A 57,671-nucleotide genomic window follows, 5' to 3' on the forward strand; every position below is an offset into this window, starting at 1 on the left:
TTTGGCGCAGTCTTTTTTGAACCGTGAAAAATAGCTCTAGCGTATCCATCCTCGGCTAATATGACGGAAGGTCTCTGTGCCAGACTTTTCGAGCCACTCAAAAGCGACCATTTCTTTACTGACCAGCTGTGCTCCCGCTTGCTGTAAGCGCTTTAAAGCCAGTGCCTTGTCACGTGGCTGGCGAGAGCCAAGCGCCTCTTCAACCAGATAAACCGAATAGCCTTGATCGAGAAGATCGGCCGCTGTTTGAAAGCAGCACACATGGGCTTCGGTGCCGATTAGCACGACTTGTGACTTTCCCAAATCTGCAAGATGATTCTTGATGGTTTCTTCACGCAGGGCGCTAAAGTGCATCTTCTGTAGGATTTCTTCTGGTTTGAGTCGGGCAGCAATGGGCGCGACAGTAGCACCAATACCTTGCGGATATTGCTCTGTTGCTCTGATACTGACACCCAACTCACGAGCGACTTCAAGCAGCCAGCAGCTCTGGTTAATGACTTGTGATGCCTGGTGTATATGTGGAGCTAACTTCTTTTGAATATCGATGACCAAAAGAAGACTTTTTGATGCTTGTAAGAGCATGTCTTTCTCCCATTTGTCGACAATTATTGTTAGACTTGAGTCTAATGGGGTGAGTTTTGATAACAAAAACCAGCTTACTTGATGCTTGAGCAAACTGCGAGCTAGAGATAAGTCTGATAGACGAAGGGGGTTCCTGTGACAAGATTTTTAGCACTAGTGATGAGCTGTTTATTTGTGGCTTCTTTAGGCATCAGTGAAGCCGATGCACGGCGTTTTGGTGGGGGTGGCTCTTCTGGTAATTTCTCGCGTCAAGCAGCGCCTGCACCTCAGGCTCCCTCTCGTCAAGCTAGCCAGCCTGCGCAGCAGCGTCAGCAACCTGCTGCTGCACCACAACGGAGCGGTTTTGGTGGTATGTTGATGGGCCTGGCTGCAGGTGGCCTTTTAGCGGCGCTCTTTATGGGTGGCGCTTTTGAGGGCATTCAGGCTTTTGATATCCTATTACTGCTCTTGATTGTGGGTGGAGTGTTTCTTTTTCTGCGCAGCCGTCGCCAACAACAGCCTCAGACAGCCACAGCTGGGGGGTATCATGCGCCTCAATCTTCTCCCTATGCCGAGCCTGAGCAGCCAGTGATGCCAGCAACTTCAGCCTATGCATCCAGCCAGCCGCTCAATAGCGAAGCTGAGGCGGAACCCATTCTTTATGGTGCACCGGATTGGTTTAATGAGAGTGCTTTCTTAGAAGGAGCGCGCCAGCATTTTATCGATTTGCAAGCTGCCTGGGATGCCAATGACCTGGCCAAAATAGAAGAATATGTCACACCTGAGCTCTACCAGTTCCTGTGCGAGGAGCGTCAGCGTGAAACCGGTGTGGTGAAGACAGAAGTACGCAAGCTGGCTGCTGAATTGACCTTGATTCAGCAGGTAGAACAGCGTGTTGAGCTGGCCGTGATGTTCCATGGTGTCATGAGTGAGTCAGGCAGTCCTGATCACCTTTTCTGCGAAATCTGGCATCTGGTGCGTGATATGCAGCAGGACAATGCACCTTGGTTGATTCAGGGTATCGAGCAGGTTGAACAAGCCTAGTCACGATGATGATTCTTGGCAGTGTAAAAAGCGGTCTCCTTGGAGGCCGCTTTTTCTTTTTGTTTTGAGTCTGGCGGCGGCTGGCTCCGAGAAGGCTGCTGAGCTATGCAATCCACCTAGTCTAGTCGTGACTCAGTTGCTCTTGTGTCTAGTCCGCTATGCGGCGTGTAAAGACCCAGCTATCCCCTTCACTATGATGCGGCTGATATTGATAGCCTTCTAAGTCAAAGTCTTTCAGCCCTTCTGGTTGATCAATACGATTCAGCAGCTGGTAGCGGCACATGAGTCCGCGCGCTTTTTTGGCATAAGAACTAATGATCTTGTATTCACCATTTTTCCAGTCTTTGAAGACAGGGGTGATGATACGTGCTTTCAGCTTTTTCACATCGATACTTTTAAAGTATTCCTGCGAGGCCAGATTAATCAGCACTGGGGCAGACTGTTGATCGAGCTGGGCTTGCAGTACCGAAGCTAAACGTGGTTTCCAGAGCTGATACAAATCGCTGCCGTCATCATGTGCAAAGCGGGTACCCATTTCAAGACGATAAGGCTGAATAAGGTCTAAGGGCCGCAATAAGCCATAGAGTCCAGAAAGGATAGCCAAGTGCTCTTGTGCATATTCCAAGGTTTCTGGATCCAAATGGGCGGCGTCTAGCCCTTGGTAGACATCACCAGTAAAGGCGAGAACAGCCTGCTTCGCATTGTCGGGTTGAAAGGGCGGTGACCAGTTCTGAAAACGAGCGGCATTTAAACTGCCAAGCTGATCACTGATTTTCATCAACTGGCTGACTTCTTGGGGGCTGAGGCGTTTAAGCTGGGTAATTAGTTGAGCGGCTTCGTCTAAAAAGCGTGGTTGGCTGTAGCTCGGGGTGTGTGCTGGGGTCTCAAAATCCAGTGATTTGGCAGGTGAAATAACGCTGAGCATAATCGGCTCCATGGCAGATGGCTGAACCAAGATTATAACAGAGGCAAGCTGTATCCAGCGTGCACCAATAGAGTGCTTTATGCTCGTCTGAGTGAGAATAGGCAACAAAAAAAGCTAAAATGACACGAAAATGAAAAAATGGCTTATCAAAAGTCGCTGAGCTGATTACAATCCGCGCCACATATCGCGGTTGCGAATTCACAGCACTGTATTCATTCGATAGGGTTGCTTAACATGGCTTTGTCTCAACAGTTGATTGCCAATTTAGAGTTTTCTTTGGCAGATCGCTGCTACAAGCTGGCTTGTAAATCGGGTCTTTCCTTTTTTTCTCAGTTAACTCGGCGCTTGGTGCAAAAGGCTGCCCAGAAGGGGCATCCCCCCACCTTACTGGTGTTCGGCCAGCGCCTGATGAATGAAGGTGTCACCACTCGTGATCGTTTGCTGGGTGCGGAATATCTAATGAAGGCAGCCCAACAGGGCGATGCCGAAGCTCAGTGGAGCCTAGCTTGTTTCTATGAGCGGGGCTGTGCGCCCTTCTTGCAGAATGATGCCCACGCGGTGACCTGGTATGCTCGTGCGGCTGAACAAGGGCAGGCCGAAGCGCGAGCACGTTTGGCGCAGGCTTATCGTGCTGGTGAGCTGGGTTTAGCAAAAAGTGAAGAAAAAGCCAGCCTCTGGGAAATCCAAGGCTGATCCCTTTTCCTTGTGCTGATACAATGACTTGGCGTCAAAATTGCTAGGCTTCTATGCTCGGAAGTCTCTTGCCACCTCAGCACAAGGCTCATTTATGGATTTACCCTACATCATTGATGTCGAAGCTTCAGGCTTTGGCCGTGGCAGTTATCCGATCGAGATCGGCTTTGTGCGTCCAAATGGTGAGGCTGAAGCACGTTTGATTACACCGCTAGAGCATTGGCATCATTGGAGCGCAGAGGCTGAGAGCATTCATGGCCTCAGTCGTGAGCAGCTTTTTGCTGAAGGGTCGAGCGTGGTTGAAGTGGCTGAGTGGCTCAATCATGAGCTGGCTGGTTTGACCGTCTATAGCGACAGCTGGGGTTTTGATAACACTTGGATCGCGTTACTTTTTGACCAAGCTCAGCGTTTACAGGCGTTTCGCGTTGAAACACTGAGCCGCTTATTGAGTGAAGCGCAGCTTGAGAGCTGGAGTCAGATCAAATATCAGGTCCAGCAACAACTGGGCTTGATACGTCATCGTGCCGCTGAGGATGCGCGTGTACTCCAGCAAACCTTGCGTTTAGCACGTCAAACCGCTGCCTAAGGCGGCCCTCTCCCCTGCCCAGAACAAGAAAGCTAAAACATCTGTTTGATTTTTAGCGCACCCCTTCTAGAATGTTCTTTTCGCATTGTGTTGATCAAGGAGTCATGATAATGCAGGACAAGAACCTCGCTGAATCTCCAGTCAAGTTGCAGATCGATCAAGGTATCGCCTCTGTGCGCTTCAATCGCCCTGATGTCCATAACAGTTTGAATATGGATCTGATTGAATCCTTGCTGGATGTGTTAAGCAGCTTGCAAAATCACCGGGATGTGCGTGTAGTGATCCTGGGCGGTGAAGGCAAGAGCTTCTGTAGTGGCCTCGATGTGATGAGTGTGATGGCCGATCCCAAAAACATCCAGTGGCTACTCAGCGGCTGTGATGGTTATCCACATAATAAAGTGCAGCACTTGGCCCTTGGCTGGCGTGCCTTGCCAGTGCCGGTCATTGCCGTCATTCAAGGCTATTGCTATGGCGGTGGCTTGCAGATGGCTTTTGGTGCGGATCTGCGCATTGCTCACCCAGAAGCGCGCCTTTCAGTGATGGAAGGGCGCTGGGGCATTATCCCAGATATGGGGATGAGCGTGACGGCGCGAGGCTGTGTACGTGAAGATGTGCTGATGCGCATGACGCTGACCACTGAGGTGCTCGAAGGCCCACAAGCTTTGCAAGAAGGGCTGGTGACAGAGCTGGCTGATGATCCCTGGGCACGAGCAGAAGCCCTGGCGCGTGAAATCATCAAGCGTCCGCCTGAGATGGCTAAGGCCACCAAGCGCCTTCTGCGTGATTCCTATACGCAAACGGATGAAGAACGCATCGCGATGGAAGAAAAGCTGCAAAAGCGTCTGCTGGGTTCACCCAATCAAATGGAAGCCGTACAGGCTTATTTGGCGAAGCGTGATCCTGTTTATAAAGTCGATTAAGTGATGTCCTCTGCGCCCCCAAGCTTATTACCGCGTGTGCAGCTGCGCGATTATCAGCAGGAGGCGGTCACGCGGGTACTGGCCTGGTTTCGTCAAACCGATGATCCGGGTCTGTTGGTGCTGCCCACGGGCGCAGGGAAAAGCCTGGTGATTGCTGAACTGGCCCGCTTGGCGCGTGGGCGGGTGCTGGTGCTGGCACATATACGTGAACTGGTCGAGCAGAATCACAGTAAATACCAAGCCTATGGCCTACAGGCGGATATTTTTAGTGCAGGACTTGGATTGAAGCAAGCTGAGCGTCAAGTGGTCTTTGGCTCAGTGCAATCTGTTAGTCGGCATCTGGCCCGTTTTGAGGATGCTGGCTTTACGCTTTTAGTGATCGATGAATGTCATCGTGTGAGCCTAAACGAGGATTCAGCCTACCAGCAGGTGATCCAATTTCTGCGGGCTCAGAATCCCCGTTTAAAAATTCTGGGTCTGACGGCCACCCCTTATCGCCTCGGTCAGGGTTTTATCTATCATCGCCATCTACAGCAGCAGGCTGTACGCGGTGAAGAAAGCAGCTTTTTTCGTGCATGCCTCTATGAGCTTCCCTTGCGCTGGATGGTGAAAAAAGGATACCTAGTCCCACCCAAGCCACTGGATATGGCGCTCTTGTCCTATGATTTTTCCTCGCTGACACCGATGGCCTCTGGTTACTTTAATGAAAAGCAGATGGATAGGCTGGTGAGTGAGCAGCGTGTGACACCACAGATCGTCGCCGATATTGAGCAGCGCGCCGCGCCGCGCCAAGGGGTGATGATCTTTTGTGCCAGTGTTCGCCATGCTGAAGAAGTGGCAGGCTTGCTGCCTGCTGATCTGACTGGCTTGGTCACTGGTGCCACATCCAGTGAGCAGCGCGAGGCTTTGATCCTCGCCTTTAAAGCTCGTCAGCTGAAGTATTTGGTCAATGTCTCGGTGTTGACGACAGGTTTTGATGCACCCCATGTGGATGTGATCGCCCTGCTGCGCCCCACCGAATCTGTGAGCCTCTATCAGCAGATGCTGGGCCGTGGTTTGCGCTTGTCTCCAGAGACGGATAAGCAAGACTGTCTGATTTTAGATTATGCCGGCAATGCTTGGGATCTCTGGTCGCCAGAAATCAATCAGCCACAACCCGCACGCGATACCCAGTTGGTGCAAGTACTTTGCCCCGGCTGTGGTTTTGCCAATAGCTTTTGGGGACGGATGAATGCGGCTGGCGAGGTGCTAGAGCATTTTGGGCGGCGCTGTCAGGGTTGGCTGGAGGAGGACGAGCAGAGTGCACAATGTGATTTTCGTTTCCGCTATCGGGTCTGTGAGGCTTGTGGGGGTGAAGCCGATATTGCCGCACGGGTGTGCCCCCATTGTGATGCCACCTTGGTGGATGCGGACAAACGCCTGAAAGAAGCCTTGCAGTTGCGTGATGCGCTGGTGTTAAGGGTGAGCGGTATGACACTGGAGGCCAGCGTGAATGGCCGGGGATTACCGCGCCTGAAAGTCACCTACCATGATGAAGATGGCACCGAACTCAGTGATTGGTATGCACTGGAAACACCAGCGCAGCGTTATGTCTTTGAGCAGGTGTTTCTGCGTGATCACTTAAAAGCCCCTGGCTGTGGCTGGAGCCCCGCTAGCGCTGAAGAAGCCGCAGCAGGCAGCGAGCGCCTGCGCCATCCTGATTTTGTCATTGCCCGCAAGATGCAGCGCAAACACTGGCGCATCCAGCAGAAGCTCTTTGATTATCAGGGGCGTTATCGCCGAGCTGATGCTGCGGGATCTTAGTTTCTCTCAAAGCTGGCCGAGACGCTTGTTTTCGAGACGCCGCAGGAATTCACTCATCACCTGATGGTAGAGATCTTCTTTTAAATATAAGTCTTCTACGTCGGAATCGATATTGGGGTTGTCGTTCACCTCAATCACCACCACTCGATCCCCGCTTTGCTTCAGATCTACACCGTACAAACCCTTGCCAATCAGCTTGGTGGCCTTGAGTGCTGTTTTGATCACCTGTGCAGGTACTTGGTGGACAGGAAGGGTCGTAAATCCACCTGACTCCGCCTCGCCTGAGCTGTGGTTATAAATTTGCCAGTGGCCCTTGGTCATAAAATACTGGCAGGCAAACAGGGGTTTGTTATTCAGCACACCAATACGCCAGTCGTAATCTGTGTACATAAATTCCTGTACCAGTAAGATCGCGGACTGTTTGAAATACACTTCAGCCTGTGTCATCAATTCCGCTTGATCTTGTACCTTGACGACGCCCTTGGAGAAGGCTCCATCAGGCACCTTCAGAACTGCTGGATAGTGCAGGGTGGCAGCGATAGCCAGGAGCTCTTTTTTGCGATCCTTATAGAGAAAAGTGGTGTGCGGCATGGGAATGCCCTTGCTGGCCAGCAGGTCGGCCAGATACACCTTATTGCAGCAGCGCAGAATCGATGTGGGATCATCCATGACGACCATCCCTTCCACCTCGGCTTTTTTGGCAAAGCGGTAGGTATGGTTGCTGATGGAGGTGGTTTCACGAATAAACAGCGCATCGTATTCGGCCAGATGGCTGAAATCTTTCTTTTCGATCAGTTCAACATCCATCCCCAGTTGGCGACCTGCTTTGATAAAGTTTTTCAGCGCGACTGGATCAGAAGGCGGCAACTTATCGTGCGGATCGACCAGAATCGCCAAATCATAGCGATATTGGCGCTTGGCATTGGGTTTGCGCCAGACCTTGCGGCTGTAGGCATCTAAGGCGCTGGCAAACAGATCTTGCTCCTGTTCATTCAGATGTTTTAAGCCTTCAGGACGTAAGGATTCAATCTGCCAGGTTTCTGCCTTGCGAAAGGTCATGCTCAAAATCGGGCAGGGGAAGTGCTCAAAAATCTGCCGTGCTAAATCAGCCAAGGGCGCGAAGTGTGTTTGGCCAAAGCACAAGGTCACCTGCAAGCGCTGTTCTTCTTCAAGCTGGGTTCTGAGCGCTGCATTTTTATTGACTAGCTTATTGAGCGTGGCATGGAGACCCTCCATATTCAGCCCATAAATCGATTTTTTACCCAAATCGTTGATGGTGCGAATAGATGGAATCACCTTATGGCTGCGTGCTTCTGCCAGCAAAGAGGTGTAATAGCCATAGCTGAGATAGCGATAGCTGTTGCAGAGGTTGATGACCTGCGTTGGCTTGCTGCCGCTGTGGCTCCCTTGGGCGAGATACTCATGGGCCGTGAGCAGATCCTCGGTTGGATAGTAGGCGGTCCAGTCAGATTTTTTATCGACAATCAGGCGTAAACGGGTCATGGAATGCTGGGCTCAATCAAGAAAAAAGATCGGTGGGGGTGGGCTGTATTTTGATCGCAATAAGCGCACTATTCACCTTATCAGGCTAAAAAACAAGCCCCTGTCAACAGCCTATTTTGGTGAGTTGGGCGTGCAGCATGAGGTGGAGGAAAAGATGGAGCAACAAGCGTGGCGTTCAGCGGAATTAGCAGATCTTCCGGCTCTATTGGCTTTAGAGCAGCAGGCTTTTCAAGGTGATCGCTTAACACGGCGGCAGCTGCGCTGGTTGATCCAAAAAGGCCATGCCCAGCTGGATCTTTTGCAGATCAAAAAGGACGCCTGCTGGCAGTTGGCGGGCTATGTCCTTCTATTATTCCATCGTGGTACCAGTTTAGCGCGTCTCTACTCACTGGCCGTGGCACCAGACTGGCAAGGGCAGGGATTGGGTCAGCTGCTCTTAGCGCGTGCAGAGACACTGGCTTTGGCAGAAGGCTGTGCGATGGTGCGACTGGAGGTGCGTCAGGATAATCTTGTGGCACTGAAGCTTTATCAGCAGCAGGGGTATCGACGCTTTGCGCAATATGCCGATTATTATGAGGATCATAGCCCCGCATGGCGTTTGCAAAAACGCTTGCGTAAAGCACCCGAGGGTGTGCAGCGCCATGTCCCCTACTATCAACAGACCCTGCCTTTTACCTGTGGTCCGGCTGCTTTATTGATGGCGATGGGAGCGCAGCAAGCCGAGACGCGGCTGGATCAACGCCATGAGTTGCAGCTGTGGCGTGAGGCGACCAGTATATTCATGACCTCAGGGCATGGTGGCTGCGGTCCGCGGGGGTTGGCGCTGGCCGCTTGGCGACGTGGTTTCGCGGTCTCGCTTTGGGTCAATCAAGAGGGGCCTTTATTTACTAAAGGTGTGCGCTCGCCAATGAAAAAAGAAGTGCTCGAAAAGGTCCATCAAGACTTTAGTGAACAGCTGGCCGAGCAAGGCATTGAGGAGCAGCGGATTGCGATCAGTTTGCAGGATATGCAGCAGGCCTTAGAGGCAGGCTGGATTCCATTGATCTTAATGAGTAGTTGGCGCATGAGCCGCAGTAAAAGTCCGCACTGGGTGGTCGTTACGGCCTTGGATGCGCAGTTTGTTTATATTCATGATCCTGAAATTGATGAAGAAGATCAGAAGAGCTGTCTGGATACCCAACAAGTCCCGATTACCCATTTAGAATTTGAACGTATGGCTTGCTTTGGCCAAGAGAAGCTGCGCGCCTGTGTTTTGGTGGGGCCAGTGAGAGCAGCCTAAGCGGTTGAGCATCGATCAAGGAGATCAACATGCGTGAGCAGTATAAGCTGGTATTTTATGTGCCGGTCGAGGCGGCTGAAGGCGTTAAAGCCGCTGTTTTTGCAACAGGTGCAGGGCGTTTAGGTCAGTATGAGCAGTGTTGCTTTGAGACGCTTGGGCAAGGGCAGTTTCGGCCTTTAGCTGGCGCGCAGCCCCACTTGGGGAGCGTGGGGCAGTTAGAGCAGGTGGCTGAACTTAAGGTTGAGCTCTTATGTGCAGCTGAACATCTTGGTGCTGCGATCCATGCACTCCAGCAGGCCCATCCCTATGAAGAGCCTGCGTTTGAGGTGTTGGCTTTGGTCGATTGGCGGTTATACCTGCCCAATGCCTCAGACTGAGGGCGGCCGCTTAACCAGAAGCGGAGACCAAGCAGGAGCGTCAAGCTGAGTGTATAAAGGTGCAGCGGCGTGTAATCGAGGCGAATGACGATGGCGTAATGCCATAGGCTGAGCGCAATCAATGGATAGATCAGCCAGTGAATTACCTGCCAGCTGCGCGGCGTCAACCTCTGGCGTAGCCAAGACCAAGAAGTGGCGCTTAGCAGTGCTAGGCCCAGCCAGATCAGCCATCCGAGTTGAATATAAAGCAGATCAATAGAAAGCTGCGCGATCACGCCAAGGCTCCAGCCGGTTTCCCACTCCAACCAAAGCAGCAGATGGAGACTCGTCCAGGCAAAGGCGGCCAGACCCAAGTGCTTGCGCGAAGTCAGGAAAACAGGCCAGCGGGTGAGGCCATACAGGCTGCCCCATCCGAGGGTGATCAGTAACAGGATCAAGGCGGCATGGCCAGAAAAAAACAACAGGGTTTCGAGTGGAAAGACACCTAGCTCGTCTTGCCAAGCGGCGCAGCCAAGATAAACCAGTGGCGTGATCAGCAGCAGATCCACCCAAGACCAGCGTCCGCCTGTGTGCAGCCAATGGAGTCGAGTCGGCATCAGTAGTGCACCCGAAGATCAAGGCCGCGATACAGGTGCGCGACCTCTTCTGCATAGCCATTGAACATCAGTGTGGCCCGCCGACCTGATTCACCCAAGCGTCGCTCGGTCGCTTGAGACCAGCGTGGATGATTCACTTCAGGATTGACGTTGGCATAAAAGCCATATTCATTTGGTGCCAGAGCTTGCCAGCTGGAGACAGGCTGTTCTTCTTGAAAACGCAGCGTGACAATCGACTTGATGCTTTTAAAGCCATACTTCCACGGCACAACTAAACGCAGTGGAGCACCATTTTGATTCGGCAGTGTTTTGCCATACAGGCCAACAGCCATCAAGGTTAAAGGATGCATGGCCTCATCCATTCGCAAGCCTTCACGATAGGGCCAATCAATCGTCTGTTGGCGCTGGCCACGAAACTGGCTTGGATCATAGAGGGTTTCAAACACCACATAGCGTGCACTTGAAAGGGGTTTCAGCTGGTTGATCAAGTGGCTGAGCTGAAAGCCAACCCAAGGAATGACCATCGACCAGGCTTCAACGCAGCGTAAGCGATAAATGCGCTCCTCTAACCATGCGCTTTTGATCAGCTGATCCAGATCATAGACGCCTGGTTGTTCTACCAGACCTTCCACGCGCACTGACCAAGGATCGGTACTCAGTTGATGCGCCCAATCAGAAGGATCGCGTTTACGGGTGCCAAACTCAAAAAAGTTGTTGTAGCTGGTGATGGTGCGTTCATCGGTTAGTGTTTCTCTGCTGGAAAAGTCGCTGGCTGGCGCATCGGCTAAGGCAGTCCGCCAGCTCGAATCGGCCGGCCAAGCTGGCGCGGTGTCCGCAAGCAGACTGGGAGGCAGTAGTGTCGCGCCTAGAGCGAGGCCTGCGGCCTGTTTCATAAAGCGTCGGCGATCTCGATAAAGAGGCTCAGGAGTGACCTCATTGAGCGAAATACTGGGGTAACGATAGCCTTTCATGATGATTCTCGGCGCCAAAAAGGGGTGAAAAGACAGGATCGGCGCAATGCTTGACAGGGGTCAAGCTTTTGCGGCCTCTGCTCCTTGAGCTGAGTAACATTAGTCTCTAATCTGACATCAGTTGTTTAAGTTTGTCGCTAAGTCATTGATAAATTTAAACTAATAGGCTGATAGCTTGTGGTTATAATCAAGATCAGCTGTCATAATAACTGATGAGGAGACACTCATGAAGATCACCAAAAGCCTCAGTAAGGCCTTACCTGTTGCAGGTTTAGCCGGTGCGATGCTCTTAGGTTCATCTTTCACCATGGCGGATGATGGCTACCATAGCCGTTACGCTAATCGCTTTGAACCCCTGCCAGCGATTGCCCCCATTCCTGCTGATAATAGCCTGACGGCGGCCAAGATCGAGCTGGGTCAGATGCTGTTCTTTGAACCACGCATTTCTGCCAGTGGTGTGATCAGCTGCGCGACTTGCCATAACCCCGCATTGGGTTGGGCTGATCGTATCCCTAGAGCGACAGGCCATGATGGTCAGGTGGGCGAGCGTAATACGCCGACAGTACTGAATTCAGGCTTCTTTACCGCTCAGTTTTGGGACGGCCGCGCTGCCACTCTGGAAGAGCAGGCTTTAGGCCCGATTGAAGCTGATATCGAAATGAACATGCCGCTGGATCAGGCTTTAGAGCGCTTGCGCGAGTTCACCGAGTATCGCGAGATGTTTGCCCGCGCCTATGGTGGTAATGGTGCCGATCAGATCACGCCGGATAATGTTGCCCATGCCTTGGCTAGCTTCCAGCGTACGCTGAATACACCTAACTCACCCTTTGACCGCTACCTGCGTGGTGACTTGGCTGCGCTGACCGATGCCCAGAAACGCGGCATGGCGGCCTTTGCTGACAATGGTTGTACTGCTTGTCACAGCGGCCCCGCTTTAACTGATAGCCAATTCCATGCGATTCAAGTGCCAGGCTCAACAGATGAAGGTCGCTTTGTCGTGACTGGTGATCCAGGTGATCGTTTCCGCTTCAAAACACCCACTTTGCGTAACGTGGCGCTGACTTACCCCTACTTCAATAATGGTGGTGTCGAGACACTAGAAGAAGCCGTACAGGTGATGGGTCGTGAAATGCTGGGTCGTGAGTTCGATCAAAATACAGTGAATGATATGGTGGCCTTCCTCCACTCGCTCACTGGTGAGATGCCCGATATCCGTATCCCGTCTTTACCTTAAACTTTTCTTCACCCCAAGTTCTTATTGAACTGATAAAGGCCCAAGGATGGGCCTTTTTGCTGGGTGCTGATTTCCTTTCAAAACGATAGCCAGCAAGGCTTGCTTCCTGTCTGGCTTCGCGGATAATGTTGGGCTGCCTTTTGCCTGTGTTCGTCTGCGAGGAAGTATGTCCCTGTCATTCCGTGAATTCCAAGATCGCTTTGAACAGCTCAGAGCCAATAAGGCTTTTGAGTCAATCGTGATTTTGATTATTGTTGTCTCTGCTCTGTTGATCGGAGCCAAAACCTATGAAGAATCCAACCGCTTTGAGCAGGTGATCCTGTGGCTCGATTGGGCGGTCACGATTTTCTTTCTGGTTGAAATCCTGATTCGTCTCGCTGCAGAAAAGCACATCATCGACTTCTTTAAGAAGGGTTGGAATGTGTTCGACTTTATCGTCGTCACGGCCAGCTTGATTCCGATGGACTATACCGAGATGGTGCTGCTCGCGCGCCTACTGCGCGTGTTTCGTGTGCTGCGCTTGATCTCGATGATTCCTGAGCTGCGCATCCTGCTTTCTGCCTTGTTAAAAGCCTTGCCGCGTATGGGCTATGTCGCGCTACTGATGTTTATTATTTTCTATATCTATGGTGCCGTGGGCAGCTTTATCTTCCATGATGTGGATGAAAAACTCTGGGGCAATATCGCATTGGCCATGCTGACGCTCTTTCAGGTTGCAACCTTTGAGAGCTGGGCAACAGCGGTGCTCTACCCCACTATGGAGCACTATCCTTACAGCTGGATTTATTTTATTAGCTTTATTTTTCTGAATGCGTTTATCTTTTTAAATATGATGATCGGGATCGTGCTGGATGTGATGCAAAAAGAAAGCGCCCAGTATGAACTCGAAACCGGAGAAGGTGAGGCCGCAGAGATTCATTGGATGCGTGAAAACCTACAACTGATGCAAGAGCAGATGCAGCGCATTGAGCAGAAGCTGGATCATGCCGCGCTGCCGGTGGTGACCAGCACTCAGCCGCAAGATGCTGCGCCTTCTGTTGCATCACCGCCAAGTCAGGTGAGGGATGTCTAATCAGACGGGATTGATCACACAACTGACCGAGCGTTTGGCGGGCTTTACTGCCAAGCCGCTCAAGATTCAGCTCCCTGAGGCGGCGGTGTTGGTAGCCATCACCCAGGCGGCTGAACCAGAGATTATTCTGACGCAGCGCGCGGCGCATATGAGCACGCATGCGGGGCAGGTCGCCTTTCCTGGCGGTAAGCGTGATCCGCAAGACCTGAGTCTTGAGCAGACTGCCTTGCGCGAGGCGCAGGAAGAAGTCAACCTGCCACCAGAAGACGTCCAGCTTTTGGGGCGGCTCAGTGATGTGATTTCTTTGCATGGCATGAAGGTCACGCCCTATGTCGGCTTGGTGCCTGATCAGCTGGTGTTGACGCCCTGCTGTCAGGAGCTGGCGAGTGTGTTTCGCCTGCCCCTGAGTTGGTTGCTGGATGATCCACGCACCCATACCGATGTGATTCAGCTTGCAGGCCAAAGGATTTATATCCCCAGCTATACCTATCAGCAGTATCGTATCTGGGGGCTCAGTGCGTTGATCCTGACAGAATTGCTGCAGCAAGGTCTCGGCCTCGATATGGATCCGTATCGCCAGCCAGCAGGGCGTCTGGTGCATCATCCAGAGCGCCCTTTGCCTTTTCAACCTGAGTAGGCTGCGGCGTGAGATCGCAGCGCGGCTCGGCCATGAGTCATCTATTAAGCCTCTGATATAAGTGAGAGAAAAATGAGCAAAAAAACGCGCGTCCTGACGGGAATTACGACGACGGGCACACCGCACCTTGGCAACTATGTTGGTGCCATTCGTCCAGCGATTCAGGCCAGCCAGAATACGCAGATGGAGTCTTTTTATTTCCTTGCAGACTTTCATGCGCTGATTAAGTGCCATGAGCCAGAGCGGGTCGAAGCCTCACGGCGTGAAATTGCCGCCACCTGGCTGGCGCTGGGCTTGGATACCCAGCAGGCGGTGTTTTATCGTCAAAGCGATATCGCTGAAATCCCCGAGCTGATGTGGTTGCTGACCAGTGTGGCGGCCAAGGGCTTGATGAATCGTGCCCACGCCTATAAGGCCGCAGTGCAAGACAATCTGGCCGCGCAAGAAGATGCTGATTTAGGTGTCACGATGGGGCTGTATAGCTATCCGATTCTGATGGCGGCCGATATTTTGATGTTTAATGCCCATCAGGTGCCGGTGGGGCGTGATCAGATCCAGCATATTGAGATGGCGCGAGATATCGGCCAGCGCTTTAATCATATCTTCAAAGAAGACTTCTTTACGCTGCCTGAGGCGGTGGTTGATCAGCGTGTGGCGGTGCTCAATGGTCTGGATGGACGCAAGATGAGCAAAAGCTACAACAACACCATTCCGCTGTTTGAGCCAGAGAAAAAACTCCGCAAGTTGATCAATAAGATCAAAACCAATTCGCTTGAACCAGGCGAGCCGAAGGATCCGACAGATTGCACGCTGTTTCAGATCTATACAGCCTTTGCTGAGCAGGCGGATGTGGATGCGATGCGCCATCGCTATGCTGAAGGCATAGGCTGGGGTGAGATGAAGGGCGTGTTGTTTGAATTGATCAACGAGCAGCTTCGTGGGCCGCGTGAGGAATACCAGCGTCTGTTGGCCGATCCTGGCTATGTTGAGGGTGTGCTGCGTGAAGGGGCACAAAAAGCGCGTGCTGAAGCGGCGCCTTTCCTTGATCGCCTCAAACGTGCGGTGGGTCTGGGGCCTTTTGCCTAATCAAGGATCGCTTGGCATCCAGGCTGCGTGGTCCTTGCAGCTTGGATGCCTCAACCTGAGCACTGGGGCTTGGATTGAGCCGGCGTGAGTCAGCGCTAAAAACGGCCGAGGCGCTTTTTCTTGCTGGGTGTGACGGCCCAGCAGCGCACCGCCTTAATCAGGTTTTCTTTGACCTCAAGGGTCTCAATAATATAGGGTCCAAAACGCAAGCAAACATTGCCGTCCGGGATAGACTCCAGATGCTCTAGAATCAAACCATTCAGTGTTTTGGGGCCATGTGTTGGCAGCTCCCATTGCAGCTGTTTATTCACTTCGCGCAGTGTGGCGCTGGCATCAATCAACCAGGAGCCATCCTGCTGAGGCTGGATATCTTCCTGCTGCTGCGGCACATCGGTGGTAAATTCACCAACAATCTCTTCAAGAATATCTTCTAGGGTGACTAGGCCCTGCACATCACCATACTCATCAACAACGATGCCGATGCGGCGCTTCTCTTTTTGGAAATTCAGTAGCTGGGTTTGCAGTGGAGTGGATTCTGGAATGAAATAGGGTTCGCGCGTCTCTTGGACCAACATGCCCTTGCTGGGATTGGGGGCGGCCATCAGGCGCAAGGCACCTCGCAGATGAAGAATGCCGACGACATTATTCATATCCCCTTTATAAACAGGAATACGGGTGTGTTGTGAATAGCGCAGCTGGACCAGGATTTTATCAAGATCCTGCTCAAGATCGATGCCCACCACTTCCTGGCGTGGAATCATAATGTCATCGACGGTGATTTTTTCTAGATCCAGGATGGAGAGCAGCATCGCCTGGTGGCGACTGGGGATCAGGTTGCCAGCCTCATTAACGACTGTTCGCAGCTCCTCAGAAGTCAGGCTATCAGGGCGGCCTTCATCTGGTCGGGCACCCATTAAGCGCAGCAGAAAGTTGCTCACCAAGTTGACCAGCCAGACCAGCGGATAAAGCAATGTCAGCAGAGGCTTGAGTGCATAGGAGGCTGGGCGAGCAAAGCGCTCAGGATGCAAGGCTGCCAGGGTTTTAGGTGTCACCTCGGCAAAAATCAGCACCACAATGGTCAGAATCAGCGTGGCAACAAAAGGCCCAAGGCTCTCGCCAAGAAAGTGTATGGCGATGACGGTAGCCAGTGCTGCAGCCAGATTATTGACAAAATTATTACCGATCAGAATCACGCCTAAAAGGCGGTCTGGGCGCTTGAGCAGATGGCTGATGCGCATCGAGGCCTTATCGCCCTGTTTGGCCTTGTGGCTGAGGCGATAGCGATTGATCGACATCATGCCAGTTTCAGAGCCAGAGAAAAAAGCAGAGCAGGCAATCAGCAAGGCCAGCAGACCGAGCAGCAGGCCCAAAGGAAGTTCAGCGTTCAAGGTGGGTGCGCCTCATGCCAGTAGAAATTGCAGCACAAACTGGCTACCAAAGTAAGCCAGCAGCAAGAGTAGGCTTCCGCCGAGCGTCCACCGCACTGCAGTGAGCCCCCGCCAGCCAAAGCGCCAATGACCAAAGAGCAGAATGCCAAAAATAATCCACGCCATAAAAGATAAGAGGGTTTTATGCAGCAGACCAGGCGCGAAGAAGTGATCAAAATAGAGCCATCCGCTGAGCATGCCCAGCGTCAGCAAGAGTTGGCCGGCCAGAAGCAGATCAAACAATAGCCGTTCCATAATCTGCAAGGGCGGTAATACGCTGATCAGGCCTTGCAGGTGGCGATGCTTGAGTTGATAGTTCTGCATGCCAAGGAGCACCGACTGAACACTGGCCAGTGCAAAGAGCCCATAGGCTGATAAAGAAGCCAAAATATGAAAGTAGAGTTGATGGTCCTTCGTCAGCAGATTGGTTGGACGATCAGTAAACTGAGCAAAGGCCAGGGCTAAAGCGGCCAGCGGGAAGAGCAGGGCACCCAGATTGAGTGTGGGGTGACGCAGGCTGGCAAAAAGAATAAAGCTGCAGGTCAGCCAAGTTAGCAGCAGCGCAACCTCGGCGAGTCCAAGATGAAGTTGCGAGGGCAGCCCCAGTGCATCAAACAACACCAGACTATGGTGGATAAAGGCAAAGCTGCCTAGGACCTGGACCAGTTGCTTTTTTTCCGGCACTTTGCCTAATAAACGCAGCCACAACCAAGAGGCCCCTGCCAGATAAAAGGCAATGGCAAGGAGGCTAAGGGGGAGAGAGGCAACCATGCTTGAGCAAAAACTCCTGCGAATGAATATCCAGCTATCCTAGCTGATTTCTGGTGATTTGACATCCTCAAACGCGCTGATCCAATGCGCCTTTCATAGAGTGCTTGCCAAGCTTAGTCTATAATCGCCGCCAAAGTGAATAGGAGGAGTCGCATGTTTGAAAGTTTAAGTGAACGTCTATCGCACACGCTGCGCAGTATTTCTGGTAATGCACGCCTCAGTGAGGACAATATCAAGGACACGCTGCGAGAAGTTCGCATGGCGCTGCTTGAAGCCGATGTCGCCTTGCCAGTGGTAAAAAGTTTTGTCGAGCAGGTGCGCGAGCGTGCCGTGGGTCAGGAAGTCTCTAAGGCGCTTAAGCCGGGCCAGCAGTTTCTGAAGATCGTGAATGAAACGCTGACCGAAGTGATGGGGCAAGAGCAGGCTCCGCTGGTGCTAAAGGGTGAGCCTGCCAGTGTACTGATGGCTGGCTTACAGGGTGCCGGTAAAACCACCACGCTGGCGAAACTGGCGCGTTTTCTGACCGAGCGGGAGAAGAAAAAAGTGCTGGTGGTCTCGGTGGATGTGTATCGTCCTGCGGCCATGGATCAGCTACAAACGCTGGCAACCGAAGTGGGTGTCGATTGCTTCCCCGCTCTGCCCACGCAAAAACCAGCGGAGATTATTGAAGCCGCTAAAAAAGAAGCGCGGATCAAGTTTTATGATGTGCTGCTGGTCGATACGGCGGGTCGTTTGCATGTCGATGGCGAGATGATGGCCGAGATCCAGGCTATCCATGCGCAGCTTTCGCCCAGCGAAACGCTGTTTGTCGTGGATGCTATGACGGGTCAGGATGCGGCCAATACAGCAAAGGCCTTTAATGAAGCCCTGCCACTGACCGGTGTTGTGCTGACTAAGGCGGATGGTGATGCGCGTGGTGGTGCAGCGCTTTCTGTCCGCCAGATGACTGGTCAGCCGATCAAGTTTATCGGTATGGGCGAAAAAACCGATGCGCTTGAAGCCTTCCATCCAGATCGGATTGCCTCTCGTATTCTGGGCATGGGCGACTTAATGTCGCTGATCGAAGAGGCCGAGCGTACGCTTGATAAGGATAAAGCAGAGAAGCTTGCTAAGAAGGTCAAAAAAGGTAAGGGCTTTGATCTAGAGGATTTTCGTGAGCAGCTGCAGCAGATGAAAAAAATGGGCGGGATGAGCTCAATGCTGGAGAAACTGCCTGGTATGGGTCAGGTTGCCAAGCTGGCTGAGCAGCAAGGGCCGATGAAAGAAATGAGCAAGATGGAGGCGATTATTAATTCAATGACGCCTTGGGAACGCCAAAAGCCAGATCTGCTCAGTGGTTCGCGTAAGCGTCGTATTTGTCAGGGCTCAGGCACGCAGCTGCAAGATTTAAATCGTCTGCTCAAGCAGCACAAGCAGATGCAGAAAATGATGAAGAAGATGACGAATAAAGGCGCGATTGCCAACATGATGCGCGGTATGCAAGGGCAGCTGCCACCTGGTATGGGCGGGATGGGTGGCGGTGGTTTTCCTCCTCGCTTCTAAACTACAGGCAGGAAAGCCTTGCGTTTAGTATTTGTGCCACTAAAATAGCGCGCAAAATCCAATGAATATGCTGCTTGTATTGATTGGTTGGCAGGGCCAAAAGCAGAAAAAAACAGTAAAACAGGCTGGATGCTTCCCAAGACGATGGTAATCCTTTAGAATACTTCGCCTTTCGGGTGTCCTGCCTTCAATCGCTGTTTGAACTTAATACAGTTTGAAAGTGCGCAGGTGGCGGGGCAAAACCGCAAACTCCTGATCGCAATTATGAGGCAGGTCTACCGCTTTCCGCAGTGGGTCTGAATTTTCCGGTTACTTTAAAGGAAAGATAGTCAATGGTTACCATTCGTTTGGCTCGTGGCGGCGCTAAAAAACGCCCTTTTTATCATGTCAACGTGACTGACTCGCGTAACGCGCGTGATGGCCGTTACATCGAACGCCTGGGTTTCTTTAACCCGATTGCTCAAGGTCAAGCTGAGCGTCTGCGTATCGATGCTGATCGTCTGCAGCACTGGGTTGCTCAAGGCGCACAGCTGTCTGATCGCGTTGCAAAGCTGGTTAAAGAAGCTGCTAAGCAGCAGTAATAGCTTGGATTGCTTGGTGCATGCATCCGCGTCGTCTCCCGTTGGATAGAATCAGATTAAACAGCAAAGCTACGCAGCAGAGGCAAGAAGCATGAGTGAAAAGCATGACTTGCTTTTGGGTAAGATTACCAGCGTCTTTGGTATCAAAGGTTGGGTGAAGGTTTTTTCCTATACCGAACCTATGGATAATCTGCTTCAGTATAGCCATTGGGTGCTCACGCAGCAGGGGCAGCAGCAAACCTATAAAAAGCTAGATGGGCGTCGACAAGGCAAAGGCCTAGTCGCCAAGCTTCAGGGTATTGATACACCAGAAGCAGCCCAACTCCTGGCTGGCGCGGAAATCCGCATCTCCAGTGAAAGCCTACCGGCGCTGCCAGAAGGTGAGTATTACTGGTTCCAGCTGCAGGGTTTAGAGGTCTTTAATCAAGAGCAGAAAAAGCTTGGGAAAATTGATCATCTGATGGAAACAGGGGCCAACGATGTGTTAGTCGTTAAACCTTGTGAAGGCAGTATTGATCAGCAGGAGCGCCTTGTGCCCTATCTGGTTCCGAGTGTCGTGCTTGATATTGATCTTGAAGCTGGAATCATGCAGGTAGATTGGGATGCTGATTTCTAATTGGCCTGCTTAGAACAAGAGAGACGCAAAGTGTGGTTTGGTGTCGTTTCGCTGTTTCCACAGATGTTCAGTGCGATCACCGAACAAGGTGTGAGTGCCCGCGCGGTTAAAAACGGTCTTCTGGAGTTTGAATACTGGAACCCGCGTGACTTTGCGACAGATCGGCATCGTACCGTGGACGATCGGCCTTACGGCGGTGGTCCTGGCATGCTGATGAAGGTCGAACCTCTGCAAGCTGCCATCCGTGCAGCTCGCGCAGCAGGCGGCCCCGAGGCAAAGGTTATCTACCTTTCGCCACAGGGACGCAAGCTGGACCAGCAAGGGGTTGTCGAGCTAGCTGGCCGCACACGACATATTCTTGTTGCTGGCCGCTATGAAGGTATTGATGAGCGCCTTGTGGCCTCAGAGATCGATGAGGAATGGTCTGTAGGAGACTATGTCCTTAGTGGTGGAGAGCTGGCTGCGATGATATTGATTGATTCAGTATCTCGCCTTGTTCCAGGTGTTCTGGGGCATGAAGCTTCAGCAGAGGAAGATTCCTTCGCTGCGGGTTTACTGGACTGTCCACATTATACGCGACCTGAAGTCATTAATGGCTTGCAGGTCCCAGATGTATTGCTCAGTGGTCATCATGAAGCGATACGTCGTTGGCGCCTCAAGCAGTCTTTAGGGCGTACTTGGTTGCGCAGACCTGATTTATTAGAGCAACAGCCACTTAATCGGGAACAGCAGCAATTACTGGCAGAATTTATCCGCGAATACGATGCCCCGCTTACCAGGGCGCAAGTCGAGCGGCCTTAGTCTAGGAGCGAGCAGCTATGAGCAACAAAAAACCTATTATTCAGGCTTTAGAAGCCGAACAGATGAACAAAGAAGTCCCTAGCTTTGCACCCGGCGACACGGTCGTTGTGCAGGTTAAGGTTAAAGAAGGTACTCGTGAGCGTCTGCAGGCTTACGAAGGCGTTGTGATCGGCAAGCGTAACCGTGGCCTGAACTCAGCCTTTACTGTACGTAAAATCTCTAACGGCGTTGGCGTTGAGCGTACCTTCCAAGTTTACAGCCCACTGGTTGACTCGATCGCTGTCAAGCGTCGTGGTGCTGTACGCCAAGCGAAGATCTACTACCTCCGCGAGCGTTCAGGCAAGTCTGCGCGTATCAAGGAAAAGCTGGCTTAAGCGATTCTTTTTTATGCGAGGTGAAGGATGTCTTTGGGTCTGGCCGCAATCTGCAGCGCTGTTGTACTAAAAGATCATTCATATCACATCTGAAAACGGGCACCCTAGGGTGCCCGTTTTTTATGGGAGACTGGTGCGCTCATCAGGCCTCAGGCATACTGAAGGCTTTGCATTGAGCCATCCAATAAATAAGAGTTGATTATGTTGATAAACCGTCAGAAGTCCTTGTTGCTGATCTTGCTGGTGTGCTTGGCTTACCTAGCCCAACCCCTGGTTGCTGATGAAGGGATAGAAGCCCGTTTAGCGCAGCGTCTACAAAGTATTGATCCCCGTTTGAATGTGATTTCGGCTGAACCGACACCAGTTGAAGGTATTTACCGCGTGCAGATTAATACAGGCGATCTGCTGTATATGCATCAAGAAGGCGAGTATATTTTTGCCGGTAGTTTATTACAGGTCACTGAGCGGGGACTGGTTGATCTCACCGAGCGTGCACAATCGACGCAGCGTCAGCAGGTCTTTGCTGCCTTACCGCGTGACGAGCAGGTGATCTTCCCCGCTGAAGGTGAGACACTGGCCAGCATCGCCATTTTTACTGATATCACCTGCCCTTATTGTGTGCGTTTGCATGAGCAGGTGCCAGAGCTGAATGCGGCCGGTATCGAAGTGCGCTACCTTGCTTTTCCGCGCCAGGGTTTGAATACACCCGGTGAGCAGCTCCTCACGAATGTCTGGTGTGCAGCTGATCCAGTTGATGCCATGAACCGTGCCAAAGCCGGCGAGCGTCTGGCTGATCAGCAGTGTGCGAACCCGATTGCATCCCAGTTTGAACTGGGTCGGGCGCAGGGTGTACAAGGAACACCGGCGATTATTCTGCCGGATGGTCAGCTGATCCCCGGCTTTGTGCCCGCCGCGCGTTTGATTCAAGAACTGGGTGGACGCACCCTTTAATCCTGATTTTTTTCTCATTGATCAAAAAGGAGACTCTTTTGAAACCTGTCAAGATAGCCATCTGTGGGCTAGGTACCGTCGGTGGAGGCGTATTTAATGTATTACAGCGTAATGCGAGTGAAATTGCCCGACGTGCCGGTCGGCCGCTGGTGGTTGAACAGGTCGCGACGCGCCATGTGAACCCAGACTGTGATACATCCAGCGTCTATGTGTCTGACGATATTTTTGCCGCAGTGGCCAATCCTGAAATTGATGTCATTGTGGAGCTGATCGGCGGTTATGAGGCGGCCTATGATCTGGTGATGCAGGCGATCGCCGCAGGTAAGCATGTTGTCACTGCCAATAAAGCCCTGATTGCTGTACATGGTAATGAGATTTTTCAGGCAGCGCGTGAAGCCGGTGTCGTGGTGGCTTTTGAGGCGGGTGTCGCGGGCGGTATTCCGATCATTAAATCCATCCGTGAAGGTCTCACTGCGAACCGTATCCACTGGGTGGCCGGTATTATCAATGGTACGGGTAACTTTATTCTCAGCTCCATGTCTGAAAAGGGCAGTGATTTTAACGAAGTGCTGGCAGAAGCGCAGGCGCTGGGCTATGCCGAGGCTGATCCCACCTTTGATGTCGAAGGTATCGATGCGGCTCATAAACTGGCCATCCTCTCTGCTATCGCCTTTGGTGTGCCGCTGAGTTTTGACAAGGTCTATACCGAAGGCATCTCGCGGATAGAGATAGAAGATATACGTCAGGCCGATGCACTGGGTTTTGCGATTAAACATCTCGGTATTACCCGCCGTACTGAGCAAGGTCTGGAGCTGCGTGTCCACCCAACGTTGATCCCTAAAGAGCGCTTGCTGGCGAATGTGAACGGCGTTAAGAATGCAGTGATGGTCTATGGTGATGCCGTGGGCTCGACTCTCTTTTATGGCTCAGGTGCCGGTGCGGAGCCGACGGCTTCGGCGGTGATTGCTGATCTGGTTGATGTGGCGCGTGCAATGGAAACCACGCCTGAATCTCGTGTGCCCTACCTTGCCTTTGCTCATCAAGCGGATGATCTGCCTGTCTTGCCGATGGAAGAAATCGAGACGGCCTACTATCTGCGTCTGCTGGCTGTCGATCGTCCCGGTGTGTTGGCGAAGGTAGCGACGGTTCTGAGCGATCATGGTATTAGCATTGAGGCCATCATTCAGAAGGACACCAGTGAAGGTGAGCTGGTCCCGATTATTTTGATGACGCATCGCACCACGGAAGCCGCCATGAATGAAGTCATTCGTCAGCTGGAGTCCCTCTCCGATATTGCTGGCGGTGTGATGCGCATTCGTGTTGAAAGTCTTGACGATCAATAAAACCTAACTATTCAGAGTGAGATCAGACTGTGCGCTACATCAGCACTCGCGGGCAAGCGCCCGCTTTGAATTTTGAAGAAGTTGTTTTAACCGGCCTTGCGACCGATGGCGGCCTCTATGTGCCTGAAACCTATCCGCAGTTTTCAGCTGCAGAAATCGCTGCGATGGCTGGCCTGCCCTATACCGAAGTTGCTTATCGGGTGATGCGTCCTTTTGTTGGAGATTCTTTAACCGATGACGAATTTCGCGGCATGATTGAGGGCGCATATAGCAGCTTCTCGCACGCTGCGGTGGCACCCATCAAACAGCTCGATAGCAATCATTTCCTGCTGGAGCTGTTCCACGGCCCAACGCTGGCTTTTAAAGATGTGGCCTTACAGCTGCTGGGTCGTCTGCTGGATCATTTTCTGGCCAAGCGCGGTGAGCGTGGCGTGATTATGGGCGCCACCTCAGGCGATACTGGCTCTGCCGCCATCGAAGGCTGCAAGCCTTGTGAACAGGTGGATATTTATATTCTGCATCCGCACCAACGGGTGTCCGAAGTCCAGCGCCGCCAGATGACCAGTGTGCTGGCACCAAATGTGCACAATATTGCCGTCGAAGGCGATTTTGATGCCTGTCAGGCGATGGTCAAAGCCAGCTTTGCCGACCAATCCTTCTTGAAGGGGCAGCGTTTGATCGCAGTGAACTCGATCAACTGGGCGCGAATCATGGCGCAGATCGTCTACTATTTCACCAGTGCGGTGGCTGTGGGCGCACCGCATCGTGAAGTGGCGTTCAGCGTGCCTTCTGCTAATTTTGGCGATGTCTTTGCTGGCTATGTGGCGCACAAAATGGGCCTGCCGATCAAACAGTTGATCGTCGCGACCAACGCCAATGACATCCTGCATCGTACCCTGGCGCAGAATGATTTTAGTAAAAAGCAGCTGTTGCCCACTCTGGCTCCCTCGATGGATATCGTGGTGTCCTCTAACTTTGAGCGCCTAATTTTTGATCTTTATGATCAGCAGGGCGAGCAGGTTGCGGCACTGTTGGAGCGCTTCCAGCAGCAGGCCACCACGCTGGATGCAAACGCCTATGCCAAGGCGAAGGCGCTGTTTTCCAGCCTCGCGGTGGATGATGCCACCATCCTGAAGGTGATTGCTGAGGCCTATCAAAAAACAGGTGAGCTTTTAGATCCTCATACGGCGACGGGTTATCTGGCCACCCAGACTTGTGCGCAAGATCCTGCCACGCCAGTGATCACCCTCGCGACAGCCCATCCAGCCAAGTTTGCCGAAGCCATCGTGAAGGCAGGTTTTGCCGAAGGGGCACCCTTGCCGCTGCATATGCAGGATCTGCTGGAGCGTGAAGAACGCTACGCTGTTCTCCCTGCTGATTTGGCCGAGATTCAAGCCTATATTGCGGATAAGCAAGCGCAAAAAACCGCTTAAAGATCGCTGGATGGAACCGAAGATGCAGAGGTGAAAGCCTCTGCATTTTTTATTGGCGTTGATCTGCCTTTGCGGCTCAACAATCGGATGTCAAATCAGGCAGAGAATCTCTAACGCCAGACCAAGGTTGCAGGGTGAAAGCCTTGCCAAGCTCAGGATCTGCCTACATGATGTTGATCTCAATCATGGCTTGCTCATATTAGGTGGGCGCAACCTTTACTGACAGGGAGAGGATGAATGCTGAGCCGTCTCACGATCCGCTTAAGAATCCAACTGGGGTTTGCACTGGTATTACTGCTGGGCGTCGGGCTGTTATTACCCTTATTTTTATATCAATTGGATGGCTTGCTGCGTCAAACCGAGCAGGAGCAGCTGCTCAGTGTGCAGCGCGCGGCATTGAACGAAATCCAAACTCAGCAAAATCAAGCCGTCCATCTGGCGCAGGCCATTGCTACCCAGCCGAGTGTTCAGCGGGCTTTTGCGGCGCGTGATCGCCAGCAGTTGCGTCAGGAGCTGCATCCTGTTTTTGAGCAGCTGCGCGAGACAACAGGGATCGAGCAGATGCAGTTTCATCTTCCTCCAGCGACCTCCTTCCTGCGTCTGCACATGCTTGACCGTTATGATGATGATCTGTCCTCGTTTCGCCATACCGTTGTTGAAGCCAATCGCCAGCAACGCGCGATTGCCGGTATCGAGGTGGGTCGTGCTGGGATTGGCATTCGTGGTGTTGTGCCTGTGGTTGATCAAGGCCAGCATCAGGGCAGTTTTGAATTTGGTCTTTCGCTACGCCAAAGTTTTGCGGATCTTTTCAAAGCCAATCATGATGCTGATCTGGCGATCTATCTGCCGGAAGGGCAGGGTTTTCAGACGCTGGTCACCACACGGGCAGGCCAGGATTTTTTGACGCCAGCGCACCTGCAGCAGGTGATGCAGGGCGAGGTCTGGATTGAACGTGTCAGCCAACAAGGTGAGCACTGGGCACTTTTAGCGGCACCGCTGACTGATTTTAGTGGCCGCACTATTGGCGTGTTGTTGGTTGCCGTGGATCGTGCCGAGAGTGTTGCCGCCTATCAGCAAGCCATGCGCAATAGCTTAGTGCTGGGTCTGGTGATTCTGCTGGTAGGCCTAGGTGTATCTTGGCTGCTGGCGCAGAGTATTGCCGCACCGATCAAGCGTCTGAATCAGGCGCTGTATAATATTGCCGCAGGAGATCAGGATCTGCGTCGCCGCTTGCCTGTCGAGGGCCAGAATGAGCTGGCTGATGTTGCCCAGTCCTTTAACCTTTTTGTGGAGAAGGTCGAGCAGACAGTGCTCAACGTGCTGCAATTGATTGGTCAACTTGGCTCAAAGGCTGAATATACCTTTCGTGTCACGGGCGAGGCGGCCAGTATCATTCGCCGTCAGCAGCAAAGTACCGAGGAAGTCTCCACCGCGATGAATGAAATGTCAGCCACGGCCGCTGAAATTGCTAGCCATGCGGCTGAAACGGCAACAGCCACCGAGCAAGCGGATCACAGCTCAGAGCAGGGCAGTGAGATAGTGCATACCAGCAGCGCTGGGATCACCCGCCTTGCCGAAGAGGTGGATCAAGCAGCCCAGACCATTCGCCAGCTCAGTGAATACAGCGAGACGATTGGCGGTATTTTGGATGTGATCAGCGGAATTTCTGAACAAACCAACCTGCTGGCACTGAATGCCGCAATAGAGGCTGCGCGTGCTGGTGAGCATGGACGAGGTTTTGCGGTGGTGGCGGATGAGGTTCGCCAGCTGGCGCAGCGTTCTCAAGCGTCAACCACGGAAATTCAGCGGATGATCGAGCAGCTCCAGCAGGGCGTCGAGCAAGCGGTGCGTGTGATTCAGCAAAGCCACCAGCAGGCCGAGGAAACCGTGGAGCTGACCGAGCAGGCCAGCCGAGCGCTAGAAGAAATTACCCAAGCGATGGATCGTATCAGCCAGATGAGTGCGCAGATTGCCTCAGCAGCAGAAGAGCAAACGGCCGTGTCTGAGGAGATCAACCGTCATGTGGTTGCGATCAGCGATGGCGCAGTAGAAACAGTGGAACACACCGCGCAGATTGTGGCCGCCACCAGTGATATGGGAGCTGAAATCTCAGCGCTGATGGGCGAAATGCGCACCTTTAAAGTGAATATTGATCCCAAAATCGAGCTGGCGATGGCCAAGAGTGCGCATCGTGCCTGGAAGGTGCGCTTAAGAAGCTTCCTCGATGGCCGCGCTGCGCTGGCGCTCAGTCAGGCTGTCGATCACCATCAGTGTGATCTGGGCAAGTGGTATGATAGCGATGGCCTGCAGCACTATGGTGATTATCAGGAAATGCGCGATCTCAAAGCACCACATCAACGCATGCACCAGCTGATTAAAGAAATCATTCAGGCGAAAAACGCGGGGCAGCTGGATCAAGCCGAAGCCCTCTATGAAGAGGTCGAGCACTACTCAGAGCAGATTGTCACGCTGATTAATCAGCTGATTGCGCGCTTGGATCGCTGATCTCAGCTGTGGCTGCTTGATGGATACACTTGGTTGTGATGATCTGTCGGTCGTGATGATCTGTCGGTCGTGATGATGAATGTACAGGTAAAGAGTGAAGCTAGGTGAAAGTAAAGAAAAAATGGCAGCAGCGCCCTTTAAATGCGCGCTTACAAGAGCAGGCCCGTCTTGAGGGATTGCATCCGCTTGAGGTGCGTATTCTGGCGGGTCGCTTAGAAACCTGGCAGGCGCAGCGTTTAATGGATTTGGTGCAACCGAGCTTGAAAACCCTTGCGCCTCCACAAGTGCTCAAGGATATGGATCTGGCTGTGGCGCGCTTGGTGCAGGCCATAGAGCAGCAAGAAGTGATCGGTATCCTGACTGATTATGATGTTGATGGCATCACCTCTCATGCCTTGATCTATCGTAGCCTGAATGCGTTTTTTGGTGTCCCCGCGACTCGATTGCTGAGTTTGATTGGGCATCGTATCGAGGATGGTTATGGCATCAGTGCGCGGCTAACCGATCGGATTCTGAATGCGCCTGTGCGTCCCTCAGTGATCATCAGTGCCGATTGCGGCTCTTCTGATGAGCCAACGATTGCGCGTTTGAAAGCAGCCGGTATCGATGTACTGGTCACGGATCATCATGCACTGCCGATCGAAGGCCCACCCAGTTCAGCCCATGCCGTGATTAACCCCACGCGAGCCGACTGTCCTTATCCAGATAAAACCCTCGCCGGTTGTGCGGTGGCGTGGCTATTGATGTCAGCCTTGCGCCAAGCCTTGATCGATCAAGGTCGCTTGGCACCGACGACACCCAAGCTGGCTTGCTTTCTCGATCTGGTTGCCTTGGGCACTGTGGCGGATTGTGTCTCGCTTGGTGGCAGTGCAATGAATCGCGCCTTGGTGAAAACAGGTGTGGCGCTGATGAATCGCTCTGATCAACCCTGCTGGCAGGCTTTTCGCCAATTGATGGGGCCACGCTTTACTGACTTTACTCCCGCCACGCTGGGCTTTCAGCTTGGGCCACGCATTAATGCACGCTCACGCATGGCGGACCCTTACGCCGCACTCCATTTTTTATTGGCGAAGGATGCTGCCAGTGCAATGCAACAGCTGGTGTTGCTCGATGAAGATAATCAACAGCGGCGCGAGGTGGAGCGCCAGATGGTTGAGCAGGCGCTTTTGATGGCGCAAGAGCAATATGAAGCTGGCTGCGCTGGGCTGGTGGTCTATCTGGCAGAAGGGCATTCGGGCGTGCAGGGCATCGTGGCCTCGCGTCTGGTGGAGCGCTTTGGTGCGCCTTGTGTGATTCTGACGCCATCGAATCAAGAGGGGCAGCTCAGTGGTTCGGCGCGGGGTGTGCCGGGGGTCCATTTACGCGATAGCCTACAGCAGGTGGATGATGATTATCCGGGGATTTTTGTGCGCTTTGGTGGCCACAAGGGAGCCGCAGGGCTCACGCTGCGCCAAGAGCGTCTGCAGGATTTTCAACAGGCTTGGCATCAAGCTTTACGGCAGCATTTAGGTGAGCAAGCCCTTGGCCCTGTTTTATGGACCGATGGGCCGCTAGAGCCAGGTTTATTGAATCTGGCCACTTATGACTTGTTGGCACGCTTGGAACCCTATGGCCGTGAATTTGAAGCGCCTGTTTTTGAAGGGACGTTTCGGGTGGAATCCTGGCGCTGTGTCGGTGCCGATCAGCGCACGGTGCAGCTGCGTTTAAGCGTGGGTGAGCAGGTGGTACCAGCGATCTGGTTTCATGCTGTTCAGGCGGGAGCAAGCCCAGATTTGCCTCTTGGCGGGACACTACGCTGTGCTTTTCAGCTCCAGCCTAATCACTATCGTGGTCAGACGGAGCTGCAGTTACAGCTGGTTGATGTCCAGGTGGTCGCATCGTGAAAGCTTAGGCTTACTGGCGAATGCAGTCTTTGTAAAAGATGCCGCGATAATCGCGCCAGCCTTCACGTCCATCGGTTTCCATGTAGCGTAATACCATCTGGCAATAGAGTTCGTCGCGATGCCCCTCGCGTAGTTGAATCAGCTGAGGGTTAATCATAAATTTCTGGAAAAACATAAAGGCCACTACCACAAACGCGATAATGAACAGCACTGAGGCCACCAGAGCCATAGATCGATTTTTTTCTTCCTCAGAAGCACTCATACACAAAGCCTTTTGTTGCAGGTTTGATTGAGCATCCAACACCCTGCCTTTTCCTGATCGCCGTGATCGGAAATTTCCCATCCCTTGGGTGGATGCCTTCTTGAGTCCCCGCGCGTGGCGGGGCTGGCCTATTCTAGGCGAGCTTCGGCAAGGGAGCGAGCAAAACTCACCCCTTGTTGTGCATCAATGCCCGCTTTGTGGAGCTTGGCAATCAACGCATCGGATAGCCCCACCAGCGTGACATCAAGCTGCTGATCCTGCAAGGATTGCAGATTTGCTTTCAAGGCATGTATTGCGGTGATATCCAGAGCCATGACGCCCTGCATCTCCATGACCACATGGCGGATCTCTGGATCGACCTGCCTGAGCCGCCCGAGTGCTTTTTCTGCACTGCCAAAAAAGAGCGGGCCTTGCAGGCGAAAGTAGGCGATATGTGCCGGCAGCTGAAGCTGATCGCGCTCGGCCGCACTGAGTGGTTGGCAGGAGGTCAGCTGTGCCATGCGTGCAATAAACAGCAAGGAGGCCAGAATCAACCCCACGCTGACCGCAATGACCATATCAAACACAACAGTGAGGCTGAGGCTGGTGAATAACACCAGCAGATCTGGACGGGGGGCGGTGCGCAGCATGCGCTTGACATGATGCGCCTCGCTCATATTCCACGCCACCATCAGCAGTAAACCGGCCAGCGCTGCCATAGGCAGTTGTGCGAGCCAATCTGCCATCAGCAGAATACAGCCCAAAATCACCAGCGCATGGATAACGGCTGCCAGTGGAGAGTGCCCACCGGCGCGGACATTGGCCGCAGTCCGTGCCAAGGCCGCCGTGGCCGTGATGCCGCCAAAAAACGGGGCGACCAGATTCCCCAGTCCCTGACCAACCAGTTCCGCATTCGGGTTATGGCGGCTGCCTGTCAGCGAGTCAGCGACCAAGACACATAGCAGGGATTCAATCGCGCCGAGCAGCGCAATCGTCAAGGCAGCGGGTAGCAGGGCTTGGATTAAGTCCCAAGAGAAGCCGATGGGCTCACCTTGTGCATTCGGGTAATCCCAAGGCCAGCTCAATTGTGGCGCAAAGGGTGGAATGCCTTGCCCTGAGAGTTCGCCCTGCTGCCAGCTAAACTGATCGCCCAGCAGTTGTGGTGCAAAATCTGCAAAGAGCTGTGGGCCAAGCAGCGCTAAGCCCGTGCCGAGTGCCAGCGCAGGCAGATGTCCAGGCAAGGGGGTTTTCAATCTTGGCCAGAGGATTAAGCAGCCCAGGGTGACGAGTCCGATACTGGCATCGGCCCAATGAATGTGAGGCAGCTGTTGCACAAAGGTCAGCAGCTTGATGAAAAAGTGGTCGCTGTTTTCCATTGCGGCCAAGCCAAAAAAATCCTTGAGCTGTAAGCTGGCAATGACAATGGCAATACCGCTGGTAAAGCCCAGAATCACCGGAGCGGGAATAAACTGGATCAGCCGCCCCATCTTCAGCAAGCCCATCACCAGTAGAATCACACCGGCCATCAAGGTGGCCATCAACAGCCCGCCTAAGCCAAATTGCTGGGTGACTGGCAACAGGAGTACGATAAAAGCCGCCGTCGGGCCGCTGATGGAATAGCGCGAGCCACCAGAAAGAGCAATCACCGCGCCGGCGATCATGGCGGTATAAAGACCATGCTGGGGCGGCACGCCACTGGCAATCGCCAGCGCCATGGCCAGCGGAATGGCAATAATGCCCAGGGTGATGCCTGCGAGCAGATCCGCGCGTAAATGTTGCAAGGTGTAGCCCTGACGAAAGGTCTCGCGCAAGGCCGTGGCAAAAGGAAGGGACATCACGACTCCAGAGGCAGGGAGGTGGGTCAAAGGCAATGGCTGCACTTTGAGGTGCAGAGCCGTCATCTCCATCATCCTAAGCCAAGCCGGCAGAGCTTGTCATTCCGACTTAAGCACTGGACGCGGTCTTGGTGCGTGCTTGTCTGGCATCAAAAAGTCAGCTTGAGCAGGAAAAGGCGTAGAATAGTCAGCCTTATTTCTGAGCGAGAGGATGCTCTTGTGGCTGCACCTGCTTTTTATCTCACTCTTCGGGATGCCTTGCTGGATTTGATTCAGCGAGATCAACTTCCCCGCCCTGGCTGCTTGCCTGCCGAGCGCTGGCTGGCTGAGCACTTTCAGACGACACGGGTGACACTCCGTCAGGCGTTGACCCAGCTGGAAAGCGAAGGGGTGATCTATCGTCAGCATCGCAAAGGCTGGTTTGTTGCCCCAAAAAAACTGGTCTATGAACCTGTGCAGGATGTCAGCTTTACGCGCTATGTCACGGCGCAAGGGCGGGTGCCGCAAACCGAGGTCTTGGGCTTTGTGCAGCTTGCCGCTGAAGAAAGAATCGCACATCAGCTAGAACTCCAGCCAGGTGATCCAGTGTATCGCCTGATACGTCGTCGCTTTATCGATCAGCGTCTTGTTCTGGTTGAGCGGGTGTGGATGAATGCGCGTTATTTGCCCCAACTTGAGCAACAGCGTTTTGATCAATCCCTGTGGCGGGTTTTTGAAGAGGTGTATGGCATCCAGTTGATCGATAAACAAATTACGCTCACGCCAACGGCCTTGCAGCATGAGGAGGCCGCCGCCTTGTGTGTGACGCCTGGTAGCCCAGGCTTGTACATCACACGTCGCAGTGCAACGGCTCAGGGCGAGGTGATTGAATATGATGAAGAATACTGGCTGCAGGATGTGATGACGGTTCGGATTACCACTCAGCATGCCTGAGACCACCTGCGCTGAAGCGGAAGGATGGCTGTAAGCGCGGCGGCATGGAAGCTTCAATAAAGTGTCACGGCGCTGTCATGGGGGCGGGCTAGATTGTTGGTCTAGACCAACATGGGAGGCCAGGATGAAAACTTTACCTTTATTGAAAAAATGCCGACAAGCCCTGCTGGGCGCCACACTGTTATTGGGCGCCAGTGCCGCTGCAGCTGTCACTGAACTGACTGTCTATACCGCTCTCGAATCTGATGATCTGCAAAAATATGCCCAGCGCTTTCAGCAGGCCAACCCAGATATACGTATACGTTGGGTGCGCGATTCCACCGGCGTAATGACCGCTCGCCTACTTGCAGAAAGAGACAATCCACGCGCTGATGTGATCTGGGGCTTAGCGGCAACCAGTTTGCTGATTCTGGACGACGAAAATCTGCTCCACCCCTATGCGCCTCAAGGTGTCGAACTGCTAGAGCCGCGTTTTGTGAGCCAGCAGACACCGCCGACTTGGGTGGGGATGGATGCCTGGGTTGCTGCGATTTGCTACAACACCATCGAAGGTGCGCGTCGTGGTATCCCGCGTCCGACCAGCTGGGAAGATCTCACGCGTCCTGAATACCGTGGTCAGGTGATTATGCCTAACCCGAGTTCTTCCGGCACTGGCTACCTGGATGTGGCGAGCTGGATGCAGCTTTGGGGTGAAGAACAAGGCTGGGATTATATGGATCGCCTGCATCAGAATATCAGCCGCTATACCCACTCAGGTTCAGCCCCTTGTAATTTGGCTGCATCAGGTGAGGCGGTCGTCGGTGTGTCCTTTGCCTTCCGTGCTGCACGTCTGAAAACGCAGGGCGCACCTGTTGAAGTGGTCTTTCCTTCTGAAGGCCTAGGCTGGGATATGGAAGCCGCAGCGATAGTGCGTGGCACACCACGGCTTGAGGCAGCACAAAGACTGATGGATTGGGCGGTAACGCGTGAAGCGAATGAGCTCTATAACGAGGGCTATGCGGTGGTGGCCATGCCGGGAGTGGCGCAGCCCTTGCCTAACTATCCTACCGATATCATTGATCGCATGATTGATAACGACTTTAGCTGGGCCGCATTGAACCGAGATCGTATTCTGCGCGAGTGGCAGCGCCGTTACGATGGTAAAACGGAACGTCGTTAAGGAGAGACTGATGAATGCGCTCAACCCTTCTTTTGCTTCGCTCCTTCAACCTGTCTCCAGCTGCTTGCAGCTGGAACAGATTGCCAAGCACTTTGGTGATTTTACCGCCCTGCACCAGATCGACCTTCAGGTAGAAGAAGGTGAATTTATCTGCTTTCTTGGCCCTTCAGGCTGCGGAAAGACCACGCTTTTGCGTGCGATTGCTGGATTAGAACCACAAAGTGCAGGTCGTATGTTGCAACAAGGGCGGGATATTACCCATCTACCGCCTGAGCAGCGCGACTTTGGCATCGTCTTTCAGTCCTATGCGCTCTTTCCCAATCTCAGCGTGTTTGACAATATTGCCTATGGATTGCGTAATCAGCGCCAGCCTAAAGCTCGGATTCAACAGCGAGTGCAAGAGCTGCTGGAGTTGATTGGCCTGGAAGCCGCAGTGCATCAGTTTCCAGCGCAGTTATCTGGCGGTCAGCAGCAGCGTGTGGCGCTGGCGCGTGCTTTGGCGACCGAGCCGAGCCTGCTCTTGCTTGATGAGCCTCTTTCTGCACTGGATGCCTGTGTGCGCGTACACCTGCGTCAGCAGCTCAAGAAGCTGCAGCGTGATCTAGGTGTCACCACGATTATGGTGACCCATGATCAAGAAGAAGCACTGACACTGGCCGATCGTATTGTGGTGATGAATCAGGGCTGCATTGAGCAGATCGGGACGCCACAAGAGATCTATCAGCGTCCAGCCAATGCTTTTGTGGCCAGCTTTGTTGGGCGCATGAATCTGCTCACAGTGGAAGCCATCAGTGATCGGGCGATCAGGCTGGGTGAGCAGCAGATGGACCTGAATCGAGCGCATGGTGTTCCCGTGGGGGAGCAGGCTTGTTTAGCGATTCGCCCAGAAGCCATCCAGTTGCAACCTCCAACCGATCAGGTCGCCTATAGGCTGCAGGCTAGAGTCAATGAAGTGGAATTTCTCGGTGCTTTTGTCCGTCTGCATCTGGTTTTAACTCAGCATCAGGCGGAATTGCAGTTCGACCTGCCACTGGGGGTCGGTTGCACCTTTCAGCCGCAGACACGGCTCGACCTTTATTGGCCGCAAGATCAGCTGCAAGTCTTTGCTGGAGAAGCCAGATGAGTCGTCAGTCGCTGTCTTCTCCTTCTGCCATGCTGGGCACGATGCGGCTGACTTGGTTCAGTGAAAAAAGTCTGAGCCTGATGCTGCTTCTGCTGGCGCTGCTCTTGTTGCTTGTCGGTCTGGCCTTACCCCTGATGACCATGCTGAGCAAGAGTGTGCAGGATGCCAGTGGGCAATGGATAGGTTTGGCGAACTTCATTGATTACTTCACCACACCTGCCTTATCTCGCTCGATTTTCCAGTCATTTTTTGTTGCGATGACGACAACCCTGATCGTGGTCAGCTGCGCTTTTCTCTGTGCTTACGGCATCACGCGCACGCGCATGCTGGGTAAAAAGCTTTTTCGTGTGCTGGCGCTGCTGCCCATTCTTGCTCCCTCGTTGTTGCCTGCCATTAGTCTTGTGTATCTCTTCGGCAATCAGGGCTATATGAAGGGATTACTGGGTGATCAGAGCATCTATGGTCCGATCGGCATTATTATGGGGATGTGCTTTTGGATTTTTCCTCATGCGCTGATGATTCTGACCACGGCCATGGCCAATAGTGATGCACGCCTTTATGAGGCAGCGCGAGCGTTGAAAACCCCCAGCTGGCGCACTTTTCTGACGCTGACTCTGCCTGGTGTCCGTTACGGCCTGATTTCCTGCGCCTTTGTGGTCTTTACGTTGGCCATCACGGATTTTGGTGTGCCGGCCGTGATTGGCGGTCATTACAATGTACTGGCTACGGATATTTATCGTCAGGTGGTGGGTCAGCAGAATTTCCAGATGGGGGCTGTCGTGAGTGTGGTGTTGCTGATCCCCGCGGTGCTGGCTTTTATCGCCGATCGCTGGGTACAGAAAAAACAGCAGGCCAGCCTGACATCTCGTGCTGTGCCTTACCAGCCTGAATCACGGCCGTGGATAGACGGTTTTTTCACTGTTTTTTGTTTTGCGATGGTTGGCATTATTCTGCTGGTTATAGGGACGGCGATCTACGCCTCGCTGATTCAGTTCTGGCCCTACAATCTGAGCTGGACCTTGCAGCATTATCAATTCAGTGGTTTGGCCGGAGGGGGCTGGGAGGCTTGGAGTAACTCACTCAAAATGGCTTTCAGTGTGGCGCTGATCGGTACCTTGTTTATCTTTACAACGGCTTGGATGATCGAGAAAACCCGCGACTTTGCGCCCTTGCGCCAGTCTTTGCATTTGATGGCCATGTTGCCGATGGCGGTGCCGGGTATGGTGCTCGGTTTGGCCTATATCTTCTTTTTTAATCATCCGCTGAACCCGCTGAATATCCTGTATGGCACGCTGGCGCTACTGGTGCTGAATACCCTGGTGCATTTTTATACCGTCTGCCACATCACTTCCATCACGGCGTTAAAGCAACTGGATCGTGAGTTTGAATCTGTAGGGGCGTCACTGAAGGTGCCCTTTTGGAAAACTTATCGGCGTGTCACCTTGCCAGTTTCCTTACCCGCTGTGTTGGATATTTCGGTTTACTTATTTGTGAATGCGATGACCACGGTTTCAGCCGTCATCTTTCTCTATGGCCCAGAAACACGTATGGCGTCGGTGGCTGTTTTGCATCTCGATGAAGCCGGTTATTTTGCGCAGGCCGCCGCGATGGCGGTGTTGATTCTGCTGACTTCCTTGGTGGTGAAGCTGCTGCATGCGTTAGGCAGTCATCTTCTGCTCAGTCGAGGTCAGGCATGGCGTCAAGCATGATGGTGGGTGGCGTTAGGCTGGAGCTTCCAGTATGACCAGTCTTGCTGTGGCGCTGGTGCTCTGCTCAGCGGCGATGCATGCAGGTTGGAACCTGCTCGGTAAGGGGCAGGCTCCATCGCTGGCTTTTTTCACCCTTGCCCTATTCAGCGGTGGGTTGATCTTTGCGCCTTCACTGTTTTGGCAGCCTGATTATGTTGCCTTGCCTGCTCTTTTCTGGTGGTGGCTGCTGCTTTCTGGTTTTTTTCAGGCTATCTATCTGGCCGGACTGGCCTGGGCTTATGCGCGTGGTGCGGTCAGTGTGCTCTATCCCTTAGCCCGGGCTTTGCCAGTGCTGCTGGTTCCTCTCGTTGGCTGGCTATTGCTGGAGGCCGTGTTTTTAGTTGCACGCCAGTGGGTGGCGCTCGTGATGATCGTGCTGGCCAGTTTGCTGCTGCCTTTTGTGCGCCTTAAGGATATTCGCTTACGCCACTATTGGACTCCCGCTCTGGGTTTTGCGCTCTTGGCTGCACTGGGGACAACAGGCTATACCCTCGTGGACCAGCGAGCGATGCAGCTGATGAACCAGCAGCTAGGCCAGCCAGTGGTTTCTTCTGTGCATTATATGGTGTTGCAGGCCTGGTTCTCTCTGCTGTGGATGCTGCCTGTTGTCTGGTGGATGCCCAGTGAAAAGCGCGCACTCAGTCAGCTCTGGGGAGGCCAGAAAAGAGGCTTTATCACCGCAGGCGTGTTGGTTTTAGGCACCTATGGTTTCGTGTTGTTGGCGATGACGATGACCGATCAAGTCAGCATGATCGTGGCACTACGTCAGGCTTCGATTCCCTTAGGTGCGCTAGGTGGAATGATGCTGTTTAAAGAATCACTGAGCCCTTTAAAGCTAGCGGCTTTGGTGTTGATGACCTCAGGCTTGATTGTGATGACCTTTTAATTGGAGAGGCTATGTCTCTAAAAATGCCCGTTGTTCCTGCTGCTACACCCGCTGTATCTCTCGCGATTTTTGATCTGGATCACACTCTTCTGGCTGCGGATAGCTCACAAAGTTGGGCTGAAGAAATGCAGCGTCTTGGCTGGATTGACGATCAGCAGTTCTGGCCTCAGCATCAGGCCATGATGCGCGAATATGAACAGGGTGATTTGGATATGCTCGCTTATCTGCGCCTGAATCTTTCCCCGCTCAAGGGGCGATCGATAGATGAAGTGCAACATGCGGCCAATCACTTGGTGCACCAGCAGCTGATTCAACAGATTTATCCAGCAGCCTATGCACTCTTGGACTGGCACCGCCAACAAGGCCATATTTTGCTGTTGATTTCAGCCAGTGAAGATTTTTTGGTACAGCCTTTGGCTGATCATCTGGGCTTTGATGCGGTACTGGCGATTCAACTGTTGAGTGAGCATCAGCGCTATACCGGTCAGGTGGCGCTGCCTTTAAGCTATCAACAAGGCAAGATTGAGCGCCTGCAAAGCTGGCTAGCAGAGCAAAAACTGACAGTCCAGCGCAGCTGGTTTTACAGTGATTCGCACAATGACTTGCCCTTGTTAGAGTGGGTGGACGAGCCTCGTCCAGTCAATGCGAACCCACGACTGAGTCAAGCTGCTGCGGCTCGCGGTTGGATAGTCCAGACCTTGGCTCCCCTGCATCCGAGTTGCCCGTCTCACTCACCCGCAACGCACTTTAACTCGGCGGATCGATCACCCCTTGCAAGGAATTGTTGATCCGAAACCAGCCCGCAATGCTGGCACGCTCTGCTTGTGTGGGCAGTACCTCATGCGGCAGGTGCTCAGATAAAAAGCAGACCAGCGTGCCCGCTTGTGGTGGCACATCGAGCAAGGGCTGCTGAGTTTCAGGATCGTACAGGCGCATCTCTCCAGCATCTTTTTCCTGCCAGTTGGCGTTCAAATAGAGCACCGTGGTGACTACGCGGTTAGAGCGCCCACGAAAACTATCCACATGCTTTTTATAAAAGCTGCCCGGTGGGTAGAGTGCATAGTGGCACTCGTATTCAAAGAGCCCTAAAAAAAGCTCACGATTGAGCGTGTCTTTGAGTTCACGCATCAAGGCTAGATAAGTGCGTTGTGCTGGGGTGGCCCCATCCAGCCAATGGGTCAGATCGCCGCGCACTGTTTCTGCATGCAGATGCTGCTGGCCTCGACCTATGCCCGCCGGTGCCAGCGCCTGCTGTTGTCGCAGCTGCTGTAAATCAGCATACAAATCAGCACACAAGGCTGCTGGCAGATAGTTGGGAGCCACAAACCACTGCTGTGCCACCAGCCCATCTATAAGCTGATCAAAACAGATGCTATTCTCTTGCGCAGCCGGTGCGAGAAGATCAGGACGAGGCGGATTCAGCTGCGCCAGATGTTGGGCTGTTGAAAGCAGATGGCGGTTCACTTTTATTCCTTTCAGCACATGCGATGGAGCCCGTGGAATACAGGCGCCAGAGTGGCGAAGTAGAGCATAAAGTCGTTTGCTGCACCAGCAGGCGACATCAAGAATATGGAGGCTTCGATGGTATTTCAGCAAGCAGATCTGCACGCTTTTCCTCGTGAGTTACAGCCGCTGGCGCAAGAGCAGCGAATGCGTCTGACGGATGCACTTGAGCGTGCTGATCATCTGGCGCAGATGCAGCAGCGGCCTTTACCTTCTACAGCCTACCAGAAGCTCAGTGCCACTCAGCAGCAGGCGTGGTGGCGTTGCCTGATCACCAGTGATGCGGCTTTAACCCTTGTGGAGCGAGATGTTCACCATGTGCTGCAACTCTCAGAAGCCGAGCTGAAACGCCCCTATCAACGGCAGGATTATCAGCGCTGGCTGGCTGAGTTGATCGAGCAAGAAGCGACAGGTGAGATCCAGGACGAGCCGAGTCTGCACCGTCTGCTGCGGCGTTTTCGTGCTGTGGCACTGCTGCGCCTACTGTGGCGCGATGCCAATCTGATCAGTCCACCTGATGCAGCGGCTCGCCATGCGGTATGGCAAACAGCGGCCGAAATGAGCCATCTGGCCAGCGTCTGTGTGGAAGCCGCGCTGAGCTGGTTGGAAGACCACTATGCCCCAGCCTGGGGCCGTCCTTATCCGCGTGCAACTCAGCTTGAGCAGGTGCAATCAGGTGCCGTGGCGCCGCTGCGTTTAGTGGTGCTGGGGATGGGCAAGCTGGGGGCGGGCGAGCTGAATCTCTCTTCTGATATTGATTTGATTTTTGCCTTTGCTGAGGGAGGCGAAACCCTTGGCGGGCGGCGTTCTTTTGATCATCAAGAATACTTTACCCGCTTGGGGCAGAAGTTGATCGCCGCACTGGATCAGACCACGGCAGACGGACAGGTGTTTCGTGTTGATATGCGCCTGCGCCCTTATGGTGATGCCGGTGCTCTGGCGCTGAGTTTTAATGCCTTGTTGGAATACTACCAGGATCAAGGGCGAGACTGGGAACGCTATGCGATGATCAAAGCGGCGGTACTGGCCGGAGATCAGCAGGCTGGCGCTGAACTGCTGGCGCGGCTCAATCCTTTTGTTTATCGGCGCTATGTTGATTTCAGCGCGATTGAATCACTGCGTGCGATGAAAGCGATGATCAATCGTGAAGTCAAACGCAAGGGGTTGGAGCAAAACATCAAACTTGGGCGTGGTGGTATCCGCGAAATCGAATTTATTACTCAAGTCTTCCAGCTGATTCGGGGCGGGCGTGATCGAGAGCTGCAAGAAACCTCGATTCGGCGCGTGGTGCCCTTACTGGCCGATTTGGGCCTGCTGCCCCAGCCTGTCACCCAAGAGCTGTTAATGGACTATGCCCAGCTGCGTGATCTTGAGCATGCACTGCAAGGGCTGGCTGATCGCCAGACGCAGGATTTACCCCAGGACCCACTCACCCAAGCCCGCATTGCGCTGCGTTGTGGCGATGCTGATTGGGAGGCATTGATCCAGCGTCTAGATGCCTTGCGTGAGCGGGTGCGTCAGCATTTTGATGCCGTGATTGCTGATCCGGATGAAGCGCCAGAAGAAGAGGAAGAGGGGTTAGCCAGCTTGTGGCCAGCAGAGTGCGAGACCGCCGCTGCCGAAGCGATTCTGGCTGAGCAAGGCTTTGCTGATCCTGCCGCCAGTTGGCAGCGGATACAAGGCTTTTACTTCAGTCGAGCAGTGGCGAACATGCAGGCGATCGGTCGCCAGCGACTGGATGCCTTGATGCCCCAATGGTTACTGGCTGTCAGTGAGACGGATGCGCCGGATCTCGCGCTTGAACGTAGCCTGTGGCTGATTGAGGCCGTATTGCGCCGCACGGCTTATCTGCTCTTGTTAACTGAAAATCCGCAAGCGCTCAAACAGCTGGTCGGCTTGTGCGCCACCAGCGCATGGATGGCAGAACAGCTAGCGAAGATGCCGATTCTACTCGATGAGCTGCTCACACCCGCCACTCTGTATAGCCCAGCAGATAAAGCCCGCCTGCGTGATGAACTGCGTCAGCACCTATGCCGGATTCCAGAAGAAGACACCGAAAGCCTGATGGAAGCGGTACGCTACTTTCGCCATGCCAATGTGTTAAGGGTTGCGGCCTCTGATCTGGTGGCCCAGCGTCCACTGATGAAGGTCAGTGATTACCTCACCTTTATTGCTGAAGTGCTGCTTGAGCAGGTGCTGCACTTTGTCTGGCGTGATCTAACCCAGCGTTATGGTCATCCACTGCTGGATACAGGCGAGGTCGCCCAGACCGGCTTTATTGTGCTCGGCTATGGCAAGTTGGGCGGTATCGAGCTGGGCTATGGCTCGGATTTGGATCTGGTCTTTTTGCATCAGGGCCACCCAGTGCAAGGCACAACAGGCAAGAAATCCTTGGACTCCAGTACGTTTTATAGCCGTCTGGGGCAGAAGATGATTCATTGGCTGACCGCTTTGACACCCTCAGGCCAACTCTATGAGGTGGATATGCGCCTGCGGCCTTCCGGCAATGCAGGTTTGCTGGTTTCCAGCCTCAAAGCCTTTGGCGAATACCAGCGTCAGCAGGCCTGGACCTGGGAGCATCAGGCGCTGGTGCGCGCCCGCGTAGTTGCAGGTGATCCAGCTTTGGCCGCCCGCTTTGAAGCTGAACGCGCCGCCATTTTGAGTCAACGACGCGATCTTGAGCAGCTCAAACAGCAGGTTTTGGAGATGCGCGATAAAATGCGCCGTCATTTAGGTGGCAAAACAGACACTGAGTTTCATCTTAAGCAGGATGCCGGTGGGATAGTCGATATTGAATTTATTGTCCAGTATGCCGTGCTGGCCTATAGCTGCGATCATCCGCGCCTGCTGACCTATACCGACAATATGCGCATTTTGGATGAGCTGGCCGCAACAGGCTTGCTGCCAATAGACACAGTACAGGCCTTGCAGCAGGCTTATCTGGCTTACCGTCAGGCCACGCATCAGGCCGCGCTACGCAAAACCAGCAGCCTTGTTGAGGCCGCACCTTGGCAAGCCCAGCGCGAGCTGGTCATTCAAGTGTGGCATCAGTTATTGGGTGGTTGAGCGCAAAAAATGGATCGATTGTTGAGGCTGAGGTTTTTCTACAGCCTCGTCACTGCTGGTCGTAGTGACCACCGATGGCAAAGATGTAAATTGATTTTTCATCAAAGCGATAGATTAAGCGATCTTTCTGAGATATACGCTTTGACCATAAGCCAGCCAAGTTGTGCTTAAGGGGTTCAGGCTTACCAAGGCCCGAGGCAGGGTCGCCGGAGCGGAGCATCTCTTTCAAAAGCTTGCACAGAGCCTTGTGGAGTTTTTTATCTTTCTCGCGCATCGTTTCATAGGCTTCCCATGTAGAGCCTTCAAATACCAGTGATCTCATTCAGCTCTTCTTGTGTTGGTGTGTAGCCTTGGCCTTGGGAGTGTGTCTTGAGCGATGCTGAAATTTGCTGCATGAGACTTGTGTTTTGGAGAACATAAAGCGTTTCTTGCTCTCTTTCCCAGTCATCTGCACTAATGACAACAAAGGCTTCACCTGCACGGCGTGTTACTTTAAGTGGTTCGTGCTGGTTAATGACCTGTTCGACAAGGCATTTCAGGTTGTCTCTGAACTTGTTGACGCTGATGGTATCCACTGCTTTGCACCTTTATGTACGGTATTACCGTACAACTTTAGCAGGCTTGTCCTAACCATGCCAAGCACAGCGACGCCTTTTTCATTCAGGCTGTAAAAAACCTGCTGAATTTTGCTTGGAGGGACTGTTTGCCAACGGAGTGAAGGATGCTTAAATTCAAGCGCTACGACTACAACCAAAGGAGCTTTATGTCTTCTTCACACCGTCTTTCTGTTGATACGCTGGGCCGCCATCTTGTGCTGTTGCCCGAAAACGTAGATCAACTCCTGCTGGCCTTACCTATTTTGGGGGATTTAAAGGCACGCTATCCGGCTCGTCCACTGGATGTGATGGCGCCAGCTGCGATGATGGGATTGATCGAGCGTCTTGAGGGTATTGAGCGTGTCTGGCAGCTCCCCAGCGTGCAGATGAGCTGGAAGACCTTTTGGCGGGCGGGGATCGATCTGCAGGGGCAGGGCTATCAGCAGGCTTGGGTGCTGCCCAATCAATTTAAACCGGCCTTGATTCCTGCCTTGGCCAATATTCCTGAGCGCACAGGCTATCGAGCTGCTTTTCGTTATGCCTTGCTGATTGATATTCGCTTGGCGCGGGCGGATCTTCACCCGCATTTCAGTGATCGTTATCGTGCGCTGGCCTGGGATATTGGTGAGCCGCTACCCACACCACGTTGGCCCAACTGGATGCAGGATTCATCGGCCCAGCAGACGCTGATCAACAAGTGGGGGCTGGACCCTCAGCGCCCGTTGGTGCTCTTAGCGCCTCAGCAGGCAGGCTGGACAGCCGCCACACCTCAGCCAGAACACCTGGCCTTGTTACAAACAGTGCAAGAAAAAGACGCCCAGCTGGTGTGTATCGCATCACGGCATCATCGCTTGGCTGCTGAGAGCTGGCAGGCAGCACTGGATGGCCGCTGTTTGAATCTGGCTGGTGAGTTGAGCTGGCTAGAGGTTTTGGATCTGATGACCCTCTCTCAGGCGGTGCTGGCGGATGATGGTCCTCTGGCATTACTGGCGCAATCCTTGGCGCGCCCGACCCTGCTGCTCTCGCAAGCCCCGGCTCAACAGAGCGCAGCACCTCTTGGGGCCAGCGGCTGGTCTACGACTGATGAGGCGCAAATCTGGTTACACCAAGCCTTGGCTAAGGTTTGATGCACTGCATCTAATGCCTTGGTCTTAAAGCCAGAGCATATAAAAAAACACAGCTTTACTGTAAAATCGGTTGTTGTAAATTTACTAGCACGAAAATAACTCAGCTCAGTCTACGACCACAAGCCGTAGGCATTGCCAGAGTTGTCGATCATACAACTAAGGAATTGGGGAAAAAAATGACAACACCTAAAATTGTTTATACCCTCACTGACGAAGCGCCTGCCCTAGCGACCTACTCTCTGCTCCCAGTGGTCAGCTCCTTCACCAAGGCAGCCGAAGTCGAGGTGGTCACCAGTGATATCTCACTTGCCGCGCGTGTTTTAGCTTCCTTTCCTGAGCATCTCAGCGAAGAACAGCGTGTTGCCGATACTCTGGCTGAACTGGGCGAGCTGACGAAGCGTCCAGAAGCCAACATCATCAAGCTGCCCAACATCAGTGCCTCAATTCCTCAGCTCAAAGCCTGTATCCAAGAGCTGCAAAGTCAGGGTTATGCTATCCCCAACTATGTTGATGAGCCCAAAACAGACGAAGAAAAAGACATTCAAGCGCGCTATGCCAAGGTATTGGGCAGTGCCGTGAACCCCGTCTTGCGTCAGGGTAACTCAGATCGTCGTGCGCCCCCTGCTGTCAAAGCCTATGCGCGCAAATTCCCTCACTCTATGGGCAAATGGAGCAAGGCATCGCGCTCGCATGCTGACTATATGCGTGAAGGAGATTTCTTCTCTAGTGAGCAGTCGATCACGATGGATGCAGCCGGTGACGTGCGTATCGAGTTCGTTAATCAGGCTGGTGCGGTTGAAGTGAAGAAAACGCTGGCCCTGCAAGAAGGCGAGGTTTTCGACTCGATGTTTATGAGCGCCAAGGCGCTGGATGCCTTCTTTGAGCGCACGCTGCAAGAATGTAAAGAAGATGGTGTGATGTGGTCGCTGCACGTTAAAGCCACCATGATGAAGGTGTCTCACCCCATCGTTTTTGGCCACGCTGTACGCACCTTCTTTAAAGAAGTGTTTGATCAGTATGGCGATCTGTTCAACGAGCTGGGCGTCAACCCCAATAATGGGATGGCCAGCGTTTATGACAAGATCAAAACCCTGCCACAATCCAAGCAGGATGAAATCGAAGAAGCCATTCACGCCTGTTACGAGCACCGCCCTGAAATGGCGATGGTGGATTCCGTCAAAGGCATCACCAATCTGCACATCCCCAGCGATGTCATCGTGGATGCTTCGATGCCAGCGATGATCCGTACCTCTGGTCAGATGTGGGGTCGTGATGGCAAGCAGAAGGATGTGAAGGCAGTCATGCCTGAATCGACCTATGCACGCATCTATCAGGAAATGATCAACTTCTGCAAAACCAATGGTGCTTTCGATCCGACGACTTGTGGTTCGGTGCCCAACGTAGGCCTGATGGCGATGAAGGCCGAAGAATATGGCTCGCATGACAAGACCTTCGAAATGAAAGAAGACGGCATCATGCGTGTGGTCAAGGCCGATGGTACGGTGTTGATGCAGCACAACGTGGAAAAAGGCGACATCTGGCGCGCGTGCCAAACCAAAGATGCGGCCATCAAAGACTGGGTTAAGCTGGCTGTTAATCGTGCCCGTCAATCCAACACTACGGCCATCTTCTGGCTGGATGCTGAGCGCGCCCACGACCGTGAGCTGCGTAAAAAAGTAGAAGTCTATCTGCAAGAGCACGATACCAACGGCTTGGATATTCGTGTGATGGGCTATAACCGCGCGATTCGCACTTCTATGGAGCGTATGATCCGTGGTAAAGATACGATTTCTGTCACCGGTAACGTGCTGCGCGATTATCTGACGGATCTCTTCCCCATCATGGAGCTGGGGACCTCGGCCAAGATGTTGTCGATTGTGCCGATGCTGGCAGGCGGCGGTATGTATGAAACAGGCGCTGGCGGCTCTGCACCCAAGCATGTTCAGCAGGTGCTGCAAGAAAACCACCTGCGTTGGGATTCTTTGGGTGAGTTCTTGGCGATTGCTGTTTCTCTGGATGAGCTGGGTCAGAAGAATAACAATGCGCGTGCGCGGATTCTGGGTCAGGCGCTGGATCAGGCAACAGGCAAGCTGCTGGAGAACAACAAGTCGCCATCACGTAAGGTGGGTGAGCTGGATAACCGTGGCAGCCATTTCTACTTGGCGCTCTACTGGGCAGAAGCTCTCGCCGCCCAAACAGAAGATGCTGCCTTGGCCAGCAAGCTGAAGCCAGTGGCGCAAGCACTGCAAGAGAATGAGGCCAAAATCCTTGAAGAACTGAGCCAGGTTCAAGGCCAGCCAGCTGATTTGGGTGGCTACTACCATCTGGATCAAGCCAAGGCGAATCAGGTGATGCGTCCAAGCGTGACCTTGAATAGTATTTTGGACAGCCTCAAATAAGCCGAGCTGATTCTGCAGTTCAGTGGACAACCCCAGCTTAGGCTGGGGTTTTTTTATTCTGTTGAGTTAGGAAACCTCTGATTAACTACTGCGCTGGGTGATGCTGCGTTGAAATTGGCCTCAAAATGCTCATTTACTCCATGTAAACTCCGCTTTTTCGTCCAATTTCGCCTTGCCTGACCTGCGCTCATGACGTTAATCAGAGGCTCCTTAGATACAGGCATAAAAAAGCCAGCTCCTTGGAGCTGGCAAAAAGGCGGACAAGAAAAGGGTGTTCGTGATTACAGGCCTTTTTCAACCACTTCTTTGATATTGGCCTGACGATCTGCTTCGTGGTGAATATTGGTGATTGGTGAGTGATCGAGTGTTAATACACCCTCTTTAAACTCAGCAAAGCGACTTGAAGACCAGTTGTCGCTGGTGTTTTGAATGATGACCTTTTTAACGCCTTCTTTGATAATGCCTTGTGCAAAGTCATCCGCGCACATTTCTTTAAAGGCATTGATCAGTGGGTTAAAAAAGACCTGTGCCCAGGCTTCGTCATAAAGGTGGGCATAGTTGTCAACTTCGAGGCTCGTCCAGTTCACTTCAACTTCAAGGTCGAACCCAGCGGCTGCATTGAGCTGTTCTTTGAGGCCATCGAAACGATTCTTTTGGAATTCGTGTGAAGCTTTTTTTTCTGCTAAACCCACGGTGTACTCCTTGACTTGATATAGAGCGAGGCTTGGATGACCTCATTTAAAAATAAATAGATTAAAAGTGCAGTTTATTTGGATCTCTTGCGCTGCATCTTTATGGGGAAGGGATATTAATTCCGTCGCTAGATTCAAGCAATGCTTTATTCTTGAAAGAGAGTGATTTTGATCACACTTCAATATTGTTTTCGCTTTTTTATCTGTGTTATGCCTAATATGTTTTTAATATGTGATTTAAATGGGTTGAGCGCCTGCTGCTCTTGTGAGTGCGCCTTCTTTTACTGTCAACTTTAATCTGATGCTGCCCTCTCGGGGCATGAGAAGACTCGCATTTGCAAGTCGATCGCTTTACCCGACTACTTTACTCGGTTTCTAAAAGGGACTAAAATAGTCCCCAATGTAATCACGCTGGTTTTTAGGCTAGGTAGGCATGCTCAAACTGAGTAAATTGACAGACTATGCCGTTGTGCTCGCAGCACAGATGGCGCAGGCCCCAGAGCAGCTTTATACGGCGGCACAACTGGCCGAACTGCTGGGTTTACCTAAGCCGACGGTGAGCAAGCTGCTCAAGATGCTGGTGAAGGCGCACCTGCTTTCATCTCAGCGTGGCACGCAGGGGGGGTATCAGCTGGCGCGGCCTGCCCATCAGATTATGGCCAGTGATTTGATCGCCGCGATCGAAGGGCCGGTGGCCATGACAGATTGCAGTCAGGATGCCCATCAATGCAGTCTCGCCGCCCAGTGTGGTGTGGCCGATAACTGGCAGCGTGTCACCCAAGCCATGCATCAGCTGCTGGCCTCAGTCAGTCTGGCGCAGTTGGCCCATACTCAGCCAATACGCTTGCCTTGGGTACAAATTCAGGCGCTGAGCGTCCAAGACACGGCACCGCTGGCTACAGGGATGACCCAGCGGCATGGATAACCGCGCCGTGATCTTCTTTCTGGATCTATAAAAAATCGACTTGATGAAACTCGGAGACCATTATGGCGAGTGAAAAAATGGAGCAGCTTGTCCGCAAGGAATACAAGCAAGGCTTCGTCACTGATATTGAAAGCGATACCCTGCCACCTGGTTTGGATGAAGAGGTGATCCGCTATATCTCACAACGCAAGAAAGAGCCTCAGTGGCTGCTGGAGTGGCGTTTAGAGGCGTATCGCCATTGGTTAACGATGCAAGATCCGCAAGGCTGGGCACATCTGAACTACCCAGCCATCGACTATCAGGCCGTATCCTATTATTCGGCACCAGGGGCTAAAAACAAAGATGCGCCTAAAAGTCTGGATGAAGTCGATCCCAAGCTCTTAGAAACCTTTGAGAAGCTCGGCATTCCGCTGCATGAGCGTGCAGCGCTGGCTGGCGTGGCCGTTGATGCGGTTTTCGATTCTGTCTCTGTGGGCACCACTTTTAAGGATAAGCTGGCTGAAGCCGGTGTGATCTTCTGCTCGATTTCTGAAGCGGTGCAGGAGCATCCAGAGCTGGTGCGCCAATACCTGGGCAGCGTTGTCCCTCATACAGACAACTACTATGCCGCACTCAATTCGGCCGTCTTTACTGATGGCTCCTTTGTGTTCGTGCCCAAGGATGTGACCTGTCCGATGGAGTTGTCGACCTACTTCCGTATCAATGCCGCCAATACAGGCCAGTTTGAGCGCACGCTGATTATTTGCGAAGAGCGAGCTCAGGTGTCCTACCTTGAAGGCTGCACCGCGCCGATGCGTGATGAAAACCAGCTGCATGCGGCGGTGGTTGAGCTGGTCGCGCTCGAAGATGCCTATATCAAGTACTCGACCGTGCAGAATTGGTATCCAGGCGATGAAGAAGGCAAGGGCGGCATTTACAACTTTGTCACCAAGCGTGGGGATTGTCGTGGTGATCGTGCCAAAATCAGCTGGACGCAGGTAGAAACTGGCTCGGCCATCACCTGGAAGTATCCCAGCTGCGTGCTACGCGGCAAGGATTCGGTGGGCGAGTTCTACTCTGTTGCCGTCACCAACAACTACCAGCAGGCTGATACTGGCACCAAGATGATTCATATTGGTGAAGGCAGCCGCTCGACCATCATTTCCAAGGGGATTTCTGCTGGGCGTTCTAACCAGTCTTATCGGGGCTTGGTGAAGGTGCTGCCAGGTGCAAAAAATGCGCGCAACTTTACCCAGTGCGATTCGCTGCTGTTGGGTGATCAGTGTGGTGCTCATACCTTCCCTTATCAGGAAATCGGCAACGCCTCCACTCAGGTTGAGCATGAAGCCACCACCTCTAAGATCGGTGAAGATCAGCTCTTCTATTGCCGCCAGCGTGGTATCAGTGAAGAAGATGCGGTGAATATGATCGTCAATGGCTTCTGTAAGGATGTCTTTAAAGAGCTGCCGATGGAGTTTGCGGTGGAAGCCGAAGCCCTGCTGAATGTGACCCTCGAAGGGGCGGTGGGTTAATCCCGCCTCTCTCACTGAACTGACCTTTTTAAAGAGACTCAAGATGATTGAAATCAAAGACCTCCATGCCCAAGTCGAAGGCCGCGAAATTCTGAAAGGGCTGAACCTGACCATTCAGCCGGGTGAAGTCCATGCCATTATGGGCCCGAACGGTGCAGGTAAATCCACCTTGTCGGCAGTACTGGCTGGCCGCGAAGGCTATGAAGTGACCTCTGGCAGCGTGACTTTTGAAGGCCAGGATCTGCTTGAAATGGACATCGAAGATCGCGCCTGTGCCGGCCTGATGCTGGCGTTTCAATATCCGGTTGAAATTCCTGGCGTCAAGAATGTTTATCTGCTCAAAGCGGCATTAAACGCGCAGCGCAAAGCACGGGGTGAGCCAGAAATCGAAGCGCCTGCTTTTATGAAACTGGTGCGTGAAAAGCTCGAATTTATGCAGATGGATAACACCTTCTTGCATCGCGCCGTGAATGAAGGCTTCTCCGGTGGCGAGAAAAAGCGTAATGAAATTCTACAGATGCTGCTGTTGGAGCCTAAGCTGGCGCTGCTGGATGAGATTGATTCCGGCTTGGATATTGATGCACTGAAGATCGTCGCCCAGGGGGTGAACTCGCTGCGTGCTGCAGAACGCAGCATTTTGATGATCACCCACTATCAGCGCCTGCTGGACTATATCGTGCCGGACTATATCCATGTATTGGCAGATGGCAAGATCGTGAAATCAGGCGATAAGTCGCTGGCGCTGGAGCTGGAAAAACGTGGCTACGACTGGTTACTGGAGGCGAACGCATGAGCCATCCTGTGACTGCTGATTGGGCGGCGCAATTTGCTGCCCTGAATCAAGCGGCACCCGCTGGCTGGTTGAAGAGTCAGCGCATTGCCGCTTTCGCCCGCTTTGAGCACTTGGGTTTTCCCTCTGCATTGAATGAGCAGTGGAAGTATACCGACACGCGTAAGATCGCCACGACAGCCTATCAGTTGGCGGATCAGATCGATCTGGCTGCTGCGCAAGCGCTTTTAGACGCCCAGCACTGGGATCTGGAGGCTTATCGGATCGTGCTGGTGAATGGTCTTTTCTGCGCCGAACTCTCTGATCTGCAAGATCAACCTGCTGGCTTGGTGGTTGAGCCACTCTCCCATGCCTTTGAGCGCGAACTTGAGCTGACCAGCGGCATGATGGGGCGTCTGGCCGGCATCGATATCGATTCGATGACCGCGCTGAATTTTGCCTTTGCACAAGAAGGCGCGGTGATTCGTGTCAGCCAGCCGGTGAGCAAGCCAATTCATCTGATCTCCCTGTTCACTGAGCAGGCAGCGGCGCAGATGTCGCATACTCGCGTGCTGGTTGCTGTTGGACCATCAAGCCAGGTCGAGCTGATAGAGCACTTTATCAGCGCACCAGCGGCGGTGCATTTTAGTACGCGCGTGGCCGAGGTGGTACTTGAGCGCAATGCACAACTCAAGCATGTACTGGTGGAGCAGCTTGGGCCTCAGGCCAGCTTGATTGGGCGTGTTCAGGCAGAGCAAAAACGGGATAGTCGCTATCTGTGCCAGCACATTAATCTGGGTGGTCAGCTGGTGCGCGATGATCTGGTGTCAGATTTAATCGGTGAAGGTGCAGAGTGCCATCTAGCCGGTCTGCTCTTTGGTCGCCAGCGTCAGCATTTAGATGTGCATAGCCTGATGAACCATAATGCGCCGCAGACGCATTCGAGCGAGAACTATAAGGCGATTCTGAATGATCGTGCGCAAGGGGTCTTTAATGGCAAGGTGGTCGTGAAGCGCGATAGCCAGAAGATCACTGCCGAACAGAGCAATGCCAACCTGTTGCTCAGTGATCGCGCCCAGATCAACACCAAGCCAGAGCTCGAAATCTACGCCGACGATGTCAAATGCTCGCATGGTGCGACCACGGGGCAGCTGGATTTAGACGCGCTCTTCTACCTGCGCGCTCGTGGTGTCGATGAAGAACAGGCGCGTGGTTTGCTCACACTGGCCTTTGCAAATGAAGTGATTGACCAGATCGAACATGCCAGCCTGCGCCATCAGGTTGAGGAGCTGGTTGCAGGCCACCTGCCGCAGCGGGTGGAGATAGAGACACCTCAGCTGGAGTCTGCCCATGCCTCAGCCAGCCTATGATCTTAGCGCCCTGCGTGCTGAGTTCCCGATTCTGAAGCGTGAGGTGAATGGTCGGCCGCTGGTGTATCTGGATAATGCCGCCACCTGCCAAAAGCCGCTGGCGGTGATTGAGGCGATGGATGACTACTATCGCCAGACCAATGCCAATATTCACCGTGGCTTACACACCTTGTCGCAAGAGGCGACCGATGCGCACGAGCTGGCACGCACCAAGGTGCAGCAGTTGATTCATGCCGCCTCCAGCAAAGAAGTCATTTTTACGCGTGGCGCGACTGAAAGTATCAATCTGGTTGCACAAAGCTGGGGACGCGCCAACCTGCGTGCCGGAGATCAGGTGTTGATCTCGATGATGGAACATCACGCCAATATCGTGCCTTGGCAGCAGTTACGCGATCAAATCGGGATTGAGCTGCTGGTGATCCCGATTCTGCCGGATGGTCAGCTGGATCGGGCCGCCTTTGCACGTTTGCTGACACCGCGGGTCAAGCTGGTTGCCATCACGCAGGTCTCCAATGCGCTGGGCAGCATCACCCCCTTGGCGGAGATCATCTCAGCCGCGCATGCGCAACAGACGCCAGTGCTGGTCGATGGCGCGCAGGGGATTCCGCATCAGCCAGTCGATGTTCAGGCTTTGGATGTCGATTTTTATGTCTTCTCAGGCCATAAGATGTACGGCCCGACGGGGATAGGCGTGCTCTATGGAAAGGCTGAGCTGTTAGAAGCCATGCCCCCTTGGCAGGGTGGTGGCGATATGATTGATATCGTGACTTTTGAGAAGACCACCTACGCCGGTTTGCCGCATAAGTTTGAAGCTGGCACGCCAGCGATTGCTGAAGCGATCGGGCTAGGGGCAGCTGTAGATTGGATGCAGCGTGTTGGTGTGCAAGCGATCGCCGACTGGGAGCATCAGTTGCTGACCTATGCCACGCAGCAGATGCAAGCGGCCCTACCCGGTTTGCGTTTACTCGGCACCGCACCCGATAAGGCAGCAGTGATCTCCTTTGTGCTGGAAGATGCCCATGCGCAGGATCTGGGGCTGTTACTTGATCAGCTGGGCATTGCGATTCGAACTGGTCACCACTGTGCGATGCCGGTGCTACATCACTTGGGTGTTAATGCGACGGCGCGGGCTTCTTTTGCTGCTTACAACACCTTCGCTGAAGTCGATGCTTTTGTGACTGGATTGGTGCGCGTGCGGGAGATGCTGCAATGACAGAAGGCGTCAGACAAGGTGTCGCAAAGGGCGATCGGCTGACGCTGTTGCGTGAAACCGAGGTGATCTCTGTCCCCTTTGGCAAGGCGGTGACGCTGGCAGAAGGGGAGAGTGTTGAGGTGATGCAAGCCAAGGGCAGTACGGTCAGTATTGGCTATCAAGGGCGTCTTTATATGGTCGAAGGCCCTAATCTGGATGCCCTGGGTCTGCCGGCCTTATCGCGCCCGCATCTGCCTGCAGGTGCCAGCCAGCAGCAAATCGAAGACTTTGCTTGGGCGCAGCTGCGTACCTGTTTTGATCCAGAGATTCCGGTCAATATCGTTGATCTGGGGTTGGTCTATGGCTTGAAGGTGGTCGAGCTGCTCGATGGCCGTAAAATGCTCAACCTGAAGATGACGCTGACCGCACCCGGCTGTGGTATGGGTGAGGTGATAGCAGCTGATGCCAGACGAAAAATCCTTGGGGCCGAGGATCTGAGTCGAGTGAATACCGAGATCGTCTTTGATCCCCCTTGGTCACGCGAGATGATGACCGAAGAGGCGCAGCTGGAATTAGGGATGTTCTAAGCGCAGTCAGCCATATCACGATGCTGCATATGGCTGACTGAGAGGACGACTTTTTGTATCGCGCCTCTTATTTTTGCAAACGGAAGTGCTTCACCTCGTCTTCGAGCAAGGTCGATAGACGGGCGAGTTCTTCACTGGCACGGGCGACCTGCTCGGCGGCGGTGGCGGTTTCTTCGATCGAATGACTGATGTTATGCACGCTGCGATTGATTTCTTCAGCGACGCTGGATTGCTCTTCAGCTGAGGCTGCAATCTGCGTGCTCATATCGCGAATGGCTTCAACCGCTTGGTTGATCGCTTCGAGGGCATCACCGGCGACCTGCGCCTTCTTCACTGTATCCTGACTCTGTGCATGGCCTTGAGCCAGCTGCTCTGCGGCAATGCGTGAGCTGTCCTGCACCTTGGCAATGCTGGAGTGGATATCTTCAATCGAGCTTTGTGTCCGCGTTGCCAGTGAGCGAACTTCATCGGCCACCACGGCAAAGCCACGGCCATGTTCGCCGGCGCGCGCGGCTTCAATCGCGGCATTCAAGGCCAGCAAGTTGGTTTGCTCGGCAATATTTTGGATCACCTCCAGCACGCTACTGATCTGCTCACTGTGTTCTAAAAGCTGTTCAGTGCTTTGTGCTGACTGGCTGATCTCTTCCGCCAGATGGTTGATTGAACTCACTACATCCTGAACCGCGCTCAGGCCAGACTCAGCCTTAGCATCCGCAGTTTCTGAGGCGGAAGAGGCCGAGGCAGTATAGTGCGCGACCTCTGCCACGGTTGCGCTCATTTGGTTCATCGCGGTGGCCACCTGCGCGGCTTCATCCCGCTGCTGGAGGATCGCGCTATTGGTTTGTGAGCTGGAAGCCGAAAGCTGTTCAGCCGCAGCGGCCACCTGCACCGAGGCCTCAGTCACACGCTGCATCATCTGGCGCAGCTCGGTGACCATCTCTAAAAAACTATACAGCAGGCTGTGCTTGGGCAGGGTTTGCTTGAGCTGCTGGTTCGAGGTGAAATCGCCTGAAGCCACGCGCTCTACCACCGCCTTCACCTCGCTAGGTTCACCACCGAGCTCATTCATCACACGGCGAATGATATAGAGAGCTGAGCCGATACCCACCAATAGACCGATGAGCAGCAACACAGTGGCACTGGTGACAGAAGCCTGGGCAATAAAATCAGCTCCGGCTGCTTCAGTTTCAGCCAGCTCGCGGGCCTCGCGCACCAGCTGGTTCAGCAGCTGGCCCATGCGCTCGGAATCAGGGATCATGGCTTGAATATAATCCAGATAACTGCGTTGCAGCTGGGTGAACTGCTCCGCCGCACTGGCGACTCTTAAGCGCTCAACTAAACGATCCAGCTCAACATAGTGTTCACGCCAGCGGGTGTAGGCCTGATCAAACTGACGCTGGGTCTGGCTGAGCGCTTCAAGGCCTTCAAGCTGCGCCAGACGATCACGTTGCTGTTGAATGGCTTGGTAGGATGCCTGACGCTGCTGCTGCACATTGCTAATAATCTGCCGCGTCTGCTCACCTGGTTCGCTGAGGCTCGCCACCCGCCAAGTTTGGGCACGAATGGCCATGCGCTCAAAGTTGATATGATCAAGCGCAGTCACTGCAGGAAGGTAGGTGATATTAAACTCAGCCACTTCTTTTTGCAGGCGTGTGCTGCTGAACATGCTGGTCATGCCATTGATCAGGATGATCAAAATCAACAGTCCAAAACTGATCGACAGCAGCTGTTTTAACTTCATGGTGGTGCTCCCTCTTTATTATGAGCGGCATGACAAGAACGTCAGCGGCAGATCTGAGTAAGATAAGGTGACATTATATCAATAAATGCTCAACCACTCACTGTCACCAAAGAATAAGCGCGACGAGGTGGGGAGATTGAGCCACAAGGCAGACTCTGGTCTAATGGCGCTCTTTGTGGCCTCCATGCGTGTTTTTTTCAGCGCCCTAAGTAGAGAGAAGCGATGAGTTCAGCAGCGGTATCTGGCCCGCGTCAGCAGGTCATCAAACACCAGACAGAATATACCCTCCTCGGCACGGCTCACGTGTCCAAGCAGAGTGCGGATGAAGTGCGTGCTCTGATTCAAAGCGGCGAATTTGATGCCGTGGCCATCGAGCTGTGTCCTGCGCGCTTTGCCAGTATGACCGACCCTGATGCCTTGGCGAAGCTGGATTTGTTTCAGGTGATCAAGCAAGGCAAGGCGGGCTTGGTGGCCGCGAATCTGGCCTTGGGTTCTTTTCAGCAGCGGGTTGCAGAAGAATCAGGCATTGCGCCTGGGGCAGAAATGCAGGCAGCCATCGAAGAAGCCCAGGCAAAAGGCCTTCCGCTGTGGTTGATTGATCGGGATGTGGGTATCACCTTGAAAAGGGTGTATCGCAATGTACCTTGGTGGCAAAGAGCCGGCTTGTTAAGTGGTTTAATCGGCAGCCTCTTTTCACGCGAGAAGGTCAGTGCAGACGAGATCGAAAAACTCAAAGAAGGCGATGTACTGGAATCCACCTTTAGTGAATTTGCCGCTGAATCAGAGAAGCTTTATCAGCCGCTGATCGCTGAGCGGGATCACTTTATGGCGCTGCGCCTCGCTGAAGAAAACGGCACCAGCCAGTACAAAAAAGTATTGGTGGTGGTTGGGGCAGGGCATTTAAAAGGTTTGGCTGAAAATCTAAACAGCCATTTGCCTGAGAAGCCCCAAGAGCAGCTGGCTATTTTGAATAGCCAGCCGGCAGCCAGTCGCTGGCCGAAGATGCTTCCTTGGGTGATCGCTGCGTTGGTCTTGCTGGGCTTTGGCTTGGGTTTTAGCCGCAATACCGAGCTGGGCTGGCAGTTGATTACGGATTGGGTGCTGATCAATGGTGGGTTGAGCGCCTTGGGCGTGTTGATTGCCGGTGGGCACCCACTGACGGTGCTGACCGCCTTTCTTGCTGCGCCCTTAACCTCGCTGAATCCGACCGTTGGCGCGGGAATGGTGGCGGCTGCGGCTGAACTTTGGCTGAGAAAACCAACGGTCGCGGACTTCTCCTCCTTGCGCCAAGATACGGCTCAGTGGACTGGCTGGTGGAAAAATCGTGTCTCACGCACCCTGTTGGTCTTTATTTTGGCCACCCTGGGCTCAGCAGCGGGCACCTATATAGGTGGTTTTCATATTGTTGGTTTGTTATCGGGTTCCGCAGCCTAAGGGCAACTAAGAGAGTCGTATCAGACATGGTGCAAAGAGAACTAAAAAATATGGGGCAGCGCCTCGCTAAACAGCAACTGCGCGGCATGGCACGGGGTAACAAGCGGCGCTCTGCGCCCCGTTCCCGCCGTGGTGGGCGCTGGTTATTGCTGGTGCTGATCATTGCTGGGCTGGGCTACTATGCCTATGAACGCCAAGTGCGTGAACAGCATGCCTTTGGTGGTGTGCCTGTCGTCCAGGACTGGCAGGATTGGCAGAACTGGCACCGTGTTTTACGCAATGATGGTTTTATGCTGGGCTACTCAGACTGGCGCATGAACCCCTTGTGGGTCACCTACCGCTTGGATAATCGGCCCACGCAAGCCATAGGCCAGCGTCCATCACGCTTTGAAGAAGATTGGCGCACCCTGCCTTTTTGGCGGGCCAGCCATGATGACTATACCCATAGTGGCTATGATCGCGGTCATCTGGCACCCAACTATGCGATTGCGCAGATTCATGGGCGAGAGGCGCAGCTGCAAACCTTCTGGATGACCAATATCAGCCCGCAGACGCCTGAATTGAATCGTCAAGTCTGGCAGCGTATCGAGCAATCCGCGATGGATCATTTTGTACAGCTGAAAGGTGAGATGTGGGTGATCACTGGTCCGGTATTTGGAGATCAAGTTGAGCGCTTGAGTAGTAGCTGGCGTGTGCAGGTGCCAGAGGCTTTTTATAAGATTTTTATTGCCCCTGAAACGGCCGATCGTCCGCTGCGCGTCCTGGCTTTTTTGGTGCCGCAAAATGTCCGTGGCAACGAGCCACTGGATCAGTTCTTGGTTAGCGTGCGTGAGATCGAACAGCGTACCGGTCTGAATTTTATGCCGCGTGTCGAGCCGAGCCTGCAAGAGTGGGTCGAGACGAGTATTCAGGCTGAGCCTTGGCAGGTGGAAAGCGTGAGTCGGCGGCGCGGCAGGTTTTAGGCCAGAGCCAAACCACCTTGTTGCCAAGGTGGTTTTTTTATGCGCCAAGATCAAAACACCCGATTTAAACCCAGTGGGTGACCGCCCAGAAGCCGATCCCTCCCATCACCAAGGTGTAAGGCAAGGCCATGAGAACCATGCGCCCATAAGACAGGCGCACCAGTGGCGCAATGGCCGAGGTGAGCAAAAACAGAAAAGCCGCCTGACCATTGGGTGTGGCAATGCTGGGCAAGTTAGTGCCGGTATTGATTGCCACCGCCAGCTGCTCAAAGTGCGTGCGATCGATCGCACCGCTGAGCAAAGCCCCTTTGACTTCGCTGATGTAAATCGTGGCAACAAAAACGTTATCTGAGATGGC

The 57,671-nt window shown here is 53.3% G+C and carries 53 protein-coding genes (1 of these 53 running past the window's edge); 38 read left to right on the top strand and 15 right to left on the bottom strand.

Annotation, left to right across the window (positions count from 1 at the left end):
* Positions 1–36: 36 nt before the first annotated feature.
* A complete protein-coding gene (locus tag V6U78_RS00005; protein ID WP_405335684.1) occupies positions 37–582 on the bottom strand; it encodes a hydrolase in 546 nt (181 codons plus the stop codon).
* Positions 583–717: 135 nt separating this feature from the next.
* On the opposite strand from V6U78_RS00005, the gene V6U78_RS00010 reads away from it, so the two are divergent.
* Positions 718–1,605, top strand: coding sequence for a Tim44 domain-containing protein (locus V6U78_RS00010; RefSeq protein ID WP_405335687.1), 888 nt, complete (start codon positions 718–720; stop codon positions 1,603–1,605).
* A gap of 148 nt (positions 1,606–1,753) precedes the next feature.
* On the opposite strand, the gene yaaA is transcribed toward V6U78_RS00010, so the two are convergent.
* Complete coding sequence (yaaA, locus tag V6U78_RS00015; RefSeq protein ID WP_405335688.1) at positions 1,754–2,530, bottom strand: peroxide stress protein YaaA; 777 nt, start codon at positions 2,528–2,530, stop codon at positions 1,754–1,756.
* A gap of 234 nt (positions 2,531–2,764) precedes the next feature.
* On the opposite strand from yaaA, the gene V6U78_RS00020 reads away from it, so the two are divergent.
* The 4 genes from V6U78_RS00020 to V6U78_RS00035 all read left to right on the top strand — a co-directional run bounded on the left by V6U78_RS00020 (position 2,765) and on the right by V6U78_RS00035 (position 6,532).
* The gene (locus tag V6U78_RS00020) at positions 2,765–3,223 is read left to right on the top strand and encodes a tetratricopeptide repeat protein (protein WP_405335691.1); all 459 of its coding nucleotides are present in this window, start codon (positions 2,765–2,767) and stop codon (positions 3,221–3,223) included.
* A 94-nt stretch (positions 3,224–3,317) separates the two neighbouring features.
* On the top strand, positions 3,318–3,809 hold the full coding sequence (locus V6U78_RS00025) for a hypothetical protein (RefSeq protein ID WP_405335694.1): 492 nt from the start codon (positions 3,318–3,320) through the stop codon (positions 3,807–3,809).
* Positions 3,810–3,919: 110 nt separating this feature from the next.
* On the top strand, positions 3,920–4,729 hold the full coding sequence (locus V6U78_RS00030) for a crotonase/enoyl-CoA hydratase family protein (RefSeq protein ID WP_405335697.1): 810 nt from the start codon (positions 3,920–3,922) through the stop codon (positions 4,727–4,729).
* Positions 4,730–4,732: 3 nt separating this feature from the next.
* Positions 4,733–6,532 carry a DEAD/DEAH box helicase gene (locus V6U78_RS00035; RefSeq protein WP_405335700.1) on the top strand — a complete coding sequence of 600 codons (1,800 nt, stop codon included), beginning with the start codon at positions 4,733–4,735 and terminating at the stop codon, positions 6,530–6,532.
* Between the two features lie 6 nt (positions 6,533–6,538).
* On the opposite strand, the gene V6U78_RS00040 is transcribed toward V6U78_RS00035, so the two are convergent.
* Positions 6,539–8,035 (bottom strand): RimK family protein, encoded by a 1,497-nt coding sequence (locus V6U78_RS00040; RefSeq protein WP_405335703.1) that lies wholly within the window; start codon positions 8,033–8,035, stop codon positions 6,539–6,541.
* Between the two features lie 154 nt (positions 8,036–8,189).
* On the opposite strand from V6U78_RS00040, the gene V6U78_RS00045 reads away from it, so the two are divergent.
* Together V6U78_RS00045 and V6U78_RS00050 are read left to right on the top strand one after the other, a co-directional pair.
* Entirely contained in the window at positions 8,190–9,314 is a 1,125-nt protein-coding gene (locus V6U78_RS00045) for a GNAT family N-acetyltransferase/peptidase C39 family protein (protein ID WP_405335706.1), read from the top strand.
* 29 nt (positions 9,315–9,343) lie between these two features.
* Positions 9,344–9,691, top strand: a complete 348-nt coding sequence (locus V6U78_RS00050; RefSeq protein ID WP_405335709.1) for an NGG1p interacting factor NIF3 — start codon at positions 9,344–9,346, stop codon at positions 9,689–9,691.
* Here the strand turns inward: V6U78_RS00050 and V6U78_RS00055 are convergent.
* Positions 9,619–10,287 carry a ferric reductase-like transmembrane domain-containing protein gene (locus V6U78_RS00055; protein WP_405335712.1) on the bottom strand — a complete coding sequence of 223 codons (669 nt, stop codon included), beginning with the start codon at positions 10,285–10,287 and terminating at the stop codon, positions 9,619–9,621. The two genes, V6U78_RS00050 and V6U78_RS00055, sit on opposite strands and share 73 nt — an antisense overlap.
* Positions 10,287–11,258, bottom strand: coding sequence for a protein-methionine-sulfoxide reductase catalytic subunit MsrP (gene msrP, locus V6U78_RS00060; RefSeq protein ID WP_405335715.1), 972 nt, complete (start codon positions 11,256–11,258; stop codon positions 10,287–10,289). The genes V6U78_RS00055 and msrP overlap by 1 nt, the downstream gene beginning before the upstream one ends.
* 226 nt (positions 11,259–11,484) lie before the next feature.
* Between msrP and V6U78_RS00065 the strand changes: the two genes are divergently transcribed.
* From V6U78_RS00065 to trpS, 4 genes are all read left to right on the top strand, one after another.
* Positions 11,485–12,492, top strand: a complete 1,008-nt coding sequence (locus V6U78_RS00065; protein WP_405335718.1) for a cytochrome-c peroxidase — start codon at positions 11,485–11,487, stop codon at positions 12,490–12,492.
* Between the two features lie 166 nt (positions 12,493–12,658).
* Positions 12,659–13,564: an ion transporter gene (locus V6U78_RS00070; protein ID WP_405335721.1), complete on the top strand. Its 906-nt coding sequence runs from the start codon at positions 12,659–12,661 to the stop codon at positions 13,562–13,564.
* Entirely contained in the window at positions 13,557–14,201 is a 645-nt protein-coding gene (locus tag V6U78_RS00075) for a CoA pyrophosphatase (protein ID WP_405335724.1), read from the top strand. The genes V6U78_RS00070 and V6U78_RS00075 overlap by 8 nt, the downstream gene beginning before the upstream one ends.
* Before the next feature lie 72 nt (positions 14,202–14,273).
* Positions 14,274–15,287: a tryptophan--tRNA ligase gene (gene trpS, locus V6U78_RS00080; protein WP_405335727.1), complete on the top strand. Its 1,014-nt coding sequence runs from the start codon at positions 14,274–14,276 to the stop codon at positions 15,285–15,287.
* A gap of 95 nt (positions 15,288–15,382) precedes the next feature.
* Here trpS and V6U78_RS00085 read toward each other — a convergent pair whose 3' ends face one another.
* Together V6U78_RS00085 and V6U78_RS00090 are read right to left on the bottom strand one after the other, a co-directional pair.
* The gene (locus V6U78_RS00085; protein WP_405335730.1) at positions 15,383–16,675 is read right to left on the bottom strand and encodes an HlyC/CorC family transporter; all 1,293 of its coding nucleotides are present in this window, start codon (positions 16,673–16,675) and stop codon (positions 15,383–15,385) included.
* A gap of 12 nt (positions 16,676–16,687) precedes the next feature.
* A complete protein-coding gene (locus V6U78_RS00090; protein ID WP_405335733.1) occupies positions 16,688–17,485 on the bottom strand; it encodes a cytochrome C assembly family protein in 798 nt (265 codons plus the stop codon).
* 153 nt (positions 17,486–17,638) lie between these two features.
* On the opposite strand from V6U78_RS00090, the gene ffh reads away from it, so the two are divergent.
* From ffh to recJ, 10 genes are all read left to right on the top strand, one after another.
* Positions 17,639–19,027 (top strand): signal recognition particle protein, encoded by a 1,389-nt coding sequence (ffh, locus tag V6U78_RS00095; RefSeq protein WP_405335736.1) that lies wholly within the window; start codon positions 17,639–17,641, stop codon positions 19,025–19,027.
* 332 nt (positions 19,028–19,359) lie between these two features.
* Positions 19,360–19,608, top strand: coding sequence for a 30S ribosomal protein S16 (gene rpsP, locus V6U78_RS00100; protein WP_405335739.1), 249 nt, complete (start codon positions 19,360–19,362; stop codon positions 19,606–19,608).
* A 91-nt stretch (positions 19,609–19,699) separates the two neighbouring features.
* Positions 19,700–20,224, top strand: a complete 525-nt coding sequence (gene rimM / locus V6U78_RS00105; protein WP_405335742.1) for a ribosome maturation factor RimM — start codon at positions 19,700–19,702, stop codon at positions 20,222–20,224.
* 30 nt (positions 20,225–20,254) lie between these two features.
* Positions 20,255–21,025, top strand: coding sequence for a tRNA (guanosine(37)-N1)-methyltransferase TrmD (gene trmD, locus V6U78_RS00110; protein WP_405335745.1), 771 nt, complete (start codon positions 20,255–20,257; stop codon positions 21,023–21,025).
* Positions 21,026–21,042: 17 nt separating this feature from the next.
* Complete coding sequence (rplS, locus tag V6U78_RS00115) at positions 21,043–21,399, top strand: 50S ribosomal protein L19 (protein ID WP_405335747.1); 357 nt, start codon at positions 21,043–21,045, stop codon at positions 21,397–21,399.
* Positions 21,400–21,600: 201 nt separating this feature from the next.
* Positions 21,601–22,350 carry a DsbC family protein gene (locus V6U78_RS00120; RefSeq protein WP_405335750.1) on the top strand — a complete coding sequence of 250 codons (750 nt, stop codon included), beginning with the start codon at positions 21,601–21,603 and terminating at the stop codon, positions 22,348–22,350.
* A 38-nt stretch (positions 22,351–22,388) separates the two neighbouring features.
* Positions 22,389–23,693, top strand: coding sequence for a homoserine dehydrogenase (locus tag V6U78_RS00125; RefSeq protein ID WP_405335753.1), 1,305 nt, complete (start codon positions 22,389–22,391; stop codon positions 23,691–23,693).
* Between the two features lie 29 nt (positions 23,694–23,722).
* Positions 23,723–25,126: a threonine synthase gene (thrC, locus tag V6U78_RS00130; RefSeq protein WP_405335756.1), complete on the top strand. Its 1,404-nt coding sequence runs from the start codon at positions 23,723–23,725 to the stop codon at positions 25,124–25,126.
* A 237-nt stretch (positions 25,127–25,363) separates the two neighbouring features.
* Complete coding sequence (locus tag V6U78_RS00135; RefSeq protein ID WP_405335759.1) at positions 25,364–27,631, top strand: methyl-accepting chemotaxis protein; 2,268 nt, start codon at positions 25,364–25,366, stop codon at positions 27,629–27,631.
* Positions 27,632–27,735: 104 nt separating this feature from the next.
* Complete coding sequence (gene recJ / locus V6U78_RS00140; protein WP_405335762.1) at positions 27,736–29,514, top strand: single-stranded-DNA-specific exonuclease RecJ; 1,779 nt, start codon at positions 27,736–27,738, stop codon at positions 29,512–29,514.
* Positions 29,515–29,524: 10 nt separating this feature from the next.
* Here the strand turns inward: recJ and V6U78_RS00145 are convergent, their stop codons facing one another.
* Positions 29,525–29,776, bottom strand: coding sequence for a hypothetical protein (locus V6U78_RS00145; RefSeq protein ID WP_405335765.1), 252 nt, complete (start codon positions 29,774–29,776; stop codon positions 29,525–29,527).
* A 128-nt stretch (positions 29,777–29,904) separates the two neighbouring features.
* Positions 29,905–31,590, bottom strand: coding sequence for a C4-dicarboxylic acid transporter DauA (gene dauA / locus V6U78_RS00150; protein ID WP_405335768.1), 1,686 nt, complete (start codon positions 31,588–31,590; stop codon positions 29,905–29,907).
* 219 nt (positions 31,591–31,809) lie between these two features.
* Here dauA and V6U78_RS00155 point away from each other — a divergent pair, with 219 nt between their 5' ends.
* The 6 genes from V6U78_RS00155 (at position 31,810) to V6U78_RS00180 (ending at position 38,227) form a co-directional block, all read left to right on the top strand.
* The gene (locus V6U78_RS00155) at positions 31,810–32,523 is read left to right on the top strand and encodes a UTRA domain-containing protein (protein WP_405335771.1); all 714 of its coding nucleotides are present in this window, start codon (positions 31,810–31,812) and stop codon (positions 32,521–32,523) included.
* Between the two features lie 124 nt (positions 32,524–32,647).
* A complete protein-coding gene (locus V6U78_RS00160) occupies positions 32,648–33,682 on the top strand; it encodes a putative 2-aminoethylphosphonate ABC transporter substrate-binding protein (protein ID WP_405335774.1) in 1,035 nt (344 codons plus the stop codon).
* 10 nt (positions 33,683–33,692) lie between these two features.
* Positions 33,693–34,805 (top strand): putative 2-aminoethylphosphonate ABC transporter ATP-binding protein, encoded by a 1,113-nt coding sequence (locus tag V6U78_RS00165; RefSeq protein WP_405335777.1) that lies wholly within the window; start codon positions 33,693–33,695, stop codon positions 34,803–34,805.
* Positions 34,802–36,514 (top strand): putative 2-aminoethylphosphonate ABC transporter permease subunit, encoded by a 1,713-nt coding sequence (locus tag V6U78_RS00170; RefSeq protein WP_405335780.1) that lies wholly within the window; start codon positions 34,802–34,804, stop codon positions 36,512–36,514. The genes V6U78_RS00165 and V6U78_RS00170 overlap by 4 nt, the downstream gene beginning before the upstream one ends.
* 31 nt (positions 36,515–36,545) lie before the next feature.
* Complete coding sequence (locus V6U78_RS00175) at positions 36,546–37,439, top strand: EamA family transporter (protein WP_405335783.1); 894 nt, start codon at positions 36,546–36,548, stop codon at positions 37,437–37,439.
* A gap of 11 nt (positions 37,440–37,450) precedes the next feature.
* The gene (locus V6U78_RS00180) at positions 37,451–38,227 is read left to right on the top strand and encodes an HAD family hydrolase (protein ID WP_405335786.1); all 777 of its coding nucleotides are present in this window, start codon (positions 37,451–37,453) and stop codon (positions 38,225–38,227) included.
* On the opposite strand, the gene V6U78_RS00185 is transcribed toward V6U78_RS00180, so the two are convergent.
* Complete coding sequence (locus V6U78_RS00185; protein WP_405335788.1) at positions 38,187–38,903, bottom strand: 2OG-Fe(II) oxygenase; 717 nt, start codon at positions 38,901–38,903, stop codon at positions 38,187–38,189. The genes V6U78_RS00180 and V6U78_RS00185 overlap by 41 nt on opposite strands.
* A 117-nt stretch (positions 38,904–39,020) precedes the next feature.
* On the opposite strand from V6U78_RS00185, the gene glnE reads away from it, so the two are divergent.
* Positions 39,021–42,008, top strand: a complete 2,988-nt coding sequence (glnE, locus tag V6U78_RS00190) for a bifunctional [glutamate--ammonia ligase]-adenylyl-L-tyrosine phosphorylase/[glutamate--ammonia-ligase] adenylyltransferase (protein WP_405335791.1) — start codon at positions 39,021–39,023, stop codon at positions 42,006–42,008.
* Positions 42,009–42,057: 49 nt separating this feature from the next.
* Here the strand turns inward: glnE and V6U78_RS00195 are convergent, their stop codons facing one another.
* The gene (locus V6U78_RS00195; RefSeq protein ID WP_405335794.1) at positions 42,058–42,330 is read right to left on the bottom strand and encodes a Txe/YoeB family addiction module toxin; all 273 of its coding nucleotides are present in this window, start codon (positions 42,328–42,330) and stop codon (positions 42,058–42,060) included.
* On the bottom strand, positions 42,311–42,583 hold the full coding sequence (locus V6U78_RS00200; RefSeq protein WP_405335797.1) for a type II toxin-antitoxin system Phd/YefM family antitoxin: 273 nt from the start codon (positions 42,581–42,583) through the stop codon (positions 42,311–42,313). Before V6U78_RS00200 ends, V6U78_RS00195 begins: the two co-directional genes overlap by 20 nt.
* A gap of 188 nt (positions 42,584–42,771) precedes the next feature.
* On the opposite strand from V6U78_RS00200, the gene waaF reads away from it, so the two are divergent.
* Positions 42,772–43,731 (top strand): lipopolysaccharide heptosyltransferase II, encoded by a 960-nt coding sequence (waaF, locus tag V6U78_RS00205; protein WP_405335800.1) that lies wholly within the window; start codon positions 42,772–42,774, stop codon positions 43,729–43,731.
* Between the two features lie 176 nt (positions 43,732–43,907).
* A complete protein-coding gene (locus V6U78_RS00210; RefSeq protein ID WP_405335803.1) occupies positions 43,908–46,130 on the top strand; it encodes an NADP-dependent isocitrate dehydrogenase in 2,223 nt (740 codons plus the stop codon).
* A gap of 281 nt (positions 46,131–46,411) precedes the next feature.
* On the opposite strand, the gene V6U78_RS00215 is transcribed toward V6U78_RS00210, so the two are convergent.
* Positions 46,412–46,822 (bottom strand): hypothetical protein, encoded by a 411-nt coding sequence (locus V6U78_RS00215; RefSeq protein WP_405335806.1) that lies wholly within the window; start codon positions 46,820–46,822, stop codon positions 46,412–46,414.
* A gap of 433 nt (positions 46,823–47,255) precedes the next feature.
* Here V6U78_RS00215 and V6U78_RS00220 point away from each other — a divergent pair, with 433 nt between their 5' ends.
* The 6 genes from V6U78_RS00220 to sufT all read left to right on the top strand — a co-directional run bounded on the left by V6U78_RS00220 (position 47,256) and on the right by sufT (position 53,176).
* Positions 47,256–47,747, top strand: coding sequence for an SUF system Fe-S cluster assembly regulator (locus V6U78_RS00220; RefSeq protein WP_405335809.1), 492 nt, complete (start codon positions 47,256–47,258; stop codon positions 47,745–47,747).
* 62 nt (positions 47,748–47,809) lie between these two features.
* Positions 47,810–49,258: a Fe-S cluster assembly protein SufB gene (gene sufB / locus V6U78_RS00225; RefSeq protein ID WP_405335812.1), complete on the top strand. Its 1,449-nt coding sequence runs from the start codon at positions 47,810–47,812 to the stop codon at positions 49,256–49,258.
* Positions 49,259–49,301: 43 nt separating this feature from the next.
* Positions 49,302–50,051 carry a Fe-S cluster assembly ATPase SufC gene (sufC, locus tag V6U78_RS00230; RefSeq protein WP_405335815.1) on the top strand — a complete coding sequence of 250 codons (750 nt, stop codon included), beginning with the start codon at positions 49,302–49,304 and terminating at the stop codon, positions 50,049–50,051.
* Positions 50,048–51,397: a Fe-S cluster assembly protein SufD gene (gene sufD, locus V6U78_RS00235; RefSeq protein WP_405335818.1), complete on the top strand. Its 1,350-nt coding sequence runs from the start codon at positions 50,048–50,050 to the stop codon at positions 51,395–51,397. The genes sufC and sufD overlap by 4 nt, the downstream gene beginning before the upstream one ends.
* Complete coding sequence (locus tag V6U78_RS00240; protein ID WP_405335821.1) at positions 51,378–52,610, top strand: SufS family cysteine desulfurase; 1,233 nt, start codon at positions 51,378–51,380, stop codon at positions 52,608–52,610. The genes sufD and V6U78_RS00240 overlap by 20 nt, the downstream gene beginning before the upstream one ends.
* A complete protein-coding gene (sufT, locus tag V6U78_RS00245; RefSeq protein WP_405335824.1) occupies positions 52,607–53,176 on the top strand; it encodes a putative Fe-S cluster assembly protein SufT in 570 nt (189 codons plus the stop codon). The genes V6U78_RS00240 and sufT overlap by 4 nt, the downstream gene beginning before the upstream one ends.
* Before the next feature lie 67 nt (positions 53,177–53,243).
* Here the strand turns inward: sufT and V6U78_RS00250 are convergent, their stop codons facing one another.
* Positions 53,244–54,917: a methyl-accepting chemotaxis protein gene (locus V6U78_RS00250; RefSeq protein ID WP_405335827.1), complete on the bottom strand. Its 1,674-nt coding sequence runs from the start codon at positions 54,915–54,917 to the stop codon at positions 53,244–53,246.
* A gap of 222 nt (positions 54,918–55,139) precedes the next feature.
* Here V6U78_RS00250 and V6U78_RS00255 point away from each other — a divergent pair, with 222 nt between their 5' ends.
* Both V6U78_RS00255 and V6U78_RS00260 read left to right on the top strand, forming a co-directional pair.
* Positions 55,140–56,351, top strand: a complete 1,212-nt coding sequence (locus V6U78_RS00255; protein ID WP_405335830.1) for a TraB/GumN family protein — start codon at positions 55,140–55,142, stop codon at positions 56,349–56,351.
* A gap of 50 nt (positions 56,352–56,401) precedes the next feature.
* On the top strand, positions 56,402–57,313 hold the full coding sequence (locus tag V6U78_RS00260; protein ID WP_405335833.1) for a DNA/RNA non-specific endonuclease: 912 nt from the start codon (positions 56,402–56,404) through the stop codon (positions 57,311–57,313).
* A gap of 64 nt (positions 57,314–57,377) precedes the next feature.
* Here V6U78_RS00260 and nhaB read toward each other — a convergent pair whose 3' ends face one another.
* Positions 57,378–57,671, bottom strand: partial view of a sodium/proton antiporter NhaB gene (gene nhaB / locus V6U78_RS00265; RefSeq protein WP_405335836.1) — the 3' end only. 1,227 nt of this gene lie beyond the right edge of the window; the window shows 294 of its 1,521 coding nt (coding positions 1,228–1,521); the start codon falls outside the window, past its right edge — the gene reads right to left on this strand; the stop codon is at positions 57,378–57,380.

Origin of the sequence: Marinospirillum alkalitolerans (assembly GCF_045055655.1) — a bacterium.
Taxonomy (GTDB): Bacteria; Pseudomonadota; Gammaproteobacteria; order Pseudomonadales; family Halomonadaceae; genus Marinospirillum; species Marinospirillum alkalitolerans.

Coding starts and splice junctions, on each gene's coding strand:
- V6U78_RS00175 (WP_405335783.1), top strand. CDS start 36,546: ATGACCAGTCTTGCTGTGGCGCTGGTGCTCTGCTCAGCGGCGATGCAT.
- V6U78_RS00220 (WP_405335809.1), top strand. CDS start 47,256: ATGCTCAAACTGAGTAAATTGACAGACTATGCCGTTGTGCTCGCAGCA.
- V6U78_RS00035 (WP_405335700.1), top strand. CDS start 4,733: ATGTCCTCTGCGCCCCCAAGCTTATTACCGCGTGTGCAGCTGCGCGAT.
- V6U78_RS00030 (WP_405335697.1), top strand. CDS start 3,920: ATGCAGGACAAGAACCTCGCTGAATCTCCAGTCAAGTTGCAGATCGAT.
- V6U78_RS00045 (WP_405335706.1), top strand. CDS start 8,190: ATGGAGCAACAAGCGTGGCGTTCAGCGGAATTAGCAGATCTTCCGGCT.
- rimM (WP_405335742.1), top strand. CDS start 19,700: ATGAGTGAAAAGCATGACTTGCTTTTGGGTAAGATTACCAGCGTCTTT.
- V6U78_RS00260 (WP_405335833.1), top strand. CDS start 56,402: ATGGGGCAGCGCCTCGCTAAACAGCAACTGCGCGGCATGGCACGGGGT.
- waaF (WP_405335800.1), top strand. CDS start 42,772: ATGTCTTCTTCACACCGTCTTTCTGTTGATACGCTGGGCCGCCATCTT.
- glnE (WP_405335791.1), top strand. CDS start 39,021: ATGGTATTTCAGCAAGCAGATCTGCACGCTTTTCCTCGTGAGTTACAG.
- sufD (WP_405335818.1), top strand. CDS start 50,048: ATGAGCCATCCTGTGACTGCTGATTGGGCGGCGCAATTTGCTGCCCTG.
- V6U78_RS00065 (WP_405335718.1), top strand. CDS start 11,485: ATGAAGATCACCAAAAGCCTCAGTAAGGCCTTACCTGTTGCAGGTTTA.
- V6U78_RS00005 (WP_405335684.1), bottom strand. CDS start 582: ATGCTCTTACAAGCATCAAAAAGTCTTCTTTTGGTCATCGATATTCAA.
- V6U78_RS00145 (WP_405335765.1), bottom strand. CDS start 29,776: ATGAGTGCTTCTGAGGAAGAAAAAAATCGATCTATGGCTCTGGTGGCC.
- V6U78_RS00255 (WP_405335830.1), top strand. CDS start 55,140: ATGAGTTCAGCAGCGGTATCTGGCCCGCGTCAGCAGGTCATCAAACAC.
- sufC (WP_405335815.1), top strand. CDS start 49,302: ATGATTGAAATCAAAGACCTCCATGCCCAAGTCGAAGGCCGCGAAATT.
- rplS (WP_405335747.1), top strand. CDS start 21,043: ATGAGCAACAAAAAACCTATTATTCAGGCTTTAGAAGCCGAACAGATG.
- V6U78_RS00050 (WP_405335709.1), top strand. CDS start 9,344: ATGCGTGAGCAGTATAAGCTGGTATTTTATGTGCCGGTCGAGGCGGCT.
- V6U78_RS00020 (WP_405335691.1), top strand. CDS start 2,765: ATGGCTTTGTCTCAACAGTTGATTGCCAATTTAGAGTTTTCTTTGGCA.
- sufB (WP_405335812.1), top strand. CDS start 47,810: ATGGCGAGTGAAAAAATGGAGCAGCTTGTCCGCAAGGAATACAAGCAA.
- yaaA (WP_405335688.1), bottom strand. CDS start 2,530: ATGCTCAGCGTTATTTCACCTGCCAAATCACTGGATTTTGAGACCCCA.
- V6U78_RS00055 (WP_405335712.1), bottom strand. CDS start 10,287: ATGCCGACTCGACTCCATTGGCTGCACACAGGCGGACGCTGGTCTTGG.
- V6U78_RS00025 (WP_405335694.1), top strand. CDS start 3,318: ATGGATTTACCCTACATCATTGATGTCGAAGCTTCAGGCTTTGGCCGT.
- V6U78_RS00075 (WP_405335724.1), top strand. CDS start 13,557: ATGTCTAATCAGACGGGATTGATCACACAACTGACCGAGCGTTTGGCG.
- V6U78_RS00160 (WP_405335774.1), top strand. CDS start 32,648: ATGAAAACTTTACCTTTATTGAAAAAATGCCGACAAGCCCTGCTGGGC.
- V6U78_RS00070 (WP_405335721.1), top strand. CDS start 12,659: ATGTCCCTGTCATTCCGTGAATTCCAAGATCGCTTTGAACAGCTCAGA.
- sufT (WP_405335824.1), top strand. CDS start 52,607: ATGACAGAAGGCGTCAGACAAGGTGTCGCAAAGGGCGATCGGCTGACG.
- V6U78_RS00165 (WP_405335777.1), top strand. CDS start 33,693: ATGAATGCGCTCAACCCTTCTTTTGCTTCGCTCCTTCAACCTGTCTCC.
- V6U78_RS00090 (WP_405335733.1), bottom strand. CDS start 17,485: ATGGTTGCCTCTCTCCCCCTTAGCCTCCTTGCCATTGCCTTTTATCTG.
- V6U78_RS00170 (WP_405335780.1), top strand. CDS start 34,802: ATGAGTCGTCAGTCGCTGTCTTCTCCTTCTGCCATGCTGGGCACGATG.
- trpS (WP_405335727.1), top strand. CDS start 14,274: ATGAGCAAAAAAACGCGCGTCCTGACGGGAATTACGACGACGGGCACA.
- V6U78_RS00195 (WP_405335794.1), bottom strand. CDS start 42,330: ATGAGATCACTGGTATTTGAAGGCTCTACATGGGAAGCCTATGAAACG.
- rpsP (WP_405335739.1), top strand. CDS start 19,360: ATGGTTACCATTCGTTTGGCTCGTGGCGGCGCTAAAAAACGCCCTTTT.
- V6U78_RS00135 (WP_405335759.1), top strand. CDS start 25,364: ATGCTGAGCCGTCTCACGATCCGCTTAAGAATCCAACTGGGGTTTGCA.
- V6U78_RS00180 (WP_405335786.1), top strand. CDS start 37,451: ATGTCTCTAAAAATGCCCGTTGTTCCTGCTGCTACACCCGCTGTATCT.
- msrP (WP_405335715.1), bottom strand. CDS start 11,258: ATGAAAGGCTATCGTTACCCCAGTATTTCGCTCAATGAGGTCACTCCT.
- V6U78_RS00120 (WP_405335750.1), top strand. CDS start 21,601: ATGTTGATAAACCGTCAGAAGTCCTTGTTGCTGATCTTGCTGGTGTGC.
- V6U78_RS00210 (WP_405335803.1), top strand. CDS start 43,908: ATGACAACACCTAAAATTGTTTATACCCTCACTGACGAAGCGCCTGCC.
- dauA (WP_405335768.1), bottom strand. CDS start 31,590: ATGTCCCTTCCTTTTGCCACGGCCTTGCGCGAGACCTTTCGTCAGGGC.
- V6U78_RS00250 (WP_405335827.1), bottom strand. CDS start 54,917: ATGAAGTTAAAACAGCTGCTGTCGATCAGTTTTGGACTGTTGATTTTG.
- ffh (WP_405335736.1), top strand. CDS start 17,639: ATGTTTGAAAGTTTAAGTGAACGTCTATCGCACACGCTGCGCAGTATT.
- V6U78_RS00240 (WP_405335821.1), top strand. CDS start 51,378: ATGCCTCAGCCAGCCTATGATCTTAGCGCCCTGCGTGCTGAGTTCCCG.
- V6U78_RS00040 (WP_405335703.1), bottom strand. CDS start 8,035: ATGACCCGTTTACGCCTGATTGTCGATAAAAAATCTGACTGGACCGCC.